49 protein-coding genes, 1 tRNA gene, 1 other RNA gene and 5 pseudogenes (1 of these 56 only partly in view) are annotated in these 57147 nt (G+C 64.0%); 40 read left to right on the top strand and 16 right to left on the bottom strand.

Annotated features, from left to right (window positions below; genetic code table 11):
* The 4 genes from PAM7066_RS15395 to PAM7066_RS15380 form a co-directional block, all read left to right on the top strand.
* Nucleotides 1-853, top strand: partial view of a 4-alpha-glucanotransferase gene (locus PAM7066_RS15395; protein WP_085855114.1) — the 3' portion only. 1007 nt of this gene lie to the left of the window's left edge; the window shows 853 of its 1860 coding nt (coding positions 1008-1860); its start codon lies beyond the left edge, outside the window; its stop codon occupies nt 851-853.
* Between the two features lie 8 nt (nt 854-861).
* The gene (locus tag PAM7066_RS15390; RefSeq protein ID WP_085855113.1) at nt 862-2493 is read left to right on the top strand and encodes an alpha-D-glucose phosphate-specific phosphoglucomutase; all 1632 of its coding nucleotides are present in this window, start codon (nt 862-864) and stop codon (nt 2491-2493) included.
* A 110-nt stretch (nt 2494-2603) separates the two neighbouring features.
* Nucleotides 2604-4967 (top strand): glucosylglycerol hydrolase, encoded by a 2364-nt coding sequence (gghA, locus tag PAM7066_RS15385; RefSeq protein ID WP_085855112.1) that lies wholly within the window; start codon nt 2604-2606, stop codon nt 4965-4967.
* Nucleotide 4968: 1 nt separating this feature from the next.
* A complete protein-coding gene (locus PAM7066_RS15380; RefSeq protein ID WP_085855111.1) occupies nt 4969-6672 on the top strand; it encodes an FMN-binding glutamate synthase family protein in 1704 nt (567 codons plus the stop codon).
* Nucleotides 6673-6695: 23 nt separating this feature from the next.
* Here the strand turns inward: PAM7066_RS15380 and PAM7066_RS15375 are convergent, their stop codons facing one another.
* The gene (locus PAM7066_RS15375; protein WP_085855110.1) at nt 6696-7652 is read right to left on the bottom strand and encodes a glucokinase; all 957 of its coding nucleotides are present in this window, start codon (nt 7650-7652) and stop codon (nt 6696-6698) included.
* Nucleotides 7649-8974 carry a GH1 family beta-glucosidase gene (locus PAM7066_RS15370; RefSeq protein WP_085855109.1) on the bottom strand — a complete coding sequence of 442 codons (1326 nt, stop codon included), beginning with the start codon at nt 8972-8974 and terminating at the stop codon, nt 7649-7651. Before PAM7066_RS15370 ends, PAM7066_RS15375 begins: the two co-directional genes overlap by 4 nt.
* Nucleotides 8975-9234: 260 nt before the next feature.
* Here PAM7066_RS15370 and PAM7066_RS15365 point away from each other — a divergent pair, with 260 nt between their 5' ends.
* The 6 genes from PAM7066_RS15365 to PAM7066_RS15340 all read left to right on the top strand — a co-directional run bounded on the left by PAM7066_RS15365 (nt 9235) and on the right by PAM7066_RS15340 (nt 16530).
* A complete protein-coding gene (locus PAM7066_RS15365; protein ID WP_085855108.1) occupies nt 9235-10596 on the top strand; it encodes an ABC transporter substrate-binding protein in 1362 nt (453 codons plus the stop codon).
* 119 nt (nt 10597-10715) lie between these two features.
* Nucleotides 10716-11696 (top strand): carbohydrate ABC transporter permease, encoded by a 981-nt coding sequence (locus PAM7066_RS15360; protein ID WP_085855107.1) that lies wholly within the window; start codon nt 10716-10718, stop codon nt 11694-11696.
* Nucleotide 11697: 1 nt separating this feature from the next.
* On the top strand, nt 11698-12849 hold the full coding sequence (locus PAM7066_RS15355) for a carbohydrate ABC transporter permease (protein ID WP_085855106.1): 1152 nt from the start codon (nt 11698-11700) through the stop codon (nt 12847-12849).
* Between the two features lie 12 nt (nt 12850-12861).
* The gene (locus PAM7066_RS15350; RefSeq protein WP_085855154.1) at nt 12862-14514 is read left to right on the top strand and encodes an alpha-amylase family glycosyl hydrolase; all 1653 of its coding nucleotides are present in this window, start codon (nt 12862-12864) and stop codon (nt 14512-14514) included.
* A gap of 16 nt (nt 14515-14530) precedes the next feature.
* Nucleotides 14531-15643: an ABC transporter ATP-binding protein gene (locus tag PAM7066_RS15345; protein WP_085855105.1), complete on the top strand. Its 1113-nt coding sequence runs from the start codon at nt 14531-14533 to the stop codon at nt 15641-15643.
* Between the two features lie 35 nt (nt 15644-15678).
* Complete coding sequence (locus tag PAM7066_RS15340; RefSeq protein WP_085855104.1) at nt 15679-16530, top strand: GNAT family N-acetyltransferase; 852 nt, start codon at nt 15679-15681, stop codon at nt 16528-16530.
* Here PAM7066_RS15340 and PAM7066_RS15335 read toward each other — a convergent pair.
* Both PAM7066_RS15335 and ssrA read right to left on the bottom strand, forming a co-directional pair.
* Entirely contained in the window at nt 16478-16903 is a 426-nt protein-coding gene (locus PAM7066_RS15335; RefSeq protein ID WP_085855103.1) for an ester cyclase, read from the bottom strand. The genes PAM7066_RS15340 and PAM7066_RS15335 overlap by 53 nt on opposite strands.
* 64 nt (nt 16904-16967) lie before the next feature.
* Nucleotides 16968-17317, bottom strand: a transfer-messenger RNA (tmRNA) gene (ssrA, locus tag PAM7066_RS15330).
* Nucleotides 17318-17642: 325 nt separating this feature from the next.
* Here ssrA and PAM7066_RS15325 point away from each other — a divergent pair.
* The 15 genes from PAM7066_RS15325 to PAM7066_RS18715 all read left to right on the top strand — a co-directional run bounded on the left by PAM7066_RS15325 (nt 17643) and on the right by PAM7066_RS18715 (nt 30155).
* On the top strand, nt 17643-19283 hold the full coding sequence (locus tag PAM7066_RS15325; protein ID WP_085855102.1) for a BCCT family transporter: 1641 nt from the start codon (nt 17643-17645) through the stop codon (nt 19281-19283).
* A gap of 83 nt (nt 19284-19366) precedes the next feature.
* Nucleotides 19367-20791: a cryptochrome/photolyase family protein gene (locus PAM7066_RS15320; RefSeq protein ID WP_175484694.1), complete on the top strand. Its 1425-nt coding sequence runs from the start codon at nt 19367-19369 to the stop codon at nt 20789-20791.
* A 67-nt stretch (nt 20792-20858) separates the two neighbouring features.
* Complete coding sequence (locus PAM7066_RS15315; RefSeq protein ID WP_085855100.1) at nt 20859-21086, top strand: hypothetical protein; 228 nt, start codon at nt 20859-20861, stop codon at nt 21084-21086.
* Between the two features lie 40 nt (nt 21087-21126).
* Nucleotides 21127-21834: a L,D-transpeptidase gene (locus PAM7066_RS15310; protein WP_085855099.1), complete on the top strand. Its 708-nt coding sequence runs from the start codon at nt 21127-21129 to the stop codon at nt 21832-21834.
* Nucleotides 21835-21926: 92 nt separating this feature from the next.
* On the top strand, nt 21927-22190 hold the full coding sequence (locus PAM7066_RS15305; protein ID WP_085855098.1) for a hypothetical protein: 264 nt from the start codon (nt 21927-21929) through the stop codon (nt 22188-22190).
* A complete protein-coding gene (locus PAM7066_RS15300; RefSeq protein WP_085855097.1) occupies nt 22190-22633 on the top strand; it encodes a TrgA family protein in 444 nt (147 codons plus the stop codon). The genes PAM7066_RS15305 and PAM7066_RS15300 overlap by 1 nt, the downstream gene beginning before the upstream one ends.
* Nucleotides 22630-23748 carry an NUDIX domain-containing protein gene (locus PAM7066_RS15295; RefSeq protein WP_085855096.1) on the top strand — a complete coding sequence of 373 codons (1119 nt, stop codon included), beginning with the start codon at nt 22630-22632 and terminating at the stop codon, nt 23746-23748. Before PAM7066_RS15300 ends, PAM7066_RS15295 begins: the two co-directional genes overlap by 4 nt.
* Nucleotides 23749-23809: 61 nt before the next feature.
* Nucleotides 23810-24841 (top strand): cysteine synthase A, encoded by a 1032-nt coding sequence (locus tag PAM7066_RS15290; protein ID WP_085855095.1) that lies wholly within the window; start codon nt 23810-23812, stop codon nt 24839-24841.
* 70 nt (nt 24842-24911) lie between these two features.
* Nucleotides 24912-25001 (top strand) — tRNA-Ser (locus tag PAM7066_RS15285).
* Between the two features lie 142 nt (nt 25002-25143).
* Nucleotides 25144-26340, top strand: a complete 1197-nt coding sequence (locus tag PAM7066_RS15280) for a tyrosine-type recombinase/integrase (RefSeq protein WP_085855094.1) — start codon at nt 25144-25146, stop codon at nt 26338-26340.
* Between the two features lie 40 nt (nt 26341-26380).
* Complete coding sequence (locus PAM7066_RS15275) at nt 26381-27238, top strand: hypothetical protein (RefSeq protein ID WP_085855093.1); 858 nt, start codon at nt 26381-26383, stop codon at nt 27236-27238.
* Between the two features lie 518 nt (nt 27239-27756).
* Nucleotides 27757-28092, top strand: a complete 336-nt coding sequence (locus PAM7066_RS15265; RefSeq protein WP_175484691.1) for a hypothetical protein — start codon at nt 27757-27759, stop codon at nt 28090-28092.
* Nucleotides 28085-28597, top strand: a complete 513-nt coding sequence (locus tag PAM7066_RS15260; protein ID WP_085855153.1) for a MarR family transcriptional regulator — start codon at nt 28085-28087, stop codon at nt 28595-28597. The genes PAM7066_RS15265 and PAM7066_RS15260 overlap by 8 nt, the downstream gene beginning before the upstream one ends.
* A 30-nt stretch (nt 28598-28627) precedes the next feature.
* A complete protein-coding gene (locus tag PAM7066_RS15255) occupies nt 28628-29152 on the top strand; it encodes a hypothetical protein (protein WP_085855091.1) in 525 nt (174 codons plus the stop codon).
* A 466-nt stretch (nt 29153-29618) separates the two neighbouring features.
* Complete coding sequence (locus tag PAM7066_RS18715) at nt 29619-30155, top strand: hypothetical protein (protein WP_139215032.1); 537 nt, start codon at nt 29619-29621, stop codon at nt 30153-30155.
* Nucleotides 30156-31451: 1296 nt separating this feature from the next.
* Here PAM7066_RS18715 and PAM7066_RS15245 read toward each other — a convergent pair.
* Nucleotides 31452-32699: pseudogene (locus PAM7066_RS15245) on the bottom strand (IS3 family transposase).
* Between the two features lie 47 nt (nt 32700-32746).
* Here PAM7066_RS15245 and PAM7066_RS15240 point away from each other — a divergent pair.
* The 6 genes and pseudogenes from PAM7066_RS15240 to PAM7066_RS19660 form a co-directional block, all read left to right on the top strand.
* Nucleotides 32747-33727, top strand: a pseudogene (locus PAM7066_RS15240) (transposase); the annotation flags it as partial.
* A 668-nt stretch (nt 33728-34395) separates the two neighbouring features.
* The gene (locus tag PAM7066_RS15235; protein ID WP_085855089.1) at nt 34396-34683 is read left to right on the top strand and encodes a co-chaperone GroES; all 288 of its coding nucleotides are present in this window, start codon (nt 34396-34398) and stop codon (nt 34681-34683) included.
* A gap of 42 nt (nt 34684-34725) precedes the next feature.
* A complete protein-coding gene (groL, locus tag PAM7066_RS15230) occupies nt 34726-36363 on the top strand; it encodes a chaperonin GroEL (RefSeq protein ID WP_085855152.1) in 1638 nt (545 codons plus the stop codon).
* A 308-nt stretch (nt 36364-36671) separates the two neighbouring features.
* Entirely contained in the window at nt 36672-37127 is a 456-nt protein-coding gene (locus PAM7066_RS15225) for a DUF2934 domain-containing protein (RefSeq protein WP_085855088.1), read from the top strand.
* A 236-nt stretch (nt 37128-37363) separates the two neighbouring features.
* Complete coding sequence (locus tag PAM7066_RS15220) at nt 37364-37735, top strand: YigZ family protein (RefSeq protein ID WP_085855087.1); 372 nt, start codon at nt 37364-37366, stop codon at nt 37733-37735.
* A gap of 289 nt (nt 37736-38024) precedes the next feature.
* Entirely contained in the window at nt 38025-38558 is a 534-nt protein-coding gene (locus tag PAM7066_RS19660) for a class I SAM-dependent methyltransferase (protein WP_085855151.1), read from the top strand.
* Here PAM7066_RS19660 and PAM7066_RS15210 read toward each other — a convergent pair.
* Nucleotides 38517-39695: pseudogene (locus PAM7066_RS15210) on the bottom strand (MFS transporter); the annotation flags it as partial. The gene PAM7066_RS19660 and the pseudogene PAM7066_RS15210 overlap by 42 nt on opposite strands.
* Nucleotides 39696-39911: 216 nt before the next feature.
* On the opposite strand from PAM7066_RS15210, the gene PAM7066_RS15205 reads away from it, so the two are divergent.
* A complete protein-coding gene (locus PAM7066_RS15205) occupies nt 39912-40799 on the top strand; it encodes a LysR family transcriptional regulator (RefSeq protein WP_085855086.1) in 888 nt (295 codons plus the stop codon).
* A 111-nt stretch (nt 40800-40910) separates the two neighbouring features.
* On the opposite strand, the gene PAM7066_RS15200 is transcribed toward PAM7066_RS15205, so the two are convergent.
* Complete coding sequence (locus tag PAM7066_RS15200; protein ID WP_085855085.1) at nt 40911-41210, bottom strand: hypothetical protein; 300 nt, start codon at nt 41208-41210, stop codon at nt 40911-40913.
* Between the two features lie 209 nt (nt 41211-41419).
* Between PAM7066_RS15200 and PAM7066_RS15195 the strand changes: the two genes are divergently transcribed.
* The 5 genes from PAM7066_RS15195 (at nt 41420) to PAM7066_RS15175 (ending at nt 47932) form a co-directional block, all read left to right on the top strand.
* Nucleotides 41420-42217, top strand: a complete 798-nt coding sequence (locus PAM7066_RS15195) for an alpha/beta fold hydrolase (protein ID WP_217639984.1) — start codon at nt 41420-41422, stop codon at nt 42215-42217.
* A 301-nt stretch (nt 42218-42518) separates the two neighbouring features.
* Nucleotides 42519-44006 (top strand): phospholipase D-like domain-containing protein, encoded by a 1488-nt coding sequence (locus PAM7066_RS15190; RefSeq protein ID WP_085855083.1) that lies wholly within the window; start codon nt 42519-42521, stop codon nt 44004-44006.
* Between the two features lie 732 nt (nt 44007-44738).
* On the top strand, nt 44739-45884 hold the full coding sequence (locus PAM7066_RS15185) for an extracellular catalytic domain type 1 short-chain-length polyhydroxyalkanoate depolymerase (RefSeq protein WP_085855082.1): 1146 nt from the start codon (nt 44739-44741) through the stop codon (nt 45882-45884).
* A 336-nt stretch (nt 45885-46220) separates the two neighbouring features.
* Nucleotides 46221-46577: a response regulator gene (locus PAM7066_RS15180; RefSeq protein ID WP_085855081.1), complete on the top strand. Its 357-nt coding sequence runs from the start codon at nt 46221-46223 to the stop codon at nt 46575-46577.
* Between the two features lie 227 nt (nt 46578-46804).
* On the top strand, nt 46805-47932 hold the full coding sequence (locus tag PAM7066_RS15175; RefSeq protein WP_085855080.1) for a sensor histidine kinase: 1128 nt from the start codon (nt 46805-46807) through the stop codon (nt 47930-47932).
* A 90-nt stretch (nt 47933-48022) separates the two neighbouring features.
* On the opposite strand, the gene PAM7066_RS15170 is transcribed toward PAM7066_RS15175, so the two are convergent.
* On the bottom strand, nt 48023-48958 hold the full coding sequence (locus tag PAM7066_RS15170; RefSeq protein WP_085855079.1) for a GlxA family transcriptional regulator: 936 nt from the start codon (nt 48956-48958) through the stop codon (nt 48023-48025).
* A 101-nt stretch (nt 48959-49059) separates the two neighbouring features.
* Here PAM7066_RS15170 and PAM7066_RS15165 point away from each other — a divergent pair, with 101 nt between their 5' ends.
* Both PAM7066_RS15165 and PAM7066_RS15160 read left to right on the top strand, forming a co-directional pair.
* On the top strand, nt 49060-49602 hold the full coding sequence (locus PAM7066_RS15165; protein ID WP_085855078.1) for a cysteine hydrolase family protein: 543 nt from the start codon (nt 49060-49062) through the stop codon (nt 49600-49602).
* Nucleotides 49603-49623: 21 nt separating this feature from the next.
* Nucleotides 49624-50499, top strand: coding sequence for an MBL fold metallo-hydrolase (locus tag PAM7066_RS15160; protein WP_090929484.1), 876 nt, complete (start codon nt 49624-49626; stop codon nt 50497-50499).
* Nucleotides 50500-50649: 150 nt separating this feature from the next.
* Here the strand turns inward: PAM7066_RS15160 and PAM7066_RS15155 are convergent, their stop codons facing one another.
* The 3 genes and pseudogenes from PAM7066_RS15155 to PAM7066_RS15145 all read right to left on the bottom strand — a co-directional run bounded on the left by PAM7066_RS15155 (nt 50650) and on the right by PAM7066_RS15145 (nt 53231).
* Nucleotides 50650-51351, bottom strand: a complete 702-nt coding sequence (locus tag PAM7066_RS15155) for an AAC(3) family N-acetyltransferase (RefSeq protein ID WP_276326091.1) — start codon at nt 51349-51351, stop codon at nt 50650-50652.
* Between the two features lie 374 nt (nt 51352-51725).
* Nucleotides 51726-52948, bottom strand: a pseudogene (chrA, locus tag PAM7066_RS15150) (chromate efflux transporter).
* Complete coding sequence (locus tag PAM7066_RS15145) at nt 52917-53231, bottom strand: PadR family transcriptional regulator (protein WP_085855075.1); 315 nt, start codon at nt 53229-53231, stop codon at nt 52917-52919. Before PAM7066_RS15145 ends, chrA begins: the two are co-directional and overlap by 32 nt.
* 132 nt (nt 53232-53363) lie before the next feature.
* Between PAM7066_RS15145 and PAM7066_RS15140 the strand changes: the two genes are divergently transcribed.
* A complete protein-coding gene (locus PAM7066_RS15140) occupies nt 53364-53576 on the top strand; it encodes a hypothetical protein (protein WP_085855074.1) in 213 nt (70 codons plus the stop codon).
* Between the two features lie 87 nt (nt 53577-53663).
* Here PAM7066_RS15140 and arsH read toward each other — a convergent pair whose 3' ends face one another.
* From arsH to PAM7066_RS15115, 5 genes and pseudogenes are all read right to left on the bottom strand, one after another.
* The gene (gene arsH / locus PAM7066_RS15135; RefSeq protein ID WP_085855073.1) at nt 53664-54374 is read right to left on the bottom strand and encodes an arsenical resistance protein ArsH; all 711 of its coding nucleotides are present in this window, start codon (nt 54372-54374) and stop codon (nt 53664-53666) included.
* A pseudogene (arsC, locus tag PAM7066_RS15130) lies at nt 54367-54790 on the bottom strand (arsenate reductase (glutaredoxin)). Before arsC ends, arsH begins: the two are co-directional and overlap by 8 nt.
* Nucleotides 54790-55854, bottom strand: a complete 1065-nt coding sequence (arsB, locus tag PAM7066_RS15125; protein ID WP_085855072.1) for an ACR3 family arsenite efflux transporter — start codon at nt 55852-55854, stop codon at nt 54790-54792. The pseudogene arsC and the gene arsB overlap by 1 nt, the downstream one beginning before the upstream one ends.
* 10 nt (nt 55855-55864) lie before the next feature.
* Nucleotides 55865-56200 (bottom strand): ArsR/SmtB family transcription factor, encoded by a 336-nt coding sequence (locus PAM7066_RS15120; RefSeq protein ID WP_085855071.1) that lies wholly within the window; start codon nt 56198-56200, stop codon nt 55865-55867.
* 282 nt (nt 56201-56482) lie between these two features.
* The gene (locus PAM7066_RS15115; RefSeq protein WP_085855070.1) at nt 56483-56908 is read right to left on the bottom strand and encodes a hypothetical protein; all 426 of its coding nucleotides are present in this window, start codon (nt 56906-56908) and stop codon (nt 56483-56485) included.
* Nucleotides 56909-57147 lie beyond the last annotated feature (239 nt).

Here is a 57147-nt window from a genome sequence, read left to right as displayed (position 1 = left end):
CTGGGGGCGGCCGTCGCTGTTCGCCCGCGGGGTTTCGCTGGGCGCGCCGCCCGACGCCTTCTCGGCCGAGGGGCAGAGCTGGGGTCTCGCCCCCCTGCGTCCCGACACGCTGGCCGAAGACGGCTTCCGCCCGCTTCAGGCGATCCTGCGCAGCGCACTGTCTCATGCGAAGCTCTTGCGGATCGACCATGTGCTGGGCTTCGAGCGGGCCTTCTGGGTGCCTCAAGGCGACGCGCCCGGTGCCTACGTGACGATGCCGCGCGAGGCGATGCTGGCCGTCGCCCGGATCGAGGCCGCGCGGGCCGACGCCACCATCGTGGGCGAAGATCTGGGCAATATCCCCGAAGGCCTGCGCGAGGCGCTCGAGGAAAGCGGCATCCTGGGCTGCCGCGTGGCGCAGTTCGAACGCCAGTGGGAGAAGGGCGACACGGCCTTCTCGCCGGCCGAGGCCTATGCCCGCGGCGCGTTGACCTCGTGGGGCAGCCACGACTTGCCCACGTGGGAAGGCTGGAAGCAGGGTCGCGAGATCGACTGGCGAGTCACGGTCGGCGACATGGACGAGGCCGCAGCGGCGCAGGCGAAGACGCAGCGCGCGGCCGAGGTTACCGCCTTCTGCGACCTGATCGGGGGCGACAGCCTCGACGATCTGCACGCGTTCCTGGCCGAGACCCCCTCGCGCCTCGTCGTCGCGCAGATCGAGGACATGCTGGGCCGGGTCGAACAGCCGAACCTGCCCGGAACGGTGCACCAGCATCCCAACTGGCGGCGCTGGATCGAGGTGCCGGCAGACGGGCTTGGTCAGCTTGACGCCGTGCGTCGCACGTCCATCATCATGGCCAACAGGGACAGTTAGGACCACCCATGGAACGGCTCACGATCGAGACCACGCCCATCGACGGGCAGAAGCCCGGCACCAGCGGGCTGCGCAAGAAGACCAAGGTCTTCATGCAGCCGCACTACCTCGAGAATTTCGTCCAGAGCATCTTCGACGGGATCGGCGGGGTCGAGGGCAAGACCCTCGTCCTTGGCGGCGACGGTCGGTATTTCGGCGACCGCGCGGCGCAGGTGATCCTGCGCATGGCGGCGGCGAACGGCGCGGCCAGGGTGATCGTGGGGCAGGGGGCGATCCTGTCCACGCCGGCCGCCTCGAACCTGATCCGCAAGAGGCAGACGGATGGCGGCATCATCCTGTCGGCCAGCCACAACCCCGGCGGCCCGGACGAGGATTTCGGGGTGAAGTTCAACACCCCCAACGGCGGCCCGGCCCCCGAGGACGTGACGAACCGCATCTTCGAGGCGACGAAGGCGATCGCGCAGTACCACGTCCTCGAGGCGCAGGATATCGACCTTGCGACGCTTGGTCCGGTCTCTCTCGGCGGGATGGAGGTCGAGGTCGTCGATCCCGTCGCCGACTATGCCGAGTTGATGGAGAGCCTCTTCGATTTCGACGCGATCCGCGCGCTGTTCAAGGGCGGGTTCCGCATCTGCTTCGACGCCATGCACGCGGTGACGGGCCCCTATGCGACCGAGATCCTCCGGAACCGTCTGGGTGCGCCCGAGGGCTGCGTGATCAACGCCACGCCGCTGCCCGATTTCGGCGGTGGCCACCCCGACCCGAACCCCGTCTGGGCGAACGAGCTGATGGAGGCGATGCACGGTCCCGACGCCCCCGATTTCGGTGCGGCCTCGGATGGCGACGGCGACCGCAACATGATCATGGGGCCGTCGATGTACGTGGCCCCGTCGGACTCGCTGGCCGTTCTGGCGGCCAATGCGGAACGTGCGCCGGCATACGCGAACGGGATCGCCGGGGTGGCTCGCTCGATGCCCACAAGCCGCGCGGCAGACGTGGTGGCCGAGAAGAAGGGGCTGGCCTGCTACGAGACGCCGACCGGTTGGAAGTTCTTCGGCAACCTGCTCGACGACGGTCGCGTGCGCCTGTGTGGCGAGGAAAGCGCCGGCACCGGCGCCGATCACGTGCGCGAGAAGGACGGGCTTTGGGCGGTGCTTCTGTGGCTGAACATCCTCGCGGCGACGGGGCGCGGGGTGGTCGAAACGATGCAGGACCACTGGAGGACCTACGGCCGCAACTTCTACTCTCGCCACGATTTCGAGGGGATCGAGACCGAGAAGGCCGAGGCCCTGATGGATGACCTGCGCGGACGCCTCTCGGACCTGCCGGGCACGAATGCCGCCGGCCGCACCGTCGAGGCCGCCGACGAGTTCTCCTACACCGACCCGGTGGATGGCTCGGTGGCCACGCAGCAGGGCCTTCGCGTGTACCTCGACGGTGGCGCCCGCGTGGTGCTGCGCCTGTCGGGGACGGGCACCACTGGCGCGACGCTGCGGGTGTACCTCGAAGACCGCAGCGAGGACCCGGCGACCTTCGACACCGAGGTGCAGGAGGCGCTTTCGGGGATCATCGCCGCCGCCCACGAGATCGCGCGGATCCAGCATCATACCGGCCGAACCGAACCGGACGTTCGGGCCTGAACCAGGCGGTGCCCGGGGAACAGACGCGCCCGCGCATTTGATCATGCGCGGGCGCGCTCCATTCTAGGGTTCAAAGGCCACGCGCCGCGACCGATCGAGAAAGGAATTCCATGTCCCTCCAAGACCGCGTCACAGCCGACACGGACCGCGCACAGGCTTTGGCCGAACAGTCCCGCAAGTGGCTCAACACCTCCGAGACGGCGTTCGAGGCGCACCAGGCCATCGCCAGGACGCTGGGGGGCCAGATCGACGGCGACACGGCGACCTTCGGCTTCTGGACGCCCGAGCTTCAGGACGCGCGGATCCCGGATGCGGACGTCTTCCTCGAGGTGCTGTCGCCGAAGGGGCCGCTGGAGCTGACGCGCTCGCACCAGACGATCCCCTTCGACCGGGTTTACCTGCCCGTGGCCCGATACGAGGCGCATACCTTTGCCGCGGCGACGGGGGTCCGGGCCGGCACGCGCGACGGACTCGGCGACTTCTATGCGCTCGTCTGGCGCGACCAGTACGATGAATGGCACCGTATCCTGGACCCGCTGGCAGCCTCGCTGCCCTTCGGGGCCTTCGCCCCGGCCGAGCTTTACGACATGCATCGGCTCCAGGCCGAGCGGAAGGACAAGGACTACTGGGCCGGGCTGAGGGGCGAGGCGCCCCACAAGTTCGGACCTCCGACGAACATCCTTCAGATCCACATTCCCACCGCGACGGCGGGCGGTACGATTGCCTCCTTGACCCGCCAGTTCGAACGCCTGTCCGAGCGGCTGAAGGGAGATCTGCCCACCGACCCGATGGACGAGATCTACCTTGGCTATGACGCGGTGCAGCTTCTGCCGGTCGAGCCCACGACCGTCTACGAGACCGGCCCGGACTTCTGGCAGGAGAACCCGCTCGAAGACGGTTCGGTCGAGGTCGAACTGATCCGCCCCGATACGACCAACTGGGGCTACGACGTTGTGATCTCGGGCATGGCAACGGTGAACCCGGTGCTTCTGGAGACCGGACGGCCCGACGAGTTGGCCGATCTGGCTGCGGCGCTGCACAACTTCCCGAACAAGCCCAAGATGCTCGTCTTCGACGTGGTTTTCGGCCACTCGGACAATCAGGGCCTCGACGCGCTGAACAACCACTATTTCGGCGGGCCGAACATGTACGGCCAGAACCTAGCCTACAAGAACCCGGCCGTGCGCGCGATCCTTCTGGAGTTGCAGCGCCGCAAGGTGGATTACGGTGCGGACGGCGTGCGGGTCGACGGCGCGCAGGATTTCAAATGGTGGGATCCGCAGGCGCAGGAGCTCAAGCATGACGACGAGTACCTGAACCTGATGTCGGACATCGTGCAGAACGTGGCGGGCACCGACTATCGCCCCTGGTTCGTGTTCGAGGACGGCCGCCCCTGGCCTCAGGAGGATTGGGAGCTGAGCTCGTCCTATCGCGCCGTGATCGAGCAGCACATGGACGACGACGTGTTCCAGTGGGGGCCGCTGACCTTTGCCCATAACACGCCCTTCATCTACGGCTACTGGCTGTCGAAATGGTGGCGCATCAAGGAGATGCTGCACAGCGGCTCGAACTGGATCAGCGGGACCGCGAACCACGACACGCTGCGCCGGGGCACGCAGGTGAACCCCAAGCTCAACATCAACACGCGGCTGGGCGACACCCGGATGGAGATCCTCGAGAAGGCCTACGACAACCCGGCCGTTTCGATGCTGACCTACGCGGCGTTCCCGGGCGTTCCGATGGACTTCCTGAACGCCACTGCGCGCGCCAACTGGGGGTTCATCCGCAACCAGGACGACAAGTACGGCGTGAAGGTCGTGGCCGAAGAGGCGATCAGCCTGAAATGGCAGGTCGACGACTACCAGTACTCGGTCCCCGGCAATTTCGAGCGGCTGAAGGAGCTGGGCTTCGAGACGCGCGAGGAATTGCGCCGCTTCTTCGAGTTCCTGCCGGCGCTGGTCGAGGTCACGGAATACGACCTCGACCACATCGCGAAGCTGCTGAACGGGGTCGAGCCGCCGCTTGCGGGGCCGGGCGTGTTCACGGTCGACGACCTGAAGGAGATCGCGCGGGCCTGGATGGACGACATGCACGACTACTGCAATGTCGCCCATTCGCAGTCGCACGTTAACCCGGCGCAGACGCGCTTCATGCTGGACTTGCGGAATTATCGTCGCGCGAATCCCTGGCTCAGGGGAAATCTTGGGCCGGAGGACTATTTTGACTACCTGCAGCCGGTGGACGGGCGCACCGTCTTCACCAGCTATCGAAAGGGGCCCGAGACGGAGGTGTTCACGATCACCCACATGGAAGGCGGCGCGACCGACGAGTTCGACCCGCTGCGCCTGCCGATCCCGGGGCTGAAGGGCAGCGGCTGGCGCTGTGTGCTGCGCACGCCCGGCATCGGGGAAGAGTACATCTCGGGGCCGATCGTGCTGCGCGACAGCATGGGGCTGGTTTTCGAACGGGGGTAGGATGCTGAGGTACCTGGGATACGATCCCGAGCGTGTCGGGCCGGTTCATCGCTTCGGCGTCCTCGGCGGGGCGGCTGTCCTGGCGGTCGTCCTGCTGGTGGTCGCCATCGGGACGGGCAGCTGGTGGTGGTGGCTTCTGACGGTCGTGGCCGTGGCAATCGCGATCGTCGGTCTGAGCGACATCTTCCAAATCCACCACTCGATCCTGCGCAACTATCCCGTCCTCGGGCATATCCGCTTCTTCTTCGAGAAGATCCGGCCCGAAATCCGGCAATACTTCATCGAGAGCGACCAAGACGAAGAACCGTTCAGCCGCGAGGATCGCTCGATCGTGTATCAGCGTGCCAAGGACGAGGAAGGCGCGCGCCCCTTCGGGACCAAGAAGAAGGTGTACGAGGGCGGCTATTCCTGGATGACGCACTCGATCGCGCCGACGCATCTGGACCGCCGCGACTTCCGGGTGCGCGTCGGCGGGCCGGACTGCAAGCAGCCCTACGACGCGTCGCTGTACAACGTCTCGGCGATGTCCTTCGGCTCGCTCTCGGGCGCTGCGGTCGAGGCGATCAACAAGGGCGCCAAGATGGGCGGCTTCAGCCAAGATACCGGCGAGGGGGGGATCTCGAAGTATCACCGTCATGGCGGCGACCTGACATGGGAGATCGGCTCGGGCTATTTCGGCTGCCGCAACAACGAGACCGGGCGGTTCGACCCCGGCAAGTTCGCCCAGCAGGCCGAAGACCCGCAGGTCAAGATGATCGAGCTGAAGCTGAGCCAGGGCGCCAAGCCGGGCCACGGAGGCATGTTGCCGGCCGCCAAGATCACCGAAGAGATCGCCGAGGCGCGCGGCGTGCCGATGGGGCTGGATTGCGTCTCGCCCGCCGGCCACTCCGAATTCTCGACCCCGATCGAGCTGTGCGAGTTCCTGGGCGAGCTGCGCGACCTGAGCCACGGCAAACCGGTGGGCTTCAAGCTCTGCATCGGGCATCGGCGCGAGTTCATGGGCATCGTGAAGGCGATGATCGAGACCGGGATCTATCCCGATTTCATCGTCGTCGATGGGACCGAGGGCGGCACCGGCGCCGCGCCGCTGGAGTTCGCCAATCATGTCGGGATGCCCCTGACCGAAGGGCTGAGCTTCGTTCACAACGTCCTGCGCGGCGCCGACATCCGCGACCGCATCCGCGTCGGGGCAGCGGGCAAGCTGATCCACGCCTTCGACATCGCCCGCGCCTTCGCGCTGGGTGCGGATTGGTGCAACTCGGCCCGCGGGTTCATGTTCGCCGTCGGCTGCATCCAGGCCCAGGCGTGCCATACGAACAAGTGCCCGACAGGCGTGACGACGCAGGATCCGCTCCGTCAGCGGGCTCTGGTGGTGCCCGAAAAATCCGAGCGGGTGGCCGCCTTCCACCGCAACACGATGCGCGCGCTGGCCGAGATGACGGGGGCTGCGGGGCTCGAGGATCCGCGGGATTTCCTGCCGTACCACTTCATGAAGCGCGAGGGGGACGGCGACATGGTCGAGGCGTCGGACGTCTGGACCTACCTGCCGGTCGGGTTCCTGGTGCGGGACGTGGGCTTCGACGACGAGGTCTTCCGCCGCCGGTGGAACCGCGCCTCGGCAACGACCTTCAAGCCGCCCGACCCGGCCGGTCGGACGCAGACCCGGACGTCTGCCGGCGACGACGCGCGCCAGTCGTCGGAGTAGGGAGCGGAAGAAGGGCGTCCCGATCAGCGTGCGGCGGCTATGACACCATCGATGTGCCGGGCGCAGCCCAGCAGGGCGGCGTTGTCGTCCTCGACCCCCCAGATCGCGAAGCGCGACATGAAGTCCGAGAACCGGCCCTTGGCGCGGAACGACTCTTCGAACCCGTAGCGGGACAGGTAGGGCCGCATCGCCGTGGCCATGCCACCGATCAGGTAGATCCCGCCGAAGGGCAGATGGGTCAGGGCGAGGTCCCCGGCAACACGGCCAAGGGCGCTGCAGAACGCCTCGGCCGTCCGGCGCGCGGCCTCATCCTGGTCCGCGGCGATCAGGCCGACGATTTCGGTCGAGCTCTTCTGCACGTCTTCGCCAGAGGCCCAAGCGTAAACCCGCTCGATCCCGCGGCCCGACAGGACATCCTCGACCCCCGGGAAGCCGTGATGGGCGGTCACGTAGCGGGCCAGCGACATGTCCTTGTCGGACAGGACCGGGAACGAGGCGTGCCCGCTTTCGCACGGCGGAACGAAGCGGCCGAAATCGGTGCGGAACACCGGCACCGCGTTGAAGCCCGTGCCGACGCCGATCACCAGCTTGGCGTTGTGCTCGGCGCCTCCCGGGCCGGGGATGATCGGCGCCAGGTTGTCGGGCGACAGGAACGGCACCGCGTGGCCCTGGGCTTGCAGGTCGTTCAGCAGGGCAGTGGACGAGGCGCCGGTGCAGGCGGCCAGTCGGGCGCTGTCGTAGCTCCAGTCGAGGTTTGTCAGGCGGCCCGCGCCATCCATCACCGGGCCGGCCAGCGCAATGCAGGCGCCATCGCACGAGACGTCGAACTCGGCGAGGAAGGCGGTGTAGATCTCGCCCAGCCCACCGTAATTGCGGTTCTTGAAGCGACGGATGGTGGACTCGTCGACCTCTCCGTCGCGCGAGAGGGCGACGCGGGTATTCGTGCCGCCGACATCGGATACCAGCGCGATCCGCGTCATCGGGCCAGCGCGTCCTTCAGCGCGTGGTAGGACGACTTCGGGAGCCGCGCGAGCGTCTTGTAGTCCACGTGCACGAGGCCGAAGCGGGGGCCGTAGCCGTGATTCCACTCGTAATTGTCCAGCAGCGACCAGGCGAAGTAGCCGTTGACCGGTACGCCTTCGTCGATCGCGCGCCGGACCTGGCCCAGATGCGCGTCCAGATACGCGATCCGCGCCTTGTCGTTCACCGCTCCGTTGACCACGCGGTCGTCCGAGGCCATGCCGTTCTCGGTCACGTAGATCGGCAGCCCACGGGTATAGCCGTCATGGACGCGCTTGATGATGGCGTGCAGTCCCTCGGGATAGATCTCCCACCCGACCTGGGTCTTGGGCAGGGGGCCCGGCACCTCTTCATGCGAGGGCCACGGGCCGTCATTCGCCTGGATCAGCTTGCGCGTGTAGTAGTTGATCCCGAACCAGTCGAGTGGCTGGCCGATCAGGTCCATGTCGTCCTGCCAGCCGTCTGGCATGTGCGGCCCAAGGCCTTCCAGAACGTCGTCGGGATAGCGTTTGTTGAACAGCCCGCCGATGAAGAAGCGGTTGTAGTAGCCGTCATACAGACGCGCCGCGGCGCGGGCTTCGGGGCTGGCGTCGGCGGGAACCGAGTATTCGAAATTGCAGACCGCGCCGAGGTTCTGCATGCCGAGCCCGCGCATCACTTCGGTCGCGCGGCCGTGGGCGAGCATGACGTGGTGCATTGCCCGCGCGGTGGCGCGGATGTCCGAGATGCCGGGTGCGTGCTGGCCCAGGAAGTGCGACATCCAGCCCACGCACCACGGCTCGTTGATCGGCGCTGCGGACCAGACGCGGTCGCCGATGCGGGACATGATGACCTCGGTATAGTCGGCGAACCACTGGGCGATGTCACGGTTGCGCCAGCCGCCGAGGTCCAGCAGCGGCGAGGGCAGTTCCCAATGATACAGGGTGGCGGCGGGCTTCAGGCCGCGTTCCAGCATCCCGTCCACGAGCCGGTCGTAATAGTCGAGCCCCTCGGGGTTCGGCGCGCCGCGCCCCTCGGGCATGACCCGCGCCCACGAGGTCGAGAAGCGGTAGACGTCGAAATTGCCGTCCTTCAGCAGGTCGAGATCCTCGGGCCAGCGGTTGTAGTGGTCGCAGGCCACGTCTCCGTTCTGGGCCCTGGTCACGTTGCCGGGGGTGACGGCGAAGTCGTCCCATTGCGTGCGGCCCGCGCCGCCCATTGCGTGGCCCTCGATCTGGTAGGACGAGGTTGCGGCCCCAAAGAGGAACCCCTTGGGGAAATCGGCGCGGCTGTGCTTGAGCATGGAGACTCCAATCTATGGTCGGGGCAGAACATAGATTGCCGGTCCGACTCCGTCAAAAGGAGAGGACCCATACAAGCGGACGTTGCAAGCCCCTGCCCGAAGAACCTGATTTCCGCTTTGCCGGCCGGCATTTGACTTCTACATGTTGGTGAGGGAGCCTTCACGCATCCGTGCGGCCCGCGTGATCGCGCGTAAGTGGTAGAATGACGCCCCGCAGAACGGGGTGCACGTCAATTGCACATCTCAAGGGAGAGAAACCCATGACATTCAAGACAACGCTTTATACCGGCGCCGCGATGGTGGCACTGGGCACCGGAATGGCGCAGGCGCAAGACTTCGTCTTTCCGAAGGGCGAAGGCGCGTTCAGCTGGGACAGCCTCGAGGAATTCGCGTCGAACCATGACTATTCCGGTCAGTCCATCGACATCACCGGCCCCTGGACGGGTGCCGACGCCGAGCTGATGGAGTCGGTGGTCGCCTATTTCGAGGAGGCGACCGGTGCCAGTGTCAACTATTCCGGTTCGGACAGCTTCGAACAGGACATCGTCATCTCGACCGAAGCGAACTCGGCCCCGAACATCGCCGTGTTCCCCCAGCCGGGCCTTCTGGCGGACCTTGCGCAACGCGGCGCCATCACCCCGCTTGAACCCGAGACCGCGGAGTGGATCCGCGAGAACTACTCGGCCGGCGAGTCCTGGGTGGATCTGGCCAGCTTCGAGGGCGAGGGCGGCGAAGAGCATCTGTATGCCTTTCCCTACAAGATCGACGTGAAATCGCTGGTCTGGTACGTGCCCGAGCAGTTCGAGGAAGCCGGGTACGAGGTGCCCGAGACCTACGAGGGCCTCAAGGAACTGACCCAGCAGATGGCCGATGACGGTGTGACGCCGTGGTGCATCGGCTTGGGTTCGGGTGCGGCGACCGGCTGGCCCGCGACCGACTGGGTCGAGGACCTGATGCTGCGCACCGCCACGCCCGAGCAATACGACGCCTGGGTTGCGAACGATCTGGCCTTCGACAGCCCCGAAGTCGTGAACGCGATCGAGGAATACGGCTTCTTCCTGCAGGACGGCTTCGTCAACGGCGGCCGCGAGGCGGCGGCGACGACGGACTTCCGCGACTCGCCCTCCGGCCTGTTCCAGTTTCCGCCCGAGTGCTACATGCACAAGCAGGCGACCTTCATCCCGACCTTCTTCCCCGAAGGCAGCGAAGTCGGCACGGACGTGGACTTCTTCTACTTTCCCGCGCCTGAAGGCGGCGATGCGGAGCAGCCCGTTCTGGGCGCCGGCACGATGTTCGCGATCACCAACGACAGCGAGCCCGCGCGCGGCTTCATCGAATACCTGCAGACCCCGCTGGCACACGAGATCTGGGCGGCTCAGGGCGGCCTGCTGACCCCGCACACGGGCATCAACCCCGAGGTTTTCGGGACGGATGACCAGCGGGCGCTGAACGACATCCTTCTGGACGCGACGACGTTCCGCTTCGATGCCTCCGACCTGATGCCGGGCGAGATCGGCGCGGGTGCCTTCTGGACGCAGATGGTCGAGTTCACGACCGGCAGCCAGGACGCGCAGGCCACCGGCGAGGCGATCCAGAGCCGTTGGGACCAGCTGTCGAACTGAGGCGGGCGGGCGCGCAACTCATGCCGTTGCGCGCCCCACGTCACGCTAATGGGTGCTTGAAATAGGCGCCCGACAGCGCAAAGCTGAGCGCTAACGGTCGTCACGGAGGGGGAGACGAGATGCCGGTGATCCTGCAGGGGCTGATCACGATAATCATCGGGGTCGGCGGATGCGTCGGATATTTCTACCTGTCGAACCTCATCCTCGACCGCTTCATCTTTCCGGCGAAGGGCGAGAACATCGGCCGCAACATCAACCGCGCGAATGCGGTGCGGCCATGGCTCTTCCTGTTTCCCGCGATCTTCGTGCTGGGCCTCTACCTCGTCTATCCGGTGATCGGGTCGTTCATCCGGTCGCTTTACGGGCGGAACCCCGACACGTTCGTGGGCTTCGACAATTACGCGCTGCTTTTCGCAGGCGGTGACTTCACGACGGCCTTCCTGAACAACATGCTGTGGGTGCTGTTCGTGCCCTCGGCCTCGACCTTCATCGGCCTCGTGGTGGCGCAGCTGACCGACCAGCTATCCTGGGGCAACATCGCCAAGTCGCTGATCTTCATGCCCATGGCGATCAGCTTCGTCGGCGCGTCGCTGATCTGGAAGTTCGTCTATGCCAACGACGCGGATATCGGCCTGATCAACGCGGTCCGCGCCTTCGCCGGCTTCGAGAACCCGATCGACGTGATGCAGATTCCGTTCTGGAACAACTTCTTCCTGATGGTCATCCTCGTCTGGATCCAGACCGGATTCGCCATGGTGATCCTGTCGGCCGCCCTGCGCGGCATCCCCGAAGAGACCATCGAGGCGGCGATCCTGGACGGGGCCAACCCCTTCCAGATCTTCTTCAAGATCAAGGTGCCGCAGATCCTGCCGACGATCATGGTGGTCTGGACGACGATCACGGTGCTGGTGCTGAAGGTGTTCGACATCGTCTACACCATGACCGGCGGCAACTTCGGGACCGAGATCCTGCCATCCTACATGATGGACTTCATGTTCCGCGACGATGGGCGTGCGACCGCCATCGCCTTCGTCATCATGATCGTGGTGCTTCCCGTGATGTTCTGGAACATCCGCGAAGCGCGGAAGGAGATGCGCTGAGATGGACAATATCGCCGGACAGAAATCCTCGCTCGCCTGGGCCACGCACCTGTCGGTCCTGCTGCTGGTGCTCTTGTGGCTCATCCCGACCATCGGGCTGTTCGTCTCGTCATTCCGCGATCGGGACCAGATCAGCGAGTCGGGCTGGTGGGAGGCGCCGTTTCCGGTCGAACTGACCGCCCGCGGCCGCACCGCGGCCGAGGCAACGCAAGAGGGCGACGTGTTCGTCGTGACCGGGAGCATCTATGATGACCCCGAGGCGAAGAGCTTCTTTCCCGACGGCGGCGGCGAGGTCGTGGCGTTCGGCACTCGCGGCGTGAACCCGACCGAGTTCGAGGCCGGCACGACCGTCGAGCTGGGCGAGGGCGAGACGCTGACGGTCAACGCCGACGGCACCTACGAATGGCGCACGCCAGAGGACCCGGGCGATCGGGGGCAGCGCATCTATTTCGCCGCCGAAAGCCCGCCCAGCTTCACGACGGAGAACTACGAACAGGTGCTGACGGCCGACAACATGGATCGGGCGTTCATCAACACGCTGACGGTGACGATCCCAGCGACGATCATCCCGATCCTGGTGGCGGCCTTCGCGGCCTATGCGCTGGCCTGGATGGAGTTCCCCGGCCGGGGCATCCTGATCGCGGCCGTCGTCGGCCTGCTGGTCGTGCCACTGCAGTTGGCGCTTGTGCCGATGCTGAACCTGCACAACCGCATCGGCATCGGGCAGAGCTTCATGGGGATCTGGTTCGCGCACACAGCCTTCGGGATGCCGCTGGCCGTTTATCTGCTCAGAAACTACATGGCCGGCCTGCCACGCGACATCATCGAATGCGCCAGGGTGGACGGGGCCACGGACTTCCAGCTGTTCCTGAAGATCGTTCTGCCGCTGTCGCTGCCGGCGCTGGCGGCGTTCTCGATCTTCCAGTTCCTGTGGACGTGGAACGATCTGCTGGTGGCCAAGGTGTTTCTTCCGTCCGACGACGCGAGCAAGGTGATGACGGTGAAGATCGCCGACGACCTTCTGGGCTCGCGCGGGGGGGATTGGGGCATACTTGCGACGGCGGCCTTCGTGTCGATCGCGGTGCCGCTGATCGTCTTCTTCTCGATGCAGCGCTTCTTGGTACGCGGACTTCTTGCAGGCTCGGTGAAATAATTCATGGCGTTCATGGACGCAGTTTCGGATCGGCCGATCGAGGCCGGCCCGCACGATCCGGACTGGTGGCGCGGAGCGGTGATCTACCAGATCTACCCCCGCTCGTTCCAGGACTCGAACGATGACGGGGTCGGGGACCTGTCGGGCATCATTCACCGGATGGATTACCTGCAGAAGCTCGGCGTGGACGCGATCTGGGTTTCGCCTTTCTTCCGCTCGCCCATGCGGGATTTCGGCTACGACATCTCGAGCTTTCGCGACGTCGATCCGATGTTCGGGTCGATGGGCGATTTCGAGGCGCTGATCCACCGGGCCCATTCACTGGGCATCCGCGTGCTGATCGACCTGGTGTTCAGCCACACCTCGTCCGACCATCGCTGGTTCAAGGAAAGTCGTGCATCCCGCAACAATCCCAAGTCCGACTGGTATGTCTGGGCCGATCCCAAGCCCGATGGCTCGCCGCCCAACAACTGGCTGTCGATCTTCGGCGGCTCGGCGTGGGAGTGGCAAGGCGAGCGGATGCAGTACTACCTGCACAACTTCCTGATCGCCCAGCCTGACCTGAATTTCCACAACCCGGACGTACAGGAAGAGCTTCTGAACGTCGCGCGCTACTGGCTGGACAAGGGGGTCGACGGGTTCCGGCTCGACGTCGTGAACTTCTACTTCCACGACAAGGAGTTGCGCGACAACCCGCCCCTGCCGCCCGAGCAGCAGAACGACAACACGGCGCCCTCGGTGAACCCCTACAACTTCCAGGATCACCTCTATTCCAAGACCCAGCCCGAGAACCTCGTGTTCCTGCAGCGGCTGCGAGCGGTGATGGACGAATACCCGGCGATCACCAGCGTGGGTGAGATCGGCGAGAGCCAGCGCGGCATGGAGACTCAGCGCGAATACACGTCGAACGGCCGGCTTCACATGGCCTACGATTTCGACTTCCTCTCGACGGTCTATCCGTCGGGCTCGCGGATCAGGGAGGTGCTCGAGCGCTTCGAACGCATCGTCACCGAGGGCTGGGCGTGCTGGGCGCTTTCGAACCACGACGTCGAGCGGTGGGCCTCGCGCTTCGGCCTGAACGAGATGGAGCGCAAGCTCTACGCCGCGATCCTGATGACGCTGAAGGGCACGGTCTGCCTGTATCAGGGCGAAGAACTGGGCCTGACCGAGGCTTACGTGTCCTACGAGGACTTGCAGGACCCCTATGGCAAACGGTTCTGGCCAAAATACAAGGGTCGGGACGGGTGCCGCACGCCAATGCCGTGGACGCAGGACCACTATGGCGGGTTTTCGGATGCGCGGCCCTGGCTGCCGGTCGCGGTCGAGCATCTCGACCGGGCGGTGTCGGTGCAGGAGCGCGATCTGGGGTCGACGCTGACCTTCTACCGGTCCTTCATCGCGTTCCGAAAGACGCTACCGGCGCTCGCCAAGGGAGATCTGACGATCATCGCGGCCGACGAAGCGCGGTTGGTGTTGACCCGCAACGACGGTATCACGCTGGTGTTCGCCGCCTACAATCTGAGCGGCGCGCCCCTCACGGTCGCGCTGCCCGACGGACAATGGACCCCCCGCGACGATGCGCCCTTCGCGGTGGATTTTGGGGACGGCACCGTGGAAATCGGCCCATATCAGGGCGCCTTTGCCGTTTCGGCGGCCGGACAATGACGGGAGAACACCACCGATGGCCGATTTGAAGTTGACAGACGTCGCCAAGGCTTACGGCAACGTGAAGGTGCTGGAGCATATCAACCTCGATGTCACGAAGGGCGAACTCATCGTCTTCGTCGGCCCGTCGGGTTGCGGGAAATCCACGCTGCTCCGGATGATTGCGGGGCTCGAGAAGATCACCGCCGGCACGCTCGAAATCGACGGGCAGGTGGTAAACGACGTGCCGCCCTCGCAGCGGGGTATCGCCATGGTGTTCCAGAGCTACGCGCTCTACCCGCACATGACCGTGCGCGACAACATGGCATTCTCGCTGAAGATCGCGAAGAAGTCGAAGGACGAGATCAACGAGCGGGTCGAGAATGCGGCCAGGATCCTGCAGCTCGACCCATATCTCGACCGTCTTCCCAAGGCGCTGTCGGGCGGGCAGCGGCAGCGCGTGGCGATCGGGCGGGCCATCGTTCGCGACCCGAAGGTCTATCTTTTCGACGAGCCGCTTTCCAACCTCGACGCGGCGTTGCGCGTGGCCACCCGGATCGAGATCGCGCAGTTGAAGGAACAGATGCCCGACTCGACCATGGTCTACGTCACGCATGACCAGATCGAGGCGATGACGCTGGCCGACCGGATCGTCGTGCTTGCCGGCGGCGGCATCAGCCAGGTGGGCAGCCCGCTCGAGCTGTACGAGAAGCCCGAGAACGAGTTCGTCGCCCAGTTCATCGGCTCGCCCGCGATGAACCTGCTGTCGGGCAAGATCGTCGAGACCGGCGAGCGCACGGTCATCCGGATGGATGGCGGCGGGACGGCCGTGTCGCACTACCCATCCACCGAAAGCGACAAGGGTGCCGAGGTGAAGGTCGGTGTCCGCCCCGAGGATTTCGCCGTGGCCGAAGGCGCGGACTACCTCTTCGAGGGGAAGGTCGACATCGTCGAGGCGCTTGGAGAGGTAACGTTGCTTTACTTCAAGACCCCGGACACCTCGATGGAGGACATGGAGAAGGGCGACGCCGCGGTGATCGCGAAGCTGCAGGGCGTCCACCAGAACCTGCGCGGACGCGAGGTGAGGTTGTCTGCCGATCCCGCCCGAGTCCACCTGTTCCGCAACGGGCGGTCTCTGCTTTACCGTTAAGATATTGCCAACTGGCGCCGGCATATGCTCGGGCCATGGAACGTATCGAGCCTTCGCGCGCCGAGTGGAATACTTGGACCTTCGGCGCGCCACTTCAGCAAAGCTGGGCCTATGGCGAAACTGCTCGAACTCTGGGTTCGCGGGTCGAACGCTACGCGGTCGGCCCGGCAAGCGACCCTGACGCGGTCGTTCAATTCGTCCGCCGCTTCGGGGTCGGCTACGCTCCGGTCGGTGTGCATTACAGGCGCCCCGGTAGCTATGCCGCGCGCCTGCCGGGACTGACTTTGATCGCCGAACCCGCCGGCCGCGCCGTTTCGACCGCGCGACAGGTGGCGGTTCGGCGGCTCGACGGCGATCTCCGGGCGGGCATGGCGAAGAAGTGGCGCAATCGCCTGCATGTGGCGGAACGGTCGGACCTGCGCATCCACCGCATCGCCGGATGCCCGCGATGGCTGTCGGAAGCCGAGGCCGCGCAGCGGTCGGCGCGCGGCTACAAGGCGCTGCCCCTGGCGTGGCTTCGCGGAATGATCGCGGCCGACTCCTGCGGCGTCCTGACCTATGCCGCGTTCTCGGGTGCCCTTCCGGTGGCGGGGATTTGTGTCCTGCGCCACTCGGGGCGCTGGACGTACCACCTGGGCTGGACCGGCCCCGACGGACGCAGCCGGTCGGCCCATCACCTGCTGATCGCGACGGCGATGGAGGACGCAGCCAAGGCCGGCGCCGTCCTGTTCGACCTGGGCCTCGTCACCGCACAGAACGAAGGGCTGCGACGGTTCAAGCTGGGAACGGGCGCCGAAGCCGTGACGATCCCGGGCATGACGATCGGATGGCGCCTCAGCGCAAGGGGTGGACGGCGAGCATCCGCTCCAGCGTGTCGGGCGGCATGAGGCCCAGCGCAATGAAGAGCGCCACCATGTCGTAGTGATTGTACGCCTCCACGATCTTGCCATCGACGAAGCGCAGCATGATCTGCGCGGTGATCGAGGCCTCGTTGCCGGTCCGCGCGCATCGGGCGCTACACCGGACCAGGGCCGCAACCTGATCGTCTCGAGAGAGGATATGCAGGATCTCGAACCGGGGCTGCTCGATCAGCCGCAGCAGGCCTTGGGTGAACACAACGAGATCCTCGGGGCGGAGGGACATGTCGTGCGCGAATCCGTCGAGCGTGGCGGTGGGCGCGAAGAACTCGTCGATCGCCGCGATGTCGCCGCCGCTCCAGACCGTCTCGTAGAACTTCAGGATGAATTCTTCATGTGTCATGAAACTGGACTCCCTCTGGGCGAAGGAATGTCACGACAGCTGTGAAGAACCGGTAAATAGCGGAAGTGCAGGCTTCTGTTGCCAGGTGCCTGCGAACCCCGCCTTACCCTGCTAGGGGCAAGGGCTTCAATTTCGGTCTAGTTACCGCTTAAGCGGCAACCGCAACCGGAGCACGATTGTCATTGGCAATTGTACTTTTCCGGACCGATAACGGTGGTACCTCACCGAGACAAAGCAACATCTTTAGACGTCCGTCGATCCTATTTCGGCCCCATGCACCCCAATGACGGGTGGTTTGGTGGAGCCGCCGGGTACCGCCCCCGGGTCCGATCCGCTTATTACATGCGCGTTTATGTCCATAGTCCCTTGCGAGACATGCTGAAGATAGTCGCATCGGAGCCGTCCTTCAAGTCCGTCCGCGCGCGATCCGGAACAGGGTGCGTCCCGTCCGTCCGTCGCGCTCAGCCCGCCATCCGCCAACAGAACGGGTCGGGTCTTCGCCACAGTCGCTTGCTGAATCGGGTCCCTCCGGTGGACAAGGCCGGATCGATGAGGCAGACGGCGACGCCTGACGACCCCGACCACCTTTTCAGCGCGACGACACGCGCGGAGTCGGGAGCCGATCTTCCAAGCACGGCGCCGCGCCCTGCTTGGACGAAGAGCCGCATGGCGCTACGTCAACGGCCAATCGGTATGTCACCAGTGCGTAGGATGCCTAGAAACAGAGGGATACGATGCGATGACAGACGAATCGGCGGGGACGGACATCCCGACGCCGGATGGTGCGGTCAACACGATCGATACTGATTACACCGTCGGGCAAGACAATTACCAAGGCGGCTCCGGCGCGCTGCAATTCGACATTCACAACCCGGTCTTCCTGATCTCTTCGCTGACCATCGTGGCCTTCGTCCTGGTGACGTTGATCTTCCAGGACAGCGCCTCGGCCGTGTTCAACTGGCTCTTCACCTTCGTGACGACCACGTTCGACTGGTTCTTCCTGGCGGCGGCGAACATCTTCGTCATTTTCTGCCTCGCCATCGCGATCTCTCCGTTGGGGCGCGTGAGGCTGGGAGGATCGGACGCGAAGCCCGACTACGGGTACCCGTCCTGGTTCGCCATGCTGTTCGCTGCGGGCATGGGCATCGGCCTGATGTTCTTCGGCGTGCTCGAGCCTGTCTACCACATGCAGGTATCGGGACCGCTGGGCCTTGATGGGCCGTTCGTGGACGGAGAGCTTCAGCCCGACCAGGTGGCGTCCGCGCGGGCGCACGGGCTTTCGGCGACGATCTTCCACTGGGCGCTGCATCCGTGGTCGATCTATGCCGTCGTCGCCTTGTCGCTGGCCTTGTTCACCTACAACAAGCAGCTGCCGCTTTCGATCCGGTCGGCGTTCTATCCGTTGCTGGGAGACCGCGTCTGGGGCTGGCCCGGCCACATGATCGACATCATCGCCGTCTTCGCGACGCTGTTCGGCCTGACCACGTCGCTGGGCCTCGGCGCGCAGCAGGCGACCGCGGGCATGAACTATGTCTACGGGGTGCCGAACACGCTGAACACGCAGATCATCGTGATCGCCTGCGTGACGGCCGTGGCGCTGATCTCGGTCGTGCGGGGCCTCGACGGGGGCGTGAAGGTGCTGTCGAACATCAACATGTTCTTCGCGGGGATACTGCTGCTGTTCGTGTTCCTTGCCGGTCCGACGCTGCAGATCCTGCAGGATGCCGGGATCGGCCTCGTCACCTATGTACGTGACGTGGTGCCGCTGTCGAATCCGTTCGGCCGGGACGACGACAGCTTCCGCGAAAGCTGGACGGCGTTCTACTGGGCGTGGTGGATCAGCTGGTCGCCCTTCGTCGGCATGTTCATCGCCCGCGTCAGCCGCGGCCGGACGGTGCGCGAGTTCGTCACCTGCGTGATCCTGATCCCGAGCCTCGTTTCGGTATTCTGGATGGCGACGTTCGGCGGCTCGGCGATCCACCAGGTGGTCCAGCAGGGTCAGGAGTCGGGCGTCTACGAGAACGTCATCGCCAACTACAACGACGCCATCGCCATGTTCGCGATGCTGGGGGCGCTGCCCCTGACGGCGGTCACCTCGACCCTGGCGATCATCCTGGTGCTGGTCTTCTTCATCACCTCGTCGGACTCCGGCTCGCTCGTGATCGACACGATCACCGCGGGCGGCAAGACCGAGGCGCCCACGGCGCAGCGGATCTTCTGGGCGACGACCGAGGGCATCGTGGCGATCGTGCTGCTGATCGGCGGCGGCCTTACGGCGTTGCAGGCCATGGTGAACGCGACGGGGATCTTCTTCACCGTCGTGCTGCTGTTCCTCTGCTATTCCACGTACAAGGGATTGATGAGCGAACCGCGCGAATAGGGGTCTGACCTCGCGAAGAAAGGGCCGGCCGCCGCGCCGGCCCTTTTGTCGTTTCTGACCACCGGCCTATCTGAGCGCCCATGATTGAACCGACCTCTCCTGTCATCTGGTGGGTGCGCCGCGATCTGCGGCTGACCGACAATTCCGTGCTCGACCGCGCCGCGAAAAGCGGCCGGCCGGTGATCCCCGTCTTCGTGCTCGACGAGGTGTTCGAGAGCCATGGCGCCGCGCCGAAATGGCGCCTCGGGCTGGGCGTCGAACATCTTGCCGAACGGCTGGCCGGGATCGGCTCGCGCCTGATCCTGCGGCGGGGGACGGCGCAGGTGGTGCTCGAAGGTCTCGCTGCCGAGACCGGAGCGGGCGCCGTCTGGTGGACCCGCGCCTATGATCCGGCCTCGATCGAGCGGGACGAAGGGGTGAAGTCGGCGCTGACGGGCAGGGGGATCGACGCTGGCAGCGTCCCTGGGCACATCCTGGTCGAGCCCTGGACGGTCGAGACGAAGCAGGGTGGCTACTACAAGGTGTTCACTCCCTACTGGCGCGCGGTCAAGGATCGCGACGTTCCCGCGCCTTTCGACGCGCCGACGGAACTGCGGCCACCCGCGCGCTGGCCCGACAGCGACCGGATCGAAGATTGGGGGATGGGCACCGCGATGGATCGCGGGGCCGCGGTGGTGCGGCCTTGGCTCAACCTTGGCGAAGAGGCGGCGCAGGCGCGCCTCGCCGCCTTTTCTGGCGACCGCATCGACGGCTACGAGACGCAGCGCAACCATCCCGGCGTCGAGGGGACGAGCGGCCTCAGCGAGAATCTGACCTATGGCGAGATTTCCGTCCGCGCGTGCTGGCATGCGGGGCTGCGGGCGCAGGAGGACGGCAAGGCCGGCGCCGCGACATGGCTCAAGGAGCTTGTCTGGCGCGACTTCGCGTATCACCTGATGTTCCACACGCCGCACCTCCTGACCGAGAACTGGCGCAGGGAATGGGACACCTTCCCCTGGAACGAGGACGAGCAGCTTCCCGAGGTGACGGCCTGGAAACGCGGGCGAACCGGCATCCCGTTCGTCGACGCGGCCATGCGTGAGCTGTTCGTCACGGGGCGGATGCACAACCGCGCGCGGATGATCGCGGCGAGCTACCTGACCAAGAACCTGATGAGCCACTGGCGGATCGGCAGCCGCTGGTTCGAAGACACGCTCGTGGACTGGGACCCGGCGTCCAACGCGCTCGGCTGGCAGTGGGCAAGCGGGTCCGGCCCGGACGCCGCGCCCTATTTTCGCGTCTTCAACCCGGTCACGCAGCTCGACAAGTTCGACAAGGATCGCGCCTACGTCACTCGTTTTCTGGCCGAGCTGTCCGACGATCCGCCCGCCCCCGCGCTGGCCTTCTACGACGCGATCCCGCGCAGCTGGCGGATGTCTCCGGACGACCCCTATCCCGAGCACCCCGTCGTCGACCCGAAGGAGGGGCGCGACCGCGCGATCGCGGCCTACGGCAACCGCGACTTCTAGGCGACCACGCGCCTGTGAGCGGGCGAGAGGGCTTCACAATCCCCATCCGACAAGACAAACGACGTCCATGACGATCCTGCGTACCCTCGTCCTGTCGCTTCCGTGCCCAGGGGTTCTGCCTTGGGGGGCATTCGCACGCCTTGTTGAGGTGCCGACACGCGCTGCGGACGCCGTGCTGGCACTTCCCGTGGTCGCCAGGACGCGGCGGGCAACGACGGCGCCCCCGAAGGCCGTCCGCCTGCGCGATCTCTACCGCCCGCAGATGCCGCTCGACCCGCCGAAGCGCCACGGATGATCGCCTGTCAGCACCCCTCTTCCGAACCGAGACCGACCTCATGAACAGACGTTTCTTCCTTGCCTCGTCCGGCGCTGTGGCTCTGTCCGCCTGCGCCGCGCCTCCGCCCCCGGTCCAGCGCCGCGTTCCGGTCGAGCCGCCTGCACCGCCGCCGCCGCCACCGCCGATGCCCGCCCATTACGGCGCCATACTGGACGAGCCCTATCCCGTGCCCGCGATCCCCGACGGTGTCGTGCCCGAACATCTCTGGCGCCAGCAGGTGGACAACCCGTTCCCCAACCAGCCCGAGGGCGCCATCGTGGTCGATCCCGACGCGGCCAACCTGCACCTGATCCTGGGAGAGGGGCGGGCGATGCGCTACGGCGTCAGCGTCGGCGCCTCGGGCTTCGGCTGGGACGGTGACGCGGTGATCCAGTACGGGCGCGAGTGGCCCCGCTGGAAGGTGCCCGCCGAGATGATCGCGCGGCAGCCGGAATTTGCCCCCTATTCGGTCGCGAACGGCGGCATGGATCCGGGTCCCGGCAATCCGCTGGGCGCGCGGGCGCTCTACCTGTTCCAGAACGACGTGGACACGCTCTATCGAATCCATGGCGGGTGCGAGCCGAAATACCTGGGGCAGGCTGTTTCCTCGGGGTGCATCCGGATGCTTGATCACGACGTGATCGACCTCTACGAGCGTGTGCCATGGGGTTCGCCGGTCACGGTATTGCATTCGGTCAAACCGGCGCGCCTTGTCTCGCTTTACTGACGCAGGACGCCCAAAGAGGCCCGAAACCTGCCACGAGGCGCGGCTTTCCCGTGGCGCCCGCGGCTAGCTTCGCCCGGGCAGGGAGAGATCGGATGACCATCCTGACGATCACCGAGGGCCAGATCGACGTGCCGCGCTATTCCGCGCCGGTGTTCCAGACGACCACGCGGATGGTGTGTGGCCGGCTCGAGGGCGACCCGGTACATGACGGCTTCGGCATGCGCCTTCTGCGCCTGTTCGAGAAGGTGCGCTTCTGGCTGCGCCGCATCTCCCGGGTGCAGGCGACCTCCTGCGGCGCGGCCTTCCACCGCGGCAAGTGCGACGTCACGCGGATCACGGTCACGCGGCGGGCCTGATGCCGACCTTCTCTAAGCTCACCGCGGCGCTGATCCTGGCGGCCGCTGCCTGGTGGATGAGCGCCGTCATCCTCGCGGGACCCGACCTGCCCGTCGTGGCGCGTCGGTTCGCCGAGGTGAACGCGGTGCTGGGCCTGGTCCTGGGCTGGGTCCTCATCGGTCCGTCTGCGGGGCAGGGGCCGGTGGCCGCACTGTCTGCAGGGCTGTCGGGCGGGGCCGCGCTGCTCGTCGGCAGCTGCGCCTTATGGGCTTTTCTGGGGATGCTGCGCCGGTCGCTGAGGATGCAATATGCGGGCCCGGTCGAGGGGCTTGTGGACGTCGCCCGGATTGCTACCGAGATGGGGCTCTTCTATCTGGTCCCCGGGGCGCTGCTCGGCGCCCTGGGCGGAGGCTTAGTCGCCGGGATTTCCGCTGAACTTCTGGCTGAGAGGCGATCTGAATGACCCGCATCTTCCTCTTCGGAACGCTGCTCGACCCGGACCTGCGCAGGATCGTGCTGGGCGCCGAAATCGAGGCGACGCCCGCCCACCTGCCGGGCTGGCGGGTGGAACGGTCGGCACAGGGCGACTGGCCGATCCTCGTCCGCTCTGATGGCGACGCGGCGCAGGGGTTGCTGATCCAGCCCCCCTCCGAACACGCGGCGCGCATGGATTTCTACGAGAACGGCTTCGACTTCCAGACTGCGGAGGCAGAGGTCGAAACCGACGCGGGACGGGTGACGGCGCGGGTCTACCGCGCGCCGGGTGGCGCGGGTTCGGGCACCGAGTGGAGCCTTGCGGACTGGCAGGCGGCGCACGGCCCCATGACGCGGTTGGCCGCGACAGAGGTGCTGGGCCTACACGGCCGGATCGACGCCGAGGCGCTGCGCTTCCGGATGGGCACGCTCCGCGCCCGTGCGAGTTCGACGATCCGCGCAGGGCGGGAGGTCGCTCCGACCATGCTGCGCGCCGACATCCACCGAGACCGGGTCGAGGTGATCGACCAGCAGGTGCCCTACCACCACTTCTTCGCGGTGGCCGAAACACAGCTGCGGCACCCGACTTTCGCGGGCGGCATGTCCGCCCCGATGGAGCGCGCGGCGTTCTGGATGTCCGACGCGGTCACCGTCATCCCCTTCGATCCCGTGCGCCGCCGCGTGCTGCTGGTCGAACAGTTTCGCTATGGCGCCTACCTGCGCGGCGACCCGTACCCGTGGATCCTGGAACCCATCGCCGGCCGGATCGATCCCGGCGAGACGCCCGAAACCGCCGCCCGTCGCGAGGCGCTCGAGGAGGCGCGGGTGGAACTTGCCGCGATGCACCGGATCGCCGGCTACTATTCCGGCCCGGGGGCGACCAGCGAGTTCATCGACAGCTATGTCGGGATCGCGGATCTGCCGGATGGCAGCGAGACCGTGGCTGGCGTGGAGGGCGAGCATGAGGACATCCGCAGCCACGTCCTGACCCTCGACGCAGCGCTCGACCTGATCGACACCGGCGAGGCACAGACGGGGCCGCTCCTGCTGTCGCTTCTGTGGGTCGACCGGGCGCTTCGTCGGGGAACCTTCGACCCGGCTTGAAGGTGCGGCCGTAGGAGCCTACTTTCCGGCACCTGATCGGAATGACAAAAGGCGGTGAGCGATGCGGATCCACAGCGACTTGGCCGCGGCCGTGGGAAACACGCCGCTGATCCGGCTGAAGGGCGCGTCCGAGGCGACGGGCTGCGAGATCCTGGGCAAGGCCGAGTTCCTCAACCCCGGCCAGTCCGTCAAGGACCGTGCCGCTCTGTTCATCATCCGCGATGCGGTCGAGAAGGGCCTGCTGGAACCCGGCGGCACGATCGTCGAGGGCACCGCCGGCAACACGGGCATCGGCCTGTCCCTCGTCGGCGCGTCGATGGGCTTCAAGTCCGTGATCGTCATCCCCGAGACGCAGAGCCAGGAAAAGAAGGACATGATCCGCCTCGCCGGTGCGCAACTCGTCGAGGTTCCGGCCGTCCCCTACAGCAACCCGAACAACTACGTCCGCTACTCGGGCCGCCTCGCCGAAGAGCTTGCCCGGACCACCGAGCACGGCGCGATCTGGGCCAACCAGTTCGACAACACCGCCAACCGCCGCGCCCACGTCGAAACGACGGCCCCCGAGCTCTGGGAGCAGACGGGCGGCAAGATCGACGGCTTCATCTGCGCCGTCGGCTCGGGCGGAACGATCGCCGGCGTCGCCGAGGTGCTGCAGCCCCGCGGCGTGAAGATCGGTCTGGCGGATCCCGAAGGCTCGGGCATGTACAAGATCTACACCGGCGAAGAGAACGAGGGGAACTCGATCACCGAAGGGATCGGGCAAGGTCGCGTGACCGGCAATCTCGAGGGCTTCACGCCCGACTTCTCGTACCGCATCCCGGATGCCGAGGCATTGCCCGTGGTGTTCGATCTCCTGCGGGACGAGGGGCTCTGCATGGGCGGCTCGACCGGCACGAACGTCGCCGGTGCCATCCGCCTCGCACGCGAGCTTGGGCCCGGCCACACCGTCGTCACGGTCCTGTGCGACTACGGCACGCGCTACAGCTCGAAGATCTTCAACCCGGACTTCCTGCGTGAAAAGAGTCTGCCGACACCGGACTGGCTGACCGAGACCGCCGAACGCCGTGTCCCGGCGGTGTTCCAGGACGCTTGAGAAGGGGGAAGGGATCTATCTTCACGTAGGCCCTTGAACTCCCCCACACCCTTTCGCTACACCCGCCGGCGGAGAGGTGGCCGAGTGGTCGAAGGCGCACGCCTGGAAAGTGTGTAGGCGGGAAACCGTCTCGAGGGTTCGAATCCCTTCCTCTCCGCCACTGCCACCTCTCACTGACGTGCCTAAGATGGCTTCAGATGCCATAGAGCCCCGCTAACGCGGGGCTTTTTCTTTGTCCGAGGTTTCCGTAGCTTTCATTCGATTTCGCCCGTATGCTTCCGGTGCGTGGTATAAAGGGTGGTATGACAGCGGTGCTGAACGGAAAGCTGACGAAGCGACTGGTGGATAACCTGGGGCCGGGGCGCCACGGTGACGGCGCTGGCCTTTATCTGGTGGTCGACCCATCGGGGGCGCGGCGTTGGGTCGTGCGCGTGACGGTGAAGGGGCAAAAGAACCGCAAGGGCGCTCCGCTGCGAACGGATTTCGGTTTGGGGGGCGCCGATGTCGTGACGCTGAATCAAGCCCGCGATCGGGCGCTAGAATACCGCCGCATGGCAAAGGTGGGTCTCAATCCCCGCTTCAGTGCCAAGCGTGAGGTGCCGACTTTTGAGGAACTGGCGCAGCAAGTTCATATTGAGCGGATGCCGACTTGGAAGAACGCCAAGCACGGCCAGCAATGGCTGAACACCTTGCGTGACTATGCCTTTCCGAAGATTGGTCGGATGCCCGTCGACGCTATCGGGCAGCCCGAGGTGCTGATGTGCCTTTCTCCCATCTGGACGAGCAAGCACGAAACCGCGCGGCGCTTGGCGCAGCGGGTCAAGACGGTGCTGGATGTGGCGCGGTCGCGGAGGTTCCGAAACGGCGAGAACCCGGTCACGGCGGTGAAAGAGGGAGGGGTCCTGCCCAAGGTGAAGACCACGGTCGAGCATCACTACGCGATGCCGTGGCGCGATGTTCCGGGCTTCTATGCGGAACTGGAGGCGCGCAGTGCCACGGCGGCGAAGGCGCTGCAATTTACCATTCTGACCGGTTGTCGCACCTCAGAGGCGCTGGGAATGACATGGGATGAGGTGGACACCGCAAATCGGTTATGGACGATCCCGGCGGAGCGGATGAAGGGAGGAGATCAGCATCGGGTTCCCCTGACGGATGAAATGCTGCGCGTTCTCGAACCGATGACGGCGATGGCTTCAGCCTATGCCTTCGAAGGTCAGAAGCGGCACCGCCCCTTATCCAACATGTCGATGCTGATGCTTCTGCGGCGCATGGGCCGCGGTGACTACACCGTGCATGGCTTCCGTAGCACGTTCCGCGATTGGGCGGCGGAGGAGGCGGGCGCCCCGCGGGAGGTTGCCGAGGCTGCGCTAGCGCACCAATTCGGATCGGAGATAGAGCGGGCCTATGCGCGGTCGGACCTTCTGGAGCGGCGGCGAGAGCTGATGGGGCGCTGGTCGAACGAGGTAACTCGAGCGGCAAATGGGTGCCGCGATGGCTAGACGAAGAAGGGTAGTTGAGGGCGGTCGAGGTCCAGGTTGGTTGGAAGAACTGATCGGGTATCAGGACAGAGGGGGCTGGATCGCCCAACTCGACGGGAGGATGCCCGAGTTCCTGGATTTTGACGCCGTCTCGCGCCGAACTGGCGTTACTCTATCGACGGCCCAAGAAGATGGTGTGAGGTTCAGCGTCGAGGTCTTTGCTAAGCATTGGGTTTGCGAGATTTGGGGGCGCGACGAGGCGAATGAAGGGGAATTTGGCCATCTTGGCGAAACATCGATGCCGGCGAGCGACTTTGAAGGTTTGGTTGAGCGGATTGAGCGTGCCTCCCAAAATTTGAGCGCCCTTCTAAGTCAGCTAAGCGAGTTTGATCGCAGCTTGTTGCTTGCCCCGCACGGCTTGGCAGACGCTGTTGGCGATGGTCCTGACGCAGCCATCGATAGGACGACGGGTGCTGGGCTGCCGTACTTCGAGCCGGCTCTCGACGACTTTTTCGACTATTTGGCGTTCCGTCGCTATCTATCGTACTTTTCAGCAATGAAAGAGCGGAATGAGCCATACAACAATTCGTATTCCGAGCGATACGTAGAGGCGGAGGAGCGTCACAGTCTCGAGCGATTGTTCCGACACATCATGGCCGGGTTGGAGCGTGAACGTTTCCCTATGGGAGTGGCGGTTCCCACTGACGCTAATCCTGACTGTGAATCACCAATTATCGCTTTGCTCTTAGAAGTGCAGGCGCAGCTAGGCAGACTGTTAAACGAAGCCATCAGCCTCGGCCTGCTGCCATGGAAGCAGTACAATTACCGTCAAATGTGCCGCTTGGCATCTGCGAACATCAGCGATTTCAGGCAGATCTCGGAAGAGTTCGAGAGGTATCGGCGCAGCCATCGCGCTTAATCCGAATAAGTTGCCGCTACGAGGTTGTAACCGGATTTTTGCAGCGGCGTTATGCCGGTTAACGTCCAGCCATCAGCAGTAAGCCGAGAAAGGGCTAGTCGATGGCAGAGAACTCGAAACAAACCCCGAGACGGTTGTTCGACGAGGACCGCATTTTCTTCCCAGAAGACCCAGAGATGCGGGTTCTGGGCAGCGTAGAGAAGCTAGCTCAGTGGCGACACCGCAACCGCGGACCCGCCTTTATCCGCATCGGGCGGCGCATTGGGTACCATGGTACCGATCTAAACGATTATCTCAGTGCCCAGCGCACCGACCCGAACGGGGAGGCCGCATAATGAAAAGCCCCAACACCGCACGCGGAGCCAGGGCCTTTCATGTGACATCAACTGCCACGGTGGTACGTGCAACAGATGTCACATACGGCGCGTGTTACGCAAGCCCAGCCGAGGCGCGCTTCTATTGGGATCGCCTCAGCAACTCGATCCAGCCGTTGACGCTCCACTTGGGGAGCGTCTGCCATGAATGACCACTGGTTCAGCAATCCTACCCAAATTTACTATGCCTGCCGCGCGTTGGCGCGGGGGCACACGCTCAACCACATGGACGTTATCCGAGGCGTCCGAGGGTGGCGTCTCGGGGCAATCGTCCACACGCTCCGCTCTAACTACGGTTGGCCCATCTTGACCGAGTATCGGGGGCCGGAACGCATCGGTCACTATTATCTGGCGAAGACATGCGACCCAGCAAAGCTGGACTATCCGCCGTCGGCGCGTGGGCTGGTAATGGAACTGGAGACGCCGCACCGCGACGATCCCGACAACAGCAGCAATGGCACCGGTGGTCTTGATGGGTAGCTCCAAGAAAAAGGGGGAGGGGCAGTATGCCCCTCTCCCATACGGATTGCTCAAGAGCGCTGCATGGCGCAGCCTGTCGGGCGCCGCGGTGCGCTTGTTCCTCGAACTGCACACGCGCTTCAACGGCAGCAACAACGGCAAGCTGCGACTTTCCTTCGCCGAGGCGGCAGAGGCGCTCGGCATGGGTAAGGCGACCGTGCAGCGGGCCTATGCCGAACTAGTGGAGCGTGGCCTTGTGGCACTGGAGCGGGAAGGCAATTGGTATCACCGCCAAGCTCATGAATGGCGCCTGACAACGAAGCCGGTTCAGAAGGTCAGAGGAACCCAACCACCCTCCCATGACTGGCGGCGGTATCGAGGCAAAAAAACAGAACGCGGTTCTGGGATGGGCCAGTTAGGCGCCGCCGTGGTTCCGTTCGAGAACCCAATCGACAAGTCTGGTTCCATTTCAGAACCCGTCAGGGCCGTATCCAGTCGGCGGCACGGTTCTGGAACGGAACACTAATACTTACCACTCATACGAAGGAACGCGGCCATGACATCAACACCGACAACAGAGGCCCGCGAGGAGGCAGCGACGCGCCAGTTCCCAAAAATTCGTTACGGCGACGGCGAAAAAATTGACGTGGTAACGGTGCAGGATTTCCGCTTCGAACCTCTGATGGGGATCAAGACAGATGACGCCGCGCGGTTAGTCTTCTGCACCGCTCTTAGCGCATTGGGGAAGGCGGCCGAGACCTTCGCGTCCTTGGCCCCGGCCATGTTTGCAGAAGTGGAGCCAAGGGATGGCGTGGAGGCGACGTTAGTGGCGCAGATGACGGCTACTCACATCGCCATGACCAGCCTCTCCGAGAAGGCGTCTTACCAGACAAGCTATCAGGTGAGGGAGAGCTGCGAACGGTCGATGACGCGTCTTAGCAGGACGTTCCTGGCTCAGATGGAGGCGTTGAAGAAATACCGTGCGAAGGCGCAGCAACTGGTGCGCGTGGAGCGGGTCACGGTAAACGAAGGCGGGCAGGCCATTGTGGGCGACGTGACGCACACGGGGGGTGGTGCATGACTAGAACCGACCCTAACCCCATAGACCCTGTCATGCGCCTGCGTGCGGCCCCGCGCTGCACGGCGACGGCGAAGCGAACCGGGCTTCCATGCCAATGCCCGGCGAAGAAGGGCTGGCGGGTCTGTCGCCTTCACGGCGCCGGTGGAGGTGCACCCTGCGGACCTACCCACCCCAACTACCGTCATGGGCTGCGGACGCGCGATGCTAAGGCCATACGCGCCCTCACGCGGCTTCTGTGTCGGGATGCGACGGAACACGGGGGATATTTCTGACGCCTCTGCCGGATGCCGGCCGACGCGTCGACGTTCGCGCTTCGGGTCTCGCGGGCGGAACGAGAGCAAGCGCAGTCCTTCGCCCATCTATGTTTTGGACGGAGGCCGCCGCTACGAAGCGTCCGTGCCACCGCCCAAAATCGAACAGCTAAAAGCCCCTTGCCGAATCGGAACGGAATGGTAGCCTAGCCGGTATGCGCGTAGTCCTCTCACTGTTATGCTTGTCGTTCCCTTTAGCTGCCAATGCCGAAAGAACGACTATATTTTCGAAGGGCTCATGGGTCGTCGAATATGTGTCCAGCGATGATGTGACTTGGTGCGAGGCGACTACGACAAACCAACAGAACCAAACCTTCGATTTGACTGCGTTTGCTAGCGGCGATTTCACAATTTATGTTTGGGATGCGAATTGGGATATCGAATCGCGCCCCGTCTCATTCATTATTGACATTGATTATTCTCGTTGGAACATGGACGGTACGGCAAGTGGAAAATCTGTGTCTGTGACCCCATCGGACGCAACTAAGACAGTTGATTTTCTATCGGATCTTAAGAGGGGCCGAGCTGTTGCTCTTTACAATGATGATGAATTTAGGCTCGCCACCTTTTCGCTGAGCGGTTCAAGCGCGGCGATTGATAGCTTGATGGACTGTTGGGAAAAGACTTCTCCACTGGACACACCGGCTTCACCTTCTGACCCGTTCGCGACGACAAGCGATCCGTTCATCTAGCTGCTGTTTGTCTGGGCGGAAGTGCGCCAGTGCACCGCGAGAAAGGACGGTACGTCTGCCGGCTGCATGGCGCCGGTGGCGGGGCGCCTTCTGGTTGCGCGCATCCGAACTGCCGTCACGGCCTGCGAACGAACGAACTGCGGGCGATTAGGGAGTTGGTGCGCCTGCTGACCGTGGTGTAGCCTCTCTAATCAGTGAGCAGAGTTCCGGGTATTCGTTCAGCACCCCTAGGGGGACGGTCGGCTGACGACTAGGAGCCTGAATCGCTTCTTTGAGACGCTGCTGCGGACCTGTCGGATAGGAATTGGAATGAGCGAACCGCATGAAGAGAAGTCAAATGGGAAGCCACGCTTACCAAATGTGACAAGACTTAGGCGTGCGATCAAGAAGGATGAATCCATCCATGAGGATGTGCGTGAAGAAATGCTCCAAGACTTAGATAAGCTGGTTAATGAGGTGCTAAGGTCCCGCTCTATAATATCGTCTATCGAGAGGCTTCTATGGTGGTTCTTACGCGATGCCGGCTGGGCGAACGAATCCAGCAAGGATGCAACGGAGTGCGATGAAGGCAAGAAAAGTCCTTCCGAACACCTTTTGGGGGGTATCCTTGTGAGGCGCATGTGGTTTCAGAGCGCCTTAAGAGAGCTGCAGGGTTTGGAGAGAAGTCGTCGCGAGGGACGCATCGGGTAGCGCGGAGTGGTATTTTACGTGGTACGTTTCCAAGGGCGCGAATAGAAAGTCAATATTTCTAGAAGCTTGCCGGGATTGTGCGGAGGACGTCCCCCCGCCACTTGCCTTCGCGAAAGCGTTCTCTCGATCCGGCTGCGGCCGGATCTTTCCGTTGTTTTCGCGGGTTATGCGGGATGGGCTGAGCACCGGCGGCGGCGCCAAGCGGCCCGGAAGTGGTCTCTCGGGGTCGATATTCTCCGGAGCTGTTGCCTGCGCCAATTCAGTGAAATTTTGACAAGCACTTGATAAAAATGCGTTTTATCAGGCATCCCGCTGAACACTTCGATTTCAGGGGCGCATCCCCGGAAGGAACAGAAATCGAACTTCATTTCGGGGTTGTTCTCACCGGCTTGGCAGCAGTTCTCCCTGCTCGGGCGCGGCTTCTCCTGACGAGAACAGCGAGTCAATGATAGCTTTTGGCACGCGGCGACGCTCCATGATGGAGCGCAACCGACTGAGAAATCGAGGATCCTCGACGTTCGACGGGGAGACGTTCTTCTCAACAAGACGGACGGAGGGTGGCTCAAACGCAAGTGGCCTGCCCAATCGGGTGGTCCGGGTTTAGTCTTAGTGCATGACGGAACTTGGCGCTACGGCCGGAGTGGCCGGCGAAGCGGCTCCGGATTGCGGAGCCGGCCACTGCACCACCTCGGGCGCCGGGGGCCGGTAGCCCAAGGATGAGTGCGGTCGCTTCATGTTGTAATGCCTGCGTCAGCTTTCGATAACGATCTTGGCTTCGGCAAGGCTGTAGAAGATCTCGCCATTCAGCAGCTCGTCCGCTGCCCGGCAGGCGATTGCGAAGCAATCTGCCGAGAGGGGCGGAGCTTCGAGTTGAAGCTTTCGCAGTAGCCGTTCTCCCAGGGACTGCCGGGCTCGATGAATGCTGTCTTTGCTCCCACGGCATCGATCCAGTCCCGAACAGCTTTGGCGATGAACTCCGGACCGTTATCCGAGCGAACATGACCGGGCACACCTCGCAAGATGAACAGTTCGGTCAGGACATCGATCACCGCGGTCGAGTTCAGCTTCCGGTCGATCCTGATGGCCAGGCATTCCCGGCTGAACTCGTCGATTACGTTGAGCATGCGGAACTTCCTTCCATCGTGCGTCCGGCTTTCGACGAAGTCGTAGGATCCCGCTGACCGGCAGGTGATTGCTCGCAATCACCGAGAGGGGGACGTGGTTCGGTCGCTCCGGCCGCAGACGGATGCAGGACCCGTCACCCCGCCAGAGGCGACCCTTCTTTGGTTGCTTCTGGGGAACCTTCAGCCCCTCCCGCCGCCATATCCGCTCGACCCGCTTGGCGTTCACGACCCAGCCAGCCTCACGAAGAAGCGCTGTGATGCGACGATAGCCGTAGCGCCCGTATTGACTGGCGAGCGCGACGATATCCGCGGTCAGCGCGTCCTCGTCGGCTCGTCCCTGCGGCACCTTCCGCTGGGTCGATCGATGCTGGCCGAGCACACGGCAGGCGAACCGTTCCGTGACGCCGAACTTCTGCCTGATGTGATCGACGCACCGACGGCGGCGGGCGGGGCTCAGAAGTTTCCCGAGGCGGCCTCCCGCAGGATCAGCTTCTCAAGCGTCAGGTCGGAAACGGCCTTCCGCAGCCGCTCGTTCTCTTTCTCGAGCTCCTTCAGCCGCTTCACCTGGTCGGTCTTCAGACCGCCATACTCCTTGCGCCACCGGTAGTAGGTGAACTGGGTCACGCCAATCGACCGCACCGCCTCGGCCACCGACCTGCCATGCGATACCAGCACGTCGACCTGCCGAAGCTTCGCGACAATCTCCCGGCTTGTGTCTCTTCTGGGGTATTCTTGCATCCTCCAACTGGCTCGAAAGCCATACTTCAGGGAGGACCACTTTTCAGGGGGCAGGCCAGCATGGCGATTGATGCCAGCCTGATCGAGGCGGACGCGAACAAGCAGAACTCGACGCCGAAGGTGGACTGGGACGTCTCGCAGATCGCTTCAGCCGATGCGCCCCGCGCAGTCCGCGAGTATCTGGACACACTGGACGAGGCCGCGTTCGGCGCCGCCAGCGAGGTCCAGCCCAAGTTCACCTCGCATTCCGACCCAGCCAGCCAGTGGACCGCGGCTCGTAAAGGGCCTGCGTTCTTCAGCTATTCCGACAACTACCTGATCGACACGGACCACGGCGTCATCGTCGATGTCGAGGCGACACGGTCGATCCGGCAGGCCGAGGTCGGTTCAACCAAGGCCATGCTGGATCGGGTGAAAGCCAGGTTCGGCCTGCATCCCGAGCGCTTGATCGCGGATACGGCCTACGGCACCGGCCCGATGCTGGGCTGGCTGGTCGAGCGCAAGATCGCACCGCACATCCCGGTCTTCGACAAGTCTGGCCGCAGCGATGGCACCTGGAGCCGGGCGGACTTCGAGTGGGACGCCGAGAACGACCAATACGTTTGCCCCGAGGGCCAGGCACTGAAGCAGTTCCGCCGGAACTATTCCGACCCGAACCGGGGACCGACCAGTGAGGGTCGGGCCAAATACCGCGCCCTGAAACTGACCTGCCAGGCCTGCCCGTCGAAACAGCACTGCTGCCCGAACGCCGATGCCCGATCCGTCACCCGCGAGGAACACGAAGACGCCCGCCAGGTCGCCCGCGACATCGCCAGAACAGAGCAAGACGCGGTCTCGATGAAGCAGCGGAAGAAGGTCGAGATGCTCTTCGCGCACCTCAAGCGTATCCTCGGCCTTGGGAGGCTCCGACTACGGGGACCATGCGGCGCGAACGACGAATTCCTGCTCGCCGCCACCGCCCAGAACCTCCGGAAACTGGCGAAGATCCTTCCCGCACCGCAGGAACCGCGAAATGCCTGACAAGAAAGGCGCCTGCGCCAATCACGAGCGCCAGGATTCTGCGCTCGCGAACAGGTGTTTTCCCACAGAATCGGCGGAAAGCGGACTTGCGGCGTTGCCGCGAGGCGGGCGCAACATATCGTCGAAGCGGAGATCCAGGCCGGCAGGCTGCGATGACCCGGCTGGCGGTCATGAAGGGCGGAGAGCAGCCGTTCGCCGCGCCTTGATCGAACTTCGGCAATGCGCAGAAAGCAGACCCCTCGAGCCTGCAGGCACAGGTGAAGCTCACTGTCGCGATCGGCCCATTGCGGACCTTCATGCACGGCGCAGCGGACGGCAGCTCTGAGCCCGTTTTACCAATTCGCCGGGATGCAGCGAAGAACACCTCACACTTTCGGACACACCCGTGCCGGACCCTGTGATTCTGCCCCGAGATCCGCTTGGGCGGATCTTCTCGTTGACTCACCACGACGGCGGTCGATTGGAACCAGGTAAAGCCCGACGATGTCGCTGACATTCTCCTCGGACACCGGGTCCAACCGGTTGTCCGAGAAATTATTCTTCGCAGTCCATTGTCGTGCCGGTCGCGGCCCATCATCTTAGATCCATTGGCACTCCGGTATGGCGAGTGCTAACGTGCTTTCTGAACATCGCCATGCTCCCTTGGAATTCAAAGAAGGAGCGTTTTCGTGCCGTTCACCCCCCTCCACGACCGAGTTCTCGTTCGCCGCATCGAAGGTGACGAGACAACCTCGGGCGGGCTCATCATCCCTGACACAGCCAAAGAGAAGCCCCAGGAAGGCGAGATCGTCTCGGTCGGGCCCGGCGCAAAGGACGAGGACGGCGATCGCATCGCCATGGACGTCAAGGCCGGCGACCGAATCCTGTTCGGAAAATGGTCGGGCACCGAAATCAAGCTCGACGGTGAGGATCTCATGATCATGAAGGAAGGCGACATTCTCGGCGTCATGGCCTGACCCGATGCTACGCCTAAATTTCATTCTCAGGAGCACATGATCATGTCCGCCAAAGACGTAAGATTCAACACCGATGCCCGTGACCGCATGCTGAAAGGCATCAACACGCTGGCCAACGCCGTGAAGGTCACTCTCGGCCCCAAGGGCCGGAACGTCATCCTCGACAAGTCCTGGGGTGCTCCGCGCATCACCAAGGACGGCGTGACCGTCGCCAAGGAGATCGAGCTGTCCGACCATTTCGAGAACATGGGCGCGCAGATGGTCAAGGAAGTGGCGCAGCGCACCAATGACGAAGCCGGCGACGGGACCACCACCGCGACCGTTCTGGCACAGGCCATTGTCAAGGAGGGCATGAAGTCGGTCGCGGCAGGCATGAACCCGATGGATCTCAAGCGCGGGATCGACAAAGCCGTCGCTGCTGTCGTGGCCGAGATAAAGTCCATGTCCCGACCGGTGGGCGATACTGACGAGATTGCGAAGATCGGCGCCATCTCGGCGAATGGCGAGACGGCAATCGGTCGGCAAATAGCGGACGCAATGCTGAAGGTTGGCAACGAAGGCGTGATCACCGTCGAAGAGAACAAGGGGCTGGATACCGAGACCGATGTGGTCGAGGGGATGCAGTTCGACCGCGGCTACCTCAGCCCATACTTCATCACTGACGCGCAGAAGATGGTCGTCGAACTGGATGAGTGCGTGATCCTGCTACATGAGAAGAAGCTGTCATCCTTGCAGGCAATGGTGCCACTTCTCGAGTTGGTCATTCAGGCTGGAAAGCCACTGCTGATCGTTGCGGAGGACATCGAGGGCGAGGCGCTGGCGACGCTGGTCGTCAACAAGCTGCGCGGCGGGCTCAAGGTGGCGGCCGTCAAGGCGCCGGGGTTCGGAGATCGTCGCAAGGCGATGATGGAAGACCTCGCTGTGCTGACGGGCGGCCAGGTGATCTCCGTCGAGATGGGCACAAAGCTCGAGAATGTCACCCTGGACATGCTTGGCACTGCCAAGAGGGTTGCGATCACCAAGGATGACACGACGATCATCGATGGCGCCGGCAACAAGGATGCGATCGCGGCGCGGGTCACGCAGATCCGGGCACAGATCGAAGATACGACGTCCGACTACGACAAGGAGAAGCTCCAGGAACGGCTGGCCAAGCTTGCCGGCGGCATCGCAGTGATCCGCGTCGGCGGTGCCACCGAGACCGAGGTGAAGGAGCGCAAGGACCGCGTAGATGATGCGCTGAACGCCACTCGCGCGGCGGTTCAGGAAGGCGTCGTGCCAGGAGGAGGCGTGGCACTCGTTCATGCGGGCAAGGTTCTGGCGACGCTCAGGGGAGAGAACGACGACCAGGATGCCGGGATCAAGATCGTCCGCCGTGCAATCCAGGCGCCGCTGCGCCAGATCGCCGGGAATGCCGGTGTCGACGGGTCGGTTGTCGTGGGAAAGGTCATCGAAAGCGACAGCCGGAGCTTCGGTTTCGATGCGCAAGCCGAGGAATACGTCGACATGCTGAAAGCCGGCGTCATTGATCCGACGAAAGTCGTTCGCATTGCGCTCGAGAACGCCGCGTCTATTGGTGGACTGTTGATAACGACTGAAGCGATGATCGCCGAGAAACCCGAAAAGGCCGGTGCTGACAGCGAAATGTCAGGCATGGGCGGAATGAACGGTATGATGTGAACGACAGCGTCCCGTGGCACCGGCCTCGGGACGCCGAGGAAGTTCAGTTCAAAACGACTCGTGACGGGTCGGTATGTAGTTCCGGTAGAGCTGGATGCGCGGCCGCGAAGCTGGGCGACTGCTCCGGAAAGTATGCTTCGTCAAGCTGCAGGCCGCGGCGTATGCCGAGGCGGTCCGCGCTACTCGCCTGTCGAATTACGATTCACTGCGACACTTTTACAAAGACTATCCCCCGCTCAGGACACCTCGCCGCGTAGGCTGCAACAGGTATTACCGGAGCTACAAGAGCCCTCGAGAGGAGCAATGCAATGGCAGAACGTTTAGTGGACGTCGTGGACAGCAACGGACGAGTAGTTCACACGTATCCCGTCACGCTTGGCAACTCTCGGGGAGAGGCCAGCGACGCTGATTATCAAGCAAAAGCGCTGGAGGCCGCCGGCCATGGACTGTTGGTCCCCGATGACGAACTCGCAGGATTGACCGCTCGAATGCACCGGAGCCGGGGTGGCCAACTACAGCCTTATGGCGACGAGACAAGCAGTGATTCAGAGACGAGGCTCGGCCTGGAACAGGCGGTGCGTGAACGGGCACATGCCCTTTGGGAACAGGAAGGGCGCCCAGAGGGGCGCGCGGAAGATCATTGGCACCGTGCTCATGATCAACATATTCGTGAGCGTGCCTACGTCCTGTGGCAACAAGAGGGAAGTCCCGAAGGTGGGGCTGAAACTGATTGGGATCGGACGCGCGACTTCGAGGCCGAGTGACGATCGCTGGTGGCGCGATGACGCATCCATTTTCCAATCCAGCATTCGTCAAGATATTCGGAAGCGACCTGCCTGCCGGAACGGCAGCGTTCGATCTGAGACTGGCATTGCGCAGGATGCGAGCTTCCCATGGGGATCTTCATTAGCTTCCCCGCGTTCTGTCGAGTGAGAAAGGATGCGCAGCGCGTCCTGACGCGAATCTTGAAAGGCGGCACAAACACCGATAGCCGTAGAGCATGCTCGTGCTCGACAACATCATCAGCGATCGCGGCTCAAGATATGCAGTCGCCGGCAAGCCCTGTAGCTCCGAGAAAGAGGCGAAGGCCTTCGTCAAGGAACTGCAACGCCGGAAGAAGTTCGCAAAGGCAACCCACAACAGCTGGGGCTTGCTGACGGATGAACGACGGACAAAGAACGACGATGGTGAGAGTGGCGCAGGAATGGTGATCCTGCGGATGCTGGAACGCCAAAACCTGCGTAACCATGTCATCGTTGTCACACGCTGGTATGGCGGCAAGCATCTCGGCGGCGATCGTTTCCGGCATGTGCAGGAAGCGGTCCGCGTCTACTTGGAGGAGGTATCGGCCGTCCCGCGCGAGAGCGACTGATTGTCCGGGTCCAGGTGCGGATTTGACGCTTCGCCGCGTCGCCGAAGGTCCGCATCGAGCCCAAACTGACCGCGGCGGATGACGCCGAGTTCGCAGGTGAGCTGCTGCCAGTTCCGTGGATTCGACGGTAAAATCGCGAGCGTATCGAAGAAGGGGCAAAAGAACTCTGCCGCTGCGCTGAACCTGTCGCAGAGGCCCACTCGCGCCTCCACACCTCCAGACGCTTCGTGTTTTGCCATTCCGCGCCTTTAGCGCCTATGCTTTGCCTTAACTCGACGGCGGTTTTGAGATGTCCACAGCGAAAGACGCCCGCTTCTGGGATCGAACTTCGCGGCGCTACTCGAAAGCCAAGATCGCCGATCAGGGAGGATATGAGCGGACGCTGGAACGGACACGCGCGCTGCTGTCCCCGGACGCCAGGGTGCTGGAGTTGGGCTGCGGCACGGGATCGACCGCTTTGCGGCTCGCCGACGGAGTAAGTATCTACCTCGCCACCGACATCTCAGAACGGATGATTGCGATTGCGGAAGAGAAGCGCGTCGCCGATCCCGTCGACGGCCTCGCATTTCGCACAGCGACGGCAGAGAGTATCGCAGTGGAGCCTGCCAGATACGATGCCGTTCTGGGCTTCAACTACCTTCACCTCGTCCGCGACCCGAACGTCGCATTGCGCCACATTCATGACGTGCTGGTGCCCGGCGGTCTGTTCTTCTCGAAGACACCCTGTCTTGGGGATATGAACGTGCTCATACGCACGATCGTCTTTGCGAGCGAGGCCGAGCAGGCTCGAAACGATGCCACGCCGGTCGGCGTTTGCTACTGACATCACGGCCGCATTGTTCGCCGCCTGAAAGAGCGCGTATCCGGCGGTCAGCACCGCCAGCGCAGCGGTATATCCAGCGACGCCGGCGGAAGATGGCAGTGTCGCGAGGAGCAGCGATCCCGTTCCCGTCACGCAGAGCCCCAGTGTTACAGCCGTCGGGGCGCCCAGCCGTTCGACAAGCCGGCCCGATGGCACGCCAGCCAATGCGGCCACGGCGGGTCCGACGGACATCACCGCGCCGAGAGCGGCTGCGTCCAGACCTTGGCCTGCGGCGAGATAAAACGGTCCCACCACAAGGGTAGCCATGACCACCGTCGCAATCAGCGCCGCAAGCGCCTGGCCGGTGCGCAGGGGCGGCTCCGACAAAACTCCGAGGTCCACCAGCGGCGCAACGGATTGCGCCTCGATCCGCAGAAACAGGAGCAATCCAGCGACGGCGGCGGCCAGCAGCGCCAGGTTGAGCGTTCCGAAACCGCCGTTGAGGGTCATCGAAAGGGCATAACAGGCAAGCGAGGCAGCCAGCGTGAGAGTGCCGGTCAGATCGAACTGCTGATTGCTCGCGATCTGGCGGTCGGCGGGCAGTCCGCCCAGGACCATCGCCGCGGTGAGAGCCCCCAGCGGCAGACCGATCGCGAACGAGGCCTGCCATCCGAAGGCCGCGATCAGCGCACCGCCCAGTGAGGGGCCCAAGGCTGTTCCGATGGCAGACATGGTGCCAAGGATGCCCATCGCCCGCCCGAGCATCTCGCGCGGCAGGGCGTCGCCTGCCAAAGCCATGGATAGTGCAAGCATCATCGCAGCCCCGGCGCCCTGAACCGCACGCGCAGCGATCAGGAGAGGAAGGCTGCTGGCCATCGCGCAAAGCGCTGATGCGAGGGTGAACACCATGATCCCGACCAGCAGCATGCGCCGGCGGCCGAACAGATCTCCCAGCCGACCGGCGCCCACGATCAGCGCCGTGGACGCGACAAGGTAGGCGATCACCACCCATTGCGCCTGTTGAATCGAGGTGCCGAAGTGATCCATCAAGGTCGGCAGACCGACATTGGCGATGCTGGTGCCGAGCGAGGCGAGAAGGACGCTCGATCCGATGGCGGCAAGCGACCATCTGGAGACTTGTGAGGCGTTGGGTGCCACGGCTCAAGCCTCCCTTCGCCACAGCGCCAGCGGCGCAGAATGCTGCATGGCCGGAATTTCGGTTGTGTCTGAAGCGTAGGGCGAAGGGATCATCTGAAGCTACTCCGGGGAATTGTGATCCCGAGATACGTCTCGCCGTCAGATGGCGGAACGCGCGTCGTCCGCATTCGACAGTTGCGTCTGACGCCATGTCACCGTGCATGCTAATCTGCCAAGATGGCGCACCCTGACCTGAACCTGCTGGTGACACTCGATGCACTGCTCGACACGGGCAGTGTGACGGCGGCAGCGCGGCGGCTCGGGCTCAGCGCCTCGGCAATGAGCCGGGCACTGGCCCGGCTCCGCGAGGTGACGGGCGATCCGCTCCTGGTGCGGGCCGGCCGCGGACTTGTGCCGACACCGCGGGCGCTGGAGCTGCGTCAGGAGGTGTCTTCCCTGGTCCAGCGAGCAAACGCAGCGCTTTCACCCTCTCCAGATGTGGATCTGTCCACCGTGGAACGCACCTTCACCATCCGCGCGAGCGAAGGATTCGCGGAAGGTTTCGGCGGTGCGATCGTGGCCCGTGCCGCCAGGGAAGCGCCCTCTGTTCGGCTGCGCTTCTTGCCCAAGGCCGAGCGTGAAAGCAGTGCTCTGCGTGACGCCACGGTCGATCTCGAAGTGGGCCTCGTTCGCGCCACACCGGCACCGGAACTCCGCACCGCGCTGCTGTTCCGCGACCACTTCGTTGGGGTGGTCAGCCCGCAAAACCCGATGAGCCAGAAGCCCCTGACACTTGAGGATTATCTCGCCGCGCAACACGTGCTCGTCAGTCGTTCCGGAAGCGGTCACGCCCCTGTGGATGGCGCACTGGCCGCGCAGGGGCATGCGCGAAAGGCGGGAGCGACAGCAGGAGGCTTTGGCGCCGCCTTGGGACTGGCGCGCGGCACGAACCTCGCCGCGACGGTGCCCGAGCGATTTACGGATGCCCTGCGCCACGATCTGATCGCTTTTCCACTGCCGTTCGAGGTCGACCCCATTCCGGTCGCGCTGGTATGGCACCCGCGCATGGACACCGACCCATGCCACTGCTGGCTTCGCTCGCTGATGCGGGACATCTGCGGTTAGGCCGTCAAGATGCGGGAAGATCCGCCCCTGTCTTACATCCGCGATGTCGGCACATTGGTAACGCTATCGTAGGCCGATTCTTCAGGGATGCAGGAAAATCTTTCGCGTCTCTCAGGTCAGCGTGAGTGCCGCCATCAAAATGACGGTTGCGATCCGTGCAAGATCGGCATGGACAGATGGACCCGCGTAGCGTGCGGCCGAGCGCCAGACCCCCACGGTCGCGACGATGTTGTAGGGGATCGATAGCGCGTAACCAACGAGCACTGCGGCCAGCGGTCGTTCTTGGAGGATCAGCACCAGAAACAGGATGCTGGTGCCGATATTGATCAGCAGACCCACCGTCACCGCCCATGTCCAAAAAGCGTCATCGAGGGCGAGGTCGCCGGACCAGAGTGAACTGAGTTTCGCCATGAACGGACATTGCACAGGAGGCCACGCTTGGACCAGAGCCGTGAAGTGATGGTGCACCCGGTGGATTTCGAGGTCGTGGAACAGACGGGAGACCGCGCAACCGGTGGCGGTGTTCGATCATCTGGGACGCACGGGATCGTTTCCGGCGGTCTGTCCGTTGCTCCCGTATGAACGCGAACGCAAACCCTTCCACACCGCCTATCAACGTCATGCGCAAGGGAACGGGCAAGCAGTTACTCCTGTTGCACGGCCTGGGCGGCAACATCGCCTCGTGGGGCGATATGATTGACGTCCTGGCGAAGACAAACGAGGTGATCGTGGTGGACTTGCCCGGACATGGCGCCTCGCCGGTGACGCCTGCGGCCAGAACGTTCCGGGGCATCGCTGATGCAATTGCTGACTTCATCCACGCTGAGGATCTCGTCGGGGTCGATTGCGTCGGCCATTCGCTTGGCGGGCGGGTCGCACTGGAAATGGCGCGCCGCGGTCTCGTCGGCACCACGATCGCGCTGGCGCCAGGCGGGTTCTGGAGCACCGGGGAAAGCCGGTTCCTGAAGGTGTCTCTGCTGGCCAGCGGCGGTGTTGCGCGGCTGGCCAGCCCGGCCTTGCCAATGATGACGCGGCACGCAGCCGGCCGCGCGGCGCTTCTGGCCCAGATCTCGGCCCGACCGTCACAAGTTCCTTCAGACATGGCACTGCGCGAGCTTCTGTCTTTCGCGGCGACCCCGACCTTCGACGCCCTGACCCGCGACCTGGCCGACGGGCCCGTTCAGGAGGGCACGGACAAGACGCGCGAGCCGGTCACGATCGTCTGGGGGCGCAAGGACCGCCTGCTGCTACCACGACAAGCAAATCGGGCGGTCGCGGCGTTCTCCAAGGCGCGGCTTCACTGGATTACGGATGCCGGTCACTACATCCCGTGGGACGCTCCGGGCGAGACGCTGCGCCTGATCAGACAGGAGATCGGCCCGCAGGAGGCCGATTCTGGTTGCGACGTGCGCGCTTGAAGCCGCCGCAGCCGCGGCTTGCCGTGGCCCGGCGAGGCCGCCGGCCGCCGCTACGAGGTCCTGAGGGGGCGGAACACGGCCGGCCCTCTGATCGAGGTTTGTAGGATCGACGGCTCGGGCCAGGCGTGGCCGGTGGACGATGTGGCGGCAGCTACGCCGATCCGCAAGGACCGGACAGGCACAGAGCGGTCCGAGCGCGGAACGTTGCAACCGCGCAATTGGTTTCGCGAGAGGACCCCGGGTCCGGCCCTGCCTGGGGACCGTGGCCGGCGCGCCCGGATTTCAATGAGGATGGCAACCCATGCATGAGACTCAATCCGTTCTGCGGCCCGGCGACACGTGCTGGCGGATCGAGACGGCCGACAGGCTGGCGGTGATTGTCGATGCGGCCGAATACTTCGCCGGCCTGCGAGAGGTCATGCAGAAGGCCCGGCACAGCGTCATCATGATCGGCTGGGAGTTCGACACGCGGATCTCCCTCGACCCACGCGGGGACGACGGGGACGTGCCCGACCGGCTCGGCCAGTTGCTGAGCTGGCTCGTCCGCCGCCGCCCCGAACTCGACATTCGTCTGCTGCAATGGGACGTGGGCCTTCTGGGCACGCTCGGCCGAGGCTCGACGCCGCTCCGGCTCGCGGACTGGCTGCTCGGGCGCAAGATCCGCCTCAAGCTCGATCACGCGCATCCCTCGGGCGCGGCGCATCACCAGAAGATCATCGTGATCGACGACGTCCTCGCCTTCTGCGGCGGCATCGACGCCACCGCTGATCGCTGGGACACGAACGACCACGCGGACGACAGCCCCTACCGGATCAGACCCACGACGAAGCGTCGCTATGACCCGTGGCACGACGCGACTGTCGCGGTCGGCGGCGATGCGGCACGCGCGCTGGGCGATCTCGTTCGAACGCGGTGGGAACATGCTACCGGCGAAACGATCAAGCCGCCGCCTGCCGTCCCGCCGATCTGGCCCGAGCATCTTGACCCGATGCTCCGCAGCGCCGCAGTCGCCATCTCCCGCACGATGCCGGCCCATGCCGGACGCGAGGAGGTCCACGAGATCGAGTCGCTCTACCTCGCGATCATCGCCGCCACCCGGCGGACGCTCTACATCGAAAGCCAATATTTCGCATCGCGCCTTCTGGCCGAGGCGATCGCCGTGCGGCTGGCGGAACCGGACGGACCCGAGATCGTCCTCGTCAATCCCGAGACGGCGCAAGGGTGGCTGGAAGAGAAGGCAATGGGCACGGCCCGCGCGCGGCTTCTGGAGATCGTCCAGAAGGCTGACCAGAATGGCCGCTTCAGGATCTATACCCCCGTGACGGAAGGCGGACAGCCGATCTACGTCCACGCCAAGATCGTCATCATGGACGACCGCCTGATGCGGGTGGGCTCCTCCAACCTCAACAACCGCTCACTCGGCTTCGACACGGAATGCGACCTGTCCGTCGAGGCGCGTCCGGGTATGCCCGGTGAGGCGGACACCCGGTCGCGCATTGCCGGTCTCAGGACCACGCTTCTGGCCGAGCACCTGGGCGTCGAGCCGCGGGCAGTGGAGCACGCGGTAGATGCAGCGGGCGGCTCGCTCATCCAAGCAGTCGAGGCGCTGCGCGGAGGCGGCCGGTCGCTCGTTCCATTCGTGCCGCCAGAGTTCGGGGCCGCGGAGGATGCCATTCTGCGGGAGAACGACCTTCTCGACCCAGAGCGTCCGGCCAGCCGGTGGCGCCGCGGCAGGCTCCACCGGATAAGGCAGCGGCTCGTCGCCAAGAGAAGACCGGCCACGCCATGAGCCGCGCGGCCGCCCCACATAGAGGAAATCGATCGTTGTCTTGATGCTTTACGAGACGCACGGGTAGCGAACCCACGAAAAACAGTTTTCGAAACCGTTTGCGGGGCAGGGCAGGGGCGTCCGACACCCTGTTTTCATGAATCCGCTGAAGCGATTTACGCGAGTTCGGCAGGCTGAGCGCCACAAGGCGGCATAGCATCCCAGCTGCGGGCTACCCTTGTGAGGCTACGCACGATCGGTCAAAGCGGGCACATGATCTGGAGACATTTCGTGGCACCCCGGCCCGGCGAAGGTCTGCCTCAAGCCCAAAATGCACGCGGCGTGCCAGCTCGAGTCCGCAGGTGCAGTGAGACTGACTGTTCGTCGGCAACCGCATGCTGCGACGCCGTCTCCCCCAAGCGGCCCTTTGCGTCAGCATGCAGGATCGTTAGACCCCACGACTTCTGCGGCGCGGACGATGCCGCTGATCACGGTAGCGTCTCGAATGTCCGGTCGATTTTGGAGGGTTTGCGAGCCTGCGGCCGATGGGGGCAAGAACCGAAATCTTCTGGCGTGGGCGGATGCTGCATCAGGTTGAGGTTGGCCAAGCCGGTCGCCACTTGAACCATTCGGCGGCTTCCTGCGTTAACCATCACGAGTAAGGAGATCGACATTTGTCCGTCTCCGCTGAAAGCCAAAGCGTGAAACAAAGGTGGGTAGCTCTGCCCGGACCCATCAAAGCAGTTGAGCCGAATGTTCGATCCGTTCAAGAAGGCGCGGACCCGTAGTCGCAAGCGGATACGCAAAGCCACGGCAACGGCTATCGGGAAAATGGCCGGTGCCATGCTGCCGAAACCGGTAAAGCCGAAAGCCAGACCCAAATCCAATGCCGCATCCAACGATGCCGGTCGGGCGCTCAGCCGTGCAAAACTCAGCACGAAAGCGCAGGTCAAGCAGGCGGCGAACGCGAAGCCTTCAATGGCGACCGCGCGGTCGCGGATGCCGATGCCGCGGGGGGCGTCTTTTCAATCTCGAACCCACGACTGCGCCGACGGTAGATTGGATTACAAGCTCTACCTTCCTGCCTGTGCCACACAGGGGATGCAGCCGCTGCCGGTCCTCGTCATGCTGCACGGATGTGGCCAGACGCCAGACGATTTCGCCACGGGCACAGGAATGAACGCCTTGGCCGAGGAGCTGGGTATCATTGTTGTCTATCCGGCGCAGACTCGCCAAGCGCAGCCGAACCGCTGCTGGAACTGGTTTCGCCGCGGGGATCAGAGCCGGGAGGCGGGGGAACCCGCACTTCTGGCCAGTCTGACAAGGGATGTTCTGAATATCACTCCGGCCGACCCCGCGCGGGTGTACGTCGCGGGTTTGTCAGCGGGAGCGTCAATGGCAGTTATTCTCGCTGCGACATACCCAGATATCTTCGCCGCAGTCGGGGTCCACTCAGGTTTGGCATGGCGCGCGGCACGCGACGCAACGACAGCCGCGTTCGCGATGCAGCACGGCGCTCCAGGCAACCGGTTCCCCAGCCCGATGCCAACAATCATCTTCCATGGCGAAGAGGACAAGGTCGTGCATGTCAGGAACGGGCGATATATTGCGGCGCGCGCCGCTGACGCCTACGCAGATCTGCGCCGCACCGAGCGGACCAGCCGACCGCATGGCGGACATGCGTTTGTTCGGCAGTCGCATCGCCGGGGAAAAGGACGATCGTTCACGGAATTTTGGGTCGTCAAGGACGCTGGTCATGCATGGTCTGGAGGCAGTCGGGCCGGGCGCTTCACCGACCCTGCTGGTCCTGATGCATCGCGTGAGACGTTGCGTTTTCTGCTACAGCACCGGACGACGTTGAAGCAGCGCAAAGCTGCGAAATTGGCCAGCGCAGCCTGACTTCTAACAAGATGTAGGCCTGCACGCTCTCGCCGCGCGCAGGCGCGCCCGTAGATGTGCGACCGTGCTGCACTCAGGCGCGCGGGACCGCCGGCCTAATGGGCGATACCGCGCCGTTAGAGCATCGTTTCTCCGAGAGGCCGTTTCGCCCTTCGATCTCGAGCCAAGGCGGCGGATGCGTGACCGGCATGACAGAACGCCCGGGCTTCGCCTCCTGCGGAAGCAGATTCGAGAGCGCCGCGCGCGAAGTTTTGTTGACACACGGTGTCACGTTCGGCGCCTTGCGGGGAACGGCAGATAGAGTGCGCCGTTGGCTGCGAAACGAAAGCACTCGAAATGGATGAGACAACGGTCGCCATTGTCGAAGACGAGGTCCTAATCGCACTCGATCTCCAATTTCCTTGTGAAGAGGCCGGCTGCTGTGTCCTCGGGATTGCAACAACGGCCGCCGGCGCTCAGCAGAAATTCTCCGACGTGCTCCCGGATGTCCGGATCACAGACATGGATCTGGCGGACTCCTCGGACGGCGTGGAGGTGGTCGAGCATATGCGGATACTCCGGCCCGATGTAGCGTTCATTTTCGTCACAGCGACGACGGCCCTCGGGAAGCTCCACCGCATCGCTGCGGCTCGCCCCGACAGGGTGTTGAAAAAACCTCTTCGGGTCGAGGACCTCTTTGACGAGTTGTTGTAGCCGCTTCGCAACCGCTCCCCCTCCACCAGCTTCTCATCTCCGCGGCGGCAGTCGGGCTGCACTCCGAGGCGGCGCCTGCTGCTGTCTGACTGCCCGGGTCGCCGCGCCTTTTATCGTCATCGCGCGCCAGTTTGGACTGGCCGCGGAAGTGCGCGAAGACCCGCATTGCGTATTCGAGTAACGGGTGCGAGTTTGCTTCTATTATCCAATCAAGCCCGGGAGTTGCTTTGCGAGCGCTGTCACACCCATCTCAGGAAGACCGGCTGAGAGCGCTTCGGTCGTATGAAGTTCTCGATACGGATCGCGAGCAGGATTTCGACGACATTGTGAAGCTTGCCGCCGAGATCTGTGGAACTGCGATTTCGGTCGTCAACCTGATCGATGCGGAGCGGCAGTGGTTCAAGGCTGAGATCGGCCTTGGCGTGCGCGAGACGCCGATCGAAACGTCTATTTGCTCGCACGTGATCCTGGAGCCCGACTTCGTCGAGATCCCCGACACGCTCGAGGACAACAGGATGCGGGATAACCCGCTCTGCGTCGGAGAACCTGGCTTACGCTTTTATGCGGGAGCGCTTCTGAAGACAGAAGAAGGTCTACCACTTGGCACGCTGTGCGTGCTTGATTATCAGCCGAGGGAGCTTACGCCCCTCCAGCGTGATACCCTTCGGGTTCTTGCACGGCAGGTCATGGCGCAACTGGAATTGCGCAAGGGTCTGAAAAATGCGGAAGTTCTGCGGAAAGAAGCCGATCACCGGGTCAAGAACTCTCTGCAATCTCTGTCCTCCTTCGCGCGCCTCCAGCGCCGCTCCTTCAGTTCGCCAGACGCGCGTAGGGCGCTCTCGCACATGATGACGCGGATCGACGCGATGAGCAGCTTACACGAGCAGCTCTACAAGTTGGACGAACATGCCGAGGTCACCCTCGATGTCTACGTCCGGCAGGTCGGGGATCAGTTGGCGGCATTCGCGCCTGCGGGCATTTCACTCGAAATCTCTGCGAGCCCTGTCATCGTTGACGCCCAGCAGGCGGTGGCGGTCGGGACGTTCCTGAACGAGTTCGTCACCAACTCGTTCAAGCATGCCTTCCCGGGCGGCCGCGGTGGAAGGGTTCGTGTACGACTTGAGCCGCAGGGTGGCGGGATGGTTCGGTTGGCTTGCTCTGATGATGGCGTGGGACTCCCCGACGATCCGCAGAAAGACCAGGCCGGCCTTGGCATGAAGATTGCGGAGGTCGTCTGCGCCGAATTGTCTTGCGACTTCGACCTGCAAAGCGGCCCGAACGGCGTTACTGCGTCATTGATCTTCGAGCCGAGATACCCAGTGGCACACGTGTCAGAACGTCGTGGGGAGGTGTAGCTTCTATTGGCTATGAGCCCTTATGCGACATTCTCCCCTTCAAGCTGAGGTCGTATGGGTCTTGCGGAAGGCGTCACCAATGCAGTGACCCTACGCATGAAAGCGCCTCCGGTATTCTCCCGGGGTCAGTCCCACGATCCGGTGGAAGATCTTGCGGAAGGCCCCGGCGTCGGAATAGCCGACCTCCCAGGAGATGCGCTCCACCGGCAGACGTCCGAATTGCAGGAGTTCCTGCGCCTTCGCGACGCGGAGGCGCTGCGCGTAATCGGTTGTTGTGAGGCCAGTCGCCTTCTGGAAGCGGCGCAGCAACGTGCGCTCTTCCAATCCAGCCTGTTCGGCCAGCGTCGCAAGGCGCGCATCCCGTCCCTCGTTCGCCTGCAAGAAATGCTGGGCCCTGAGGACAGCCGCGTCGCCGTGGGTCAGGCGGGGCGCGAAACCACTGTAATAGCGTTGCTCCCGCCCCGGCGGGTCCACGAGCATCATCCGGGCTGTCTGCGCCATCACCACCGGACCGAGAAAGCGTTCGACCAGCTTGAGGCCAAGATCGGTCCAGGACATCAAGCCGCCTGCCGAAATTATATCACCGCCGTCGATGATCAGCCGATCCGTATCCAGCGCAACATCGGGAAACCGCTCCCGGAAATCATCGGCATAGAACCAGTGCGTTGTGGCCGCGCGCCCGCTCAATAGTCCCGTCTCGGCCAACAGGAAGGCACCGCCACAGACGGAAGCCAGCACTGTCCCCTCGCCATGACGCTCCCGCAACCAGGCGGCCAGTGGGGCAGCGATATTCGGGTGGATGGGCGCCTCCAGTGACGGAGGCAGGATCAGGACCTGACAGGGAGCGTCCTGATGGCTCGATCCTTCCAGCTCGTCGGCCCGAAGGGTCTGAACCCGCAACTGCGGAGCGCCGTGATCCGAGCGTTCCGCCATCTGCCCGGCGATGTGAAACAGATCCGTCAGCCCCATGGCCGCGGAGAGCTGCGCGCCGGGATAGAGGGCGATGCCGATCCTGATCTCGCCCATTGTCGATATCGCCCCGTCTTATGTCGATTGCGCCAATAGCGAGGGATGTGGGCGCGCGCCAGATTGAGATCAAGAAACGAAGACGCAGAAAGGTGCAGACCATGTCCAAGCGTGCAGTTGTCGTGATCGATTTGCAGAATGAATACTGGCCGAGCGGGGGCTTGGCGCTCGAGAACATCGAGCGAGCCGCGGCCAACGCGGCGCGTGTTATTGCCCATGGTCGCGAGGCCGGCGACCTGATCGTGAATGTGCGACATGAGATGCCCGGCGCTCCGGTATTCGTCCCCGGGTCGGAGGGGGCCGAAATCAACGAGGTCGTCGCGCCCGGCGAGGGCGAGCCGGTCATCACCAAGAACTTTCCCAATTCATTCCGCGACACCGGTCTGAAGGACCTGCTCGACGAGAAGGGGGTCGAGGAAGTGTTCGTCGTGGGCGCCATGAGCCACATGTGCGTCGACGCGACTGTCCGGGCCGCCAACGACTTCGGCTACAAGACCGTGACCATCCACGACGCCTGCGCCACGCGCGACCTCGAGTTCAATGGCGCGACTGTTCCGGCGGCCCATGTCCATACGGCACTGATGGCGGCGTTTGAGTTCGCCTATGGCGAGGTCGTCGCCACCGACGATTTCATCAAGCGCTGAACCGGCAAGAGGAGAGTTCCAATGACTACGCGCCGACAAATGCTTGCCATGTCCGCCTCCGCCGTCGTCGGAAGCGCTGTCTCTGTTTCAGCCCAGGGAAATGAGGTCAGCTCCGAGAGCAGAGGCAAGATCACCCAGGTCCGCAATGCCACCCTGCGGATCGACTACGGCGGCGTCCGCTTCCTTGTCGATCCGATGCTGGCGGATCGTCACGCCCTGCCGGGGTTCCCGGGGACCGTGAACAGCGAGCAGCGCAATCCGATGGTGCATCTGCCAATGCCGATTGCAGACATCGTCGACGTCGATGCCGTGATCGTCACCCATTTGCACGAAGACCACTGGGACCAGGCGGCGCGAGACGCGCTGCCCAGGGATCTGCCGGTCTTCGCCCGGAACGGCACGGATGCCCAAGTCATCCGCGGGCAAGGCTTTACGGATGTCCGCGTGCTGTCCGAAAGCTCCGAGTTTGGCGGTGTGCGTCTGATCAAGACGGCGGGCCGACACGGAACAGAGGCGCACTACGAGTTGATGGCAGAGATCCTGGGTGAAGTCTGCGGTTTGGTGTTCAGCCATCCTGACGAGAAGACCATCTATCTCGCCGGAGACACGATCTGGAACGATGACGTTGCCGCCGTCCTGTCTGCGCACGCACCTGAAGTCGCGATCCTGAACTCGGGCTACGCGATGGTCCAGGGCGTCGACGGTGGCATCATCATGGGAACCGAGGATGTCCTGAGGGTTCACCGGGCTGCCCCCGAGACTGTTCTAATCGCCTCGCACATGGAAGCAATCAACCACTGCGTCCTGACGCGCGCTGAACTTTGGGCTTTCGCGGCGGACGAGGGGCTCTCGGACAAACTGCGGACCCCCGGAGACGGCGAAACAAGTATGCTCTGACATCATAGAAGACTGGCGGCAGTGCGATGCGCGCCGTCGCCAGTCTCCTGTGCCGAAGAACCCATGGATGCATGACAGAGCATCGGGCAGCTTTGTCCGCCTTGCGGTTGTCCAAGCACCTCGGAGCGGAAGTCCGGTGCAAGCCGCCTCTTACCGATGCTCCTGAATCCGCAAAACTGCGAAGTTGACGAGACGAGCGGCATCGACCACGCGGACTTCGCCGTTCCCGACTGCAACGGGCGGATCACACGTCTCCTCGAAGGTCCGCCCGATCGCGGGGAAGTCGGTGCCGTCGAACGCAAGCGTGGTGTAGCTGACTTCGCGCCGCCCATCCGGCGTTCGAACCCAACCTCGTTCTGACAGCACAGGCGCATCGTCTGGCGCGGCACGGGTTTCGGCAAGATGCAGGGCGGTACACTTGTCGTAGCCGACGCCCAGCAGGACGATCTTGGCTCCGGCGCGGATCGCGGCGCCAAGCGGGCTGCGTTCGCCATGCAGATCGTGCAGGTCATGCTGGGCCATCAGATCGGCGGCCCTCGCGCCGATGGAGGCCGACGACCGAGCGGGATGCGAACTCCGGAACGATCCCGGCCAGGTCCGGATCAGCTCGGCCACCGCTCCCATACCGATGCTGGGCGTCACGGCAGGATCGAAACCGGGCGATTCCTGCCGAAGCAGTTGCCAGTCTTCAGGTGGCAGGTCATGCACCCCGCGTTCGGGGTCGAGATTGAGCCATGTCTGTGCGGGGGTCATGAGCGTGCCGCTGTCTCCGACACAATGAAGTAGGGCGCGCACCACCGTCTCCGCACCGCCGATCACGTAGCCCAACCGGGACATCGAGGCATGCACCATCGCGACGTCGCCCGTTTGCAGTCCAGCACCGCAAAGCGCAGTTTCGATGTCGGACTGCGTGACCAGCGGACGAGAGTTCTGAGCCACGACGAACACCATCTAGGGGATCCTGCTTCTGAATGCCGCGTGCCCGCGATTTGAGCAAGGTCCGCTCTGTCCGCGGTTCGGCCGTCCGAGCACCGCGCGGCGAAGGTCGGCATCGAGCCCAAACTTGCCGTTGCGATGGTGAAGAGCTTCGCCGTTGCAGCACAATCTTGACTGGCGTGACTTGAGCTATGGGCGATGCCGATCAGCCGAAACTCTGCTGACAATTCGGCTTGAAGCCGCCAAGTCGGCGGCTCCGCCTCTCGTGCCCTCGGCGCGTTCTTCTACCTCTATAGCGTCGCGAGCGCTGTCCCTCCCGCCGCGAGAAGGCACACAACGATCCACGGCGGCGCTTTCCAGACGGTCAGCAGAACGAAGCCCACCAGGGCGAGGGCGAAGTCGCGCGAGGTGAAGATCGCGCTCGTCCAGACCGGGTCGTATAGCGCCGCACCGAGGATGCCGACCACCGCCGCGTTCGCGACGCGCATCGCCGCCTGAGCGCGGGGCCGGGTCCGAAACGCGTCCCAGAATGGCAGCACGCCGATCAGCAGCAGGAAACCGGGTAGAAAGATCCAGGCGAGCCCGATCACCGCGCCGATCGTGCCGTTCGGTTCCGGCTCCCTGACGGCGCCGAGATAGGCGGCGAAGGTGAATAGCGGCCCCGGACTGGCCTGTGCCGCGCCATACACTGCGAGGAACGCATCCTCGGTTACTTAACCGGGCCGGACCACTTCCGCCTCGAGCAGCGGTAGGACGACATGACCGCCACCGAACACCAGCGCGCCTGCGCGGTAGAAGGCGTCCAGCAGCTCGAGCCCTTGCGCCGACAGAGCTCCTGACAGAATTGGCAAAAGCAACAGCAGGACGAAGAAGAGCCCGAGCGCCGCGGCTCCGACGCGCTTCGGCACCGCGAACGACAGGTGGTTCGCATTCGGCGCTGCGGCGGATCGGTAGAGCCATACACCAGCGATGCCGCCCATGACGATCGCCGCGATCTGCCCGACGGAGCCGCCGGCGAAGGCCACGATCAATACTGCCCCGAGGGCGATGGCGGCCCGTTGTCGATCCGGCGCGAGCGTTCGGGCCATGCCCCACACGGCTTGCGCGACGACGGCGACCGCGACGATCTTGAGGCCGTGCATGAAGCCCGACCCGAGCGAGCCGTCGAACGCGGTTGCACCGAAGGCGAAAAGAACCAGAAGCAAGGCCGACGGCAACGTGAACGCTGCCCATGCCGCGGCCGCCCCGAGCGGGCCGCCACGAAGCAGCCCGAGCGCAAACCCGACCTGACTGCTGGCCGGACCGGGAACTGACCGAGCGCGACCAGATCGGCATAGCCTGCTTCGTCGATCCACTTGCGCCGAAGGACCAGCCCGTCGCGGAAATGGCCGAGATGCGCGACTGGCCCCCCGAAAGAGGTCAAACCGAGCTTCAGGAATGCGCGAAAGACCTCTCCGGCCGAGCCGCGTGGGGCCGTGGCGTCAGGCGCCTCGGTCTTCGGGTGCGACCTCATGAAGCAGCTCCCTGATCTTCTCCCGAGCCATCGTCAGCGCCTCAATTCCGTAGGGCGTGGCGCGATAGATACGCCGTTGCGAACGGCCCGCCCGCTCGATGCGGGAGGTCAGGTAGCCCTTGCGTTCCATCGCATGCAGCATCGGGTAGAGCGTTCCGGGACTGATCCTGTATCCGTGATGTGCCAGCTCCTCGATCATCCAGTTCCCGTAGAGGTCGCCCTCGGCGGCATGATGCAGCACGTGGAGCCGGATGAAGCCCGAGAGCAATTCCTGGTGTTCCATCTTCGGCTCGTCCCATGCTCACCCGCAGTCGAAATCCGATATCGGAAACCGACTAGTGCGAGGGTGGTTCCTCGTGCAACCCGTCTGGCGAGATCGGCGGGTGCAACGGGACATATCGACAGGGGAGCCTGCATGGCCAGCGAAGCAGATCGAAATCCGCGTCACCACACCCAGCAGATGCAGACCCGTCTACAGGAGATGATGGATCACCTGCGCGCCGACATCGAGAAAGTCGACGAGCCGCAGTTGGAGGCGATGTTTGAGACGGCCGCCGAAGTGCTGGGCGGGCTGAAGAAGGCGTTCAGTGACTATGAACAGAAAAACGAGAGCGCCTGGCGCGACTGAGCGCAGTGCTCACCCCGGCCGCCGTCGACGCGGCCAGTGCCTTTGGCCGCCTCCGGCATCGTGGAAGCGGTTACTTCTGACGGTCGATCAGATCGCCTTCTGGTTCACGCGCTTCGAGAGGTCTGCGGCACTCTCTTTCCGTTCGCTGTAGCGGTCCAGCAGGTAAGCTTTGTTGTCGCGGGTGAGGATCGTGAACTTCATCAGCTCTTCCATGACGTTGACCACGCGGTCGTAGAATGGCGACGGCTTCATGCGTCCTGCCTCGTCGAACTCCAGGAAGGCCTCTGGGGTGGAGGACTGGTTCGGAATGGTCATCAAGCGCATCCAGCGGCCGAGGATACGGAGCTGGTTCACCGCGTTGAAGCTTTGCGAGCCGCCGCTGACCTGCATGACCGCCAGGGTCTTGCCCTGTGTCGGCCGCACACCGCCGAGCGATAGCGGTATCCAATCGATCTGGGTCTTCATGATGCCAGTCATCGCGCCGTGCCGCTCGGGCGAGCACCAAACCATGCCTTCGGACCAGGCGACCAGATCGCGCAGCTCCTGCACCTTCGGATGATCTGCGTCCGCATCGTCGGGCAGGGGCAAGCCGGAGGGGCTATAGGTCCGGGTCTCGGCTCCGAACCGCGTCAGGATGCGGGTGGCTTCTTCTGTCATCAGGCGGCTGAACGAGCGCTCCCGTAAGGAGCCGTAGAGCAGCAAGATGCGGGGCGCATGTGTCGCCCGCTCGGGCGACAGCAAGCGATCCGTGTCGATCGGCTGGACGTGGCGTTCGTCGAGGTTCGGAGTATCAGGCACCGCGATTTCCTTCCGCGTCGATGAGCGGGCGTGCCATCCTCTTCGGCGAGAGGGCCCGGCGGCAGAGTGTCGAAAAGATCGAGCACGGCTTCACTCGGGCGGCAGAGCCGCACGCCTCTGGGCGAGCAGACGATGGGACGATCGACCAGGATCGGATGCTCCAGCATCGCCGTCAGGATCGCCTCGTCGCTGACTGATGGATCGAGCAGACCCAGATCCTTCGCCGGAGATTTGATCGTCCGCAGTGCCGTCCGCGGCGTCAGATCCGCGGCCGCGAAGAGCGCCAGGAGCTGCGGCCGCGTCCAGCCCGTCTCGAGATACTCGATGACCACTGGTGTCTCGCCCGACGCCTCGATGATCGCCAGCACGTTGCGCGAGGTGCCGCAGTCCGGATTGTGGTGGATGACGATGCTCATCACGCGCCCTCCTCGGCGGGGAACCAGTGCTTCGTCCGGTTGGCAAAGGCGACGAGGGACAGCATTACCGGCACCTCGACGAGGACGCCGACAACCGTTGCGAGCGCCGCACCCGAGCCGAGGCCGAACAGGCTGATCGCGACGGCCACGGCCAGTTCGAAGAAGTTGGAGGTTCCGATCAGGGCGCAGGGGGCGGCGACGTTGAACGGGATGCCCCAGGCCCGCGCCGCGCCATAGGCCGCGAAGAAGATGCCGTAGGACTGGATCAGCAAAGGCACGGCGATCAGCGTGATGACGAGCGGACGGTCGAGAATCACCTCGCCCTGGAACCCGAAGAGCAGCACAACCGTCACCAGCAGTCCGATGATCGAGAACGGCTGCACGCGGCTCTTGAAAGACTCTACCCCGGCCTCGCCATCCTTTGCGACGAGGCTTCGGCGCGTCAGGAAGCCTGCCAGCAGCGGCAGCATGACATAGAGGCCAACCGACAGCAGCAGCGTGTCCCAAGGCACGACTATATCCGTCACGCCGAGCAGGAAGGCCACGATCGGGGCGAAGGCAAAGACCATGATCACGTCGTTCACGCTGACCTGCACCAGCGTATAGGTCGCGTCCCCGCGCGTGAGGTTCGACCAGACGAAGACCATCGCCGTGCAGGGCGCCGCCCCCAGCAGGATCACGCCCGCCAGGTAGGCTTGCGCGTCGTCCGGCGGGATCAGCCCGGCGAAGACATAGTTGAAGAACAGCACGCCCAGGGCCGCCATCGTGAAGGGTTTGATCAGCCAGTTCACCACCAGCGTCACCACGAGCCCCTTCGGCTTGTCGCCGACGCGTTTCAACGATCCGAAATCCACTCCGACCATCATCGGGTAGACCATCGCCCAGATCAGGACCGCCACAGGCAGATTGACCGAGGCGATCTCCAGCGCCGCGAGCATACCGAAGAGGCCCGGGAAGAAATTGCCCAGCAGAAGCCCCGCGCCGATGGCAAGCGCCACCCAGACCGAAAGCCAGCGCTCGAAGGTGCCCAGACCCGCCGCGGCGGGAAGTGAGGTATCGGCCATGACGGTCTTCCTATGATTGGCGGCAGGCAATTGCGTCGATGACCGGCTGACAGAGCTCGGGGCGGCCGGCACAGCAATCCTCCATCAGGAACGCCAGCAGCCCCCGCACGCCGTCCATGTCGGCGAAGTAGCGGATGCTGCGGCCTTCCCGCTCGTTCCGGATCAGGCCGGAGCGAACCAGGATCGACAGGTTGGTCGACATCGTGTTCTGGCGCACCCCGAGGGTCTCGCCGATTTCGCCCGCAGACATGCCAGCTTCACCGGCCTTGATGAGCAGGCGGAACACATCGAGCCGGGTTGGCTGGCTGAGAGCGGCGAAGGCCTCGAGAGCATCAGCTTTATCCATACATCTCGATGTACCGATACACTTGACTGTGATCAAGGTCCAATCCTGCCCGCACCGCAAGAGCGATGATGGTCCGACGCACTTGGCGGCCTTCTGAAAGATGTGGCACGGATAAAGGGACGGTTACGCTCATGAAGGAGATCCGGCATGAAGCAATTCGTCCTGATCCTGTCGCTGGCACTCGCTGCACCCGTCGTCGCTGATGGGTGAATGGCTGAACATGGTGGGGCCGCTGCCCGACGCTCAGCCGGCCGGGCAACGCCAGAGTCCTGTCGTGGCTCCCTACGCTGAAATGACGACGATCTCGTGCGGCTCGTAGATCATCCTGACCGTCGTGTCGGTCGTCTCGAGGAGGTTGTCGAACCCGGTGAAGATGTTCTGATGCGGAACGCTCACGCGCTCCGGCTTGACGATCTCTATCCAAGGCTTGAGCCCCGCCAGCGGCTGCTCCGGGTCAAAGAAGGTCTCGTCGCGCGTGAACTCGTCAATCCGCCTCCATAGCTTGGGGAAGATCGGGGCCATGGTTGCGGGGCCACCGTCCCATGCAGCCCCCGATGAGGTCTTATCCGTTTCCCAGACGCCCTTCTGGGCCCCCTTGGCCTCCAGTGTCACCTCTGTCAGCCTTTGCCGCAGGTCATCGAACAGCGTATCGTAGAAGAGCGGATAGGCGTGGCCGCGCGCGAGCTGCTGGACATTGATGCTGTCCATGATGTCGTCCGGCCCAAGGAATGTGAACCGCCCCGGGTTGCTTGGAGAGCAAGACTCTCGAAGGATTGCTCTATGGACAATAAGAACACGACGAGCCCGTACCCGGCCGAGTTCCGCGAGCGGGCTGTGCAGATGGTTGCGGACCATCTCGATGGCTACAGCACTTTGACGGCGGCGGTGCGCGACATTGCCCGGAAGCTTGGCTGCTCCCCGGATAGCTTGCGGGTCTGGTACAAGAA

Source organism: Palleronia marisminoris (genome assembly GCF_900172315.1).
GTDB lineage: Bacteria > Pseudomonadota > Alphaproteobacteria > Rhodobacterales > Rhodobacteraceae > Palleronia > Palleronia marisminoris.
Note: the sequence above shows the minus strand (reverse complement) of the source record. Positions and strands in the feature narration are given on the sequence as shown.

Excerpts from the sequence above, each read along its gene's own strand:
- PAM7066_RS15390 (WP_085855113.1), top strand. The coding sequence starts at position 862 with ATGGAACGGCTCACGATCGAGACCACGCCCATCGACGGGCAGAAGCCC.
- gghA (WP_085855112.1), top strand. The coding sequence starts at position 2,604 with ATGTCCCTCCAAGACCGCGTCACAGCCGACACGGACCGCGCACAGGCT.
- PAM7066_RS15380 (WP_085855111.1), top strand. The coding sequence starts at position 4,969 with ATGCTGAGGTACCTGGGATACGATCCCGAGCGTGTCGGGCCGGTTCAT.
- PAM7066_RS15375 (WP_085855110.1), bottom strand. The coding sequence starts at position 7,652 with ATGACGCGGATCGCGCTGGTATCCGATGTCGGCGGCACGAATACCCGC.
- PAM7066_RS15370 (WP_085855109.1), bottom strand. The coding sequence starts at position 8,974 with ATGCTCAAGCACAGCCGCGCCGATTTCCCCAAGGGGTTCCTCTTTGGG.
- PAM7066_RS15365 (WP_085855108.1), top strand. The coding sequence starts at position 9,235 with ATGACATTCAAGACAACGCTTTATACCGGCGCCGCGATGGTGGCACTG.
- PAM7066_RS15360 (WP_085855107.1), top strand. The coding sequence starts at position 10,716 with ATGCCGGTGATCCTGCAGGGGCTGATCACGATAATCATCGGGGTCGGC.
- PAM7066_RS15355 (WP_085855106.1), top strand. The coding sequence starts at position 11,698 with ATGGACAATATCGCCGGACAGAAATCCTCGCTCGCCTGGGCCACGCAC.
- PAM7066_RS15350 (WP_085855154.1), top strand. The coding sequence starts at position 12,862 with ATGGACGCAGTTTCGGATCGGCCGATCGAGGCCGGCCCGCACGATCCG.
- PAM7066_RS15345 (WP_085855105.1), top strand. The coding sequence starts at position 14,531 with ATGGCCGATTTGAAGTTGACAGACGTCGCCAAGGCTTACGGCAACGTG.
- PAM7066_RS15340 (WP_085855104.1), top strand. The coding sequence starts at position 15,679 with ATGGAACGTATCGAGCCTTCGCGCGCCGAGTGGAATACTTGGACCTTC.
- PAM7066_RS15335 (WP_085855103.1), bottom strand. The coding sequence starts at position 16,903 with ATGACACATGAAGAATTCATCCTGAAGTTCTACGAGACGGTCTGGAGC.
- PAM7066_RS15325 (WP_085855102.1), top strand. The coding sequence starts at position 17,643 with ATGACAGACGAATCGGCGGGGACGGACATCCCGACGCCGGATGGTGCG.
- PAM7066_RS15315 (WP_085855100.1), top strand. The coding sequence starts at position 20,859 with ATGACGATCCTGCGTACCCTCGTCCTGTCGCTTCCGTGCCCAGGGGTT.
- PAM7066_RS15310 (WP_085855099.1), top strand. The coding sequence starts at position 21,127 with ATGAACAGACGTTTCTTCCTTGCCTCGTCCGGCGCTGTGGCTCTGTCC.
- PAM7066_RS15305 (WP_085855098.1), top strand. The coding sequence starts at position 21,927 with ATGACCATCCTGACGATCACCGAGGGCCAGATCGACGTGCCGCGCTAT.
- PAM7066_RS15300 (WP_085855097.1), top strand. The coding sequence starts at position 22,190 with ATGCCGACCTTCTCTAAGCTCACCGCGGCGCTGATCCTGGCGGCCGCT.
- PAM7066_RS15295 (WP_085855096.1), top strand. The coding sequence starts at position 22,630 with ATGACCCGCATCTTCCTCTTCGGAACGCTGCTCGACCCGGACCTGCGC.
- PAM7066_RS15290 (WP_085855095.1), top strand. The coding sequence starts at position 23,810 with ATGCGGATCCACAGCGACTTGGCCGCGGCCGTGGGAAACACGCCGCTG.
- PAM7066_RS15280 (WP_085855094.1), top strand. The coding sequence starts at position 25,144 with ATGACAGCGGTGCTGAACGGAAAGCTGACGAAGCGACTGGTGGATAAC.
- PAM7066_RS15265 (WP_175484691.1), top strand. The coding sequence starts at position 27,757 with ATGAATGACCACTGGTTCAGCAATCCTACCCAAATTTACTATGCCTGC.
- PAM7066_RS15260 (WP_085855153.1), top strand. The coding sequence starts at position 28,085 with ATGGGTAGCTCCAAGAAAAAGGGGGAGGGGCAGTATGCCCCTCTCCCA.
- PAM7066_RS15255 (WP_085855091.1), top strand. The coding sequence starts at position 28,628 with ATGACATCAACACCGACAACAGAGGCCCGCGAGGAGGCAGCGACGCGC.
- PAM7066_RS18715 (WP_139215032.1), top strand. The coding sequence starts at position 29,619 with ATGCGCGTAGTCCTCTCACTGTTATGCTTGTCGTTCCCTTTAGCTGCC.
- groL (WP_085855152.1), top strand. The coding sequence starts at position 34,726 with ATGTCCGCCAAAGACGTAAGATTCAACACCGATGCCCGTGACCGCATG.
- PAM7066_RS15225 (WP_085855088.1), top strand. The coding sequence starts at position 36,672 with ATGGCAGAACGTTTAGTGGACGTCGTGGACAGCAACGGACGAGTAGTT.
- PAM7066_RS15220 (WP_085855087.1), top strand. The coding sequence starts at position 37,364 with ATGCTCGTGCTCGACAACATCATCAGCGATCGCGGCTCAAGATATGCA.
- PAM7066_RS19660 (WP_085855151.1), top strand. The coding sequence starts at position 38,025 with ATGTCCACAGCGAAAGACGCCCGCTTCTGGGATCGAACTTCGCGGCGC.
- PAM7066_RS15205 (WP_085855086.1), top strand. The coding sequence starts at position 39,912 with ATGGCGCACCCTGACCTGAACCTGCTGGTGACACTCGATGCACTGCTC.
- PAM7066_RS15200 (WP_085855085.1), bottom strand. The coding sequence starts at position 41,210 with ATGGCGAAACTCAGTTCACTCTGGTCCGGCGACCTCGCCCTCGATGAC.
- PAM7066_RS15195 (WP_217639984.1), top strand. The coding sequence starts at position 41,420 with ATGCGCAAGGGAACGGGCAAGCAGTTACTCCTGTTGCACGGCCTGGGC.
- PAM7066_RS15190 (WP_085855083.1), top strand. The coding sequence starts at position 42,519 with ATGCATGAGACTCAATCCGTTCTGCGGCCCGGCGACACGTGCTGGCGG.
- PAM7066_RS15185 (WP_085855082.1), top strand. The coding sequence starts at position 44,739 with ATGTTCGATCCGTTCAAGAAGGCGCGGACCCGTAGTCGCAAGCGGATA.
- PAM7066_RS15180 (WP_085855081.1), top strand. The coding sequence starts at position 46,221 with ATGGATGAGACAACGGTCGCCATTGTCGAAGACGAGGTCCTAATCGCA.
- PAM7066_RS15170 (WP_085855079.1), bottom strand. The coding sequence starts at position 48,958 with ATGGGCGAGATCAGGATCGGCATCGCCCTCTATCCCGGCGCGCAGCTC.
- PAM7066_RS15165 (WP_085855078.1), top strand. The coding sequence starts at position 49,060 with ATGTCCAAGCGTGCAGTTGTCGTGATCGATTTGCAGAATGAATACTGG.
- PAM7066_RS15160 (WP_090929484.1), top strand. The coding sequence starts at position 49,624 with ATGACTACGCGCCGACAAATGCTTGCCATGTCCGCCTCCGCCGTCGTC.
- PAM7066_RS15155 (WP_276326091.1), bottom strand. The coding sequence starts at position 51,351 with ATGGTGCATGCCTCGATGTCCCGGTTGGGCTACGTGATCGGCGGTGCG.
- PAM7066_RS15145 (WP_085855075.1), bottom strand. The coding sequence starts at position 53,231 with ATGGAACACCAGGAATTGCTCTCGGGCTTCATCCGGCTCCACGTGCTG.
- PAM7066_RS15140 (WP_085855074.1), top strand. The coding sequence starts at position 53,364 with ATGGCCAGCGAAGCAGATCGAAATCCGCGTCACCACACCCAGCAGATG.
- arsB (WP_085855072.1), bottom strand. The coding sequence starts at position 55,854 with ATGGCCGATACCTCACTTCCCGCCGCGGCGGGTCTGGGCACCTTCGAG.
- PAM7066_RS15120 (WP_085855071.1), bottom strand. The coding sequence starts at position 56,200 with ATGGATAAAGCTGATGCTCTCGAGGCCTTCGCCGCTCTCAGCCAGCCA.
- PAM7066_RS15115 (WP_085855070.1), bottom strand. The coding sequence starts at position 56,908 with ATGGACAGCATCAATGTCCAGCAGCTCGCGCGCGGCCACGCCTATCCG.